Annotated in this window: 56 protein-coding genes, 1 tRNA gene, 2 pseudogenes and 1 riboswitch; of the genes and pseudogenes, 18 read left to right on the top strand and 41 right to left on the bottom strand. The window is 60.5% G+C overall.

The window, feature by feature from the left end; genetic code table 11:
• Positions 1 to 80: 80 nt before the first annotated feature.
• The 3 genes and pseudogenes from WH303_RS23395 to WH303_RS23385 form a co-directional block, all read right to left on the bottom strand.
• A pseudogene (locus WH303_RS23395) lies at positions 81 to 476 on the bottom strand (YqaJ viral recombinase family nuclease); the annotation flags it as partial.
• Positions 477 to 707: 231 nt separating this feature from the next.
• On the bottom strand, positions 708 to 1,703 hold the full coding sequence (locus WH303_RS23390) for a DUF932 domain-containing protein (RefSeq protein ID WP_339521275.1): 996 nt from the start codon (positions 1,701 to 1,703) through the stop codon (positions 708 to 710).
• A 15-nt stretch (positions 1,704 to 1,718) separates the two neighbouring features.
• Entirely contained in the window at positions 1,719 to 2,147 is a 429-nt protein-coding gene (locus tag WH303_RS23385) for a hypothetical protein (RefSeq protein ID WP_339521274.1), read from the bottom strand.
• A 233-nt stretch (positions 2,148 to 2,380) separates the two neighbouring features.
• Between WH303_RS23385 and WH303_RS23380 the strand changes: the two genes are divergently transcribed.
• The 3 genes from WH303_RS23380 to WH303_RS23370 all read left to right on the top strand — a co-directional run bounded on the left by WH303_RS23380 (position 2,381) and on the right by WH303_RS23370 (position 5,595).
• Entirely contained in the window at positions 2,381 to 2,650 is a 270-nt protein-coding gene (locus WH303_RS23380; protein WP_339521277.1) for an AlpA family phage regulatory protein, read from the top strand.
• A 207-nt stretch (positions 2,651 to 2,857) separates the two neighbouring features.
• Positions 2,858 to 4,462, top strand: coding sequence for a YfjI family protein (locus WH303_RS23375; protein ID WP_339521273.1), 1,605 nt, complete (start codon positions 2,858 to 2,860; stop codon positions 4,460 to 4,462).
• Between the two features lie 479 nt (positions 4,463 to 4,941).
• A complete protein-coding gene (locus WH303_RS23370) occupies positions 4,942 to 5,595 on the top strand; it encodes an inovirus Gp2 family protein (protein ID WP_339521272.1) in 654 nt (217 codons plus the stop codon).
• A gap of 60 nt (positions 5,596 to 5,655) precedes the next feature.
• Here WH303_RS23370 and WH303_RS23365 read toward each other — a convergent pair whose 3' ends face one another.
• The 4 genes from WH303_RS23365 to WH303_RS23350 form a co-directional block, all read right to left on the bottom strand.
• Positions 5,656 to 6,615, bottom strand: coding sequence for a hypothetical protein (locus tag WH303_RS23365; protein WP_339521271.1), 960 nt, complete (start codon positions 6,613 to 6,615; stop codon positions 5,656 to 5,658).
• 79 nt (positions 6,616 to 6,694) lie between these two features.
• Positions 6,695 to 7,936: a tyrosine-type recombinase/integrase gene (locus WH303_RS23360; protein ID WP_021027145.1), complete on the bottom strand. Its 1,242-nt coding sequence runs from the start codon at positions 7,934 to 7,936 to the stop codon at positions 6,695 to 6,697.
• A 163-nt stretch (positions 7,937 to 8,099) separates the two neighbouring features.
• A tRNA-Arg gene (locus WH303_RS23355) sits at positions 8,100 to 8,175 on the bottom strand.
• Between the two features lie 116 nt (positions 8,176 to 8,291).
• Positions 8,292 to 8,927: a TetR family transcriptional regulator gene (locus WH303_RS23350; RefSeq protein WP_021027146.1), complete on the bottom strand. Its 636-nt coding sequence runs from the start codon at positions 8,925 to 8,927 to the stop codon at positions 8,292 to 8,294.
• Positions 8,928 to 9,157: 230 nt separating this feature from the next.
• Between WH303_RS23350 and WH303_RS23345 the strand changes: the two genes are divergently transcribed.
• The 4 genes from WH303_RS23345 (at position 9,158) to WH303_RS23330 (ending at position 16,224) form a co-directional block, all read left to right on the top strand.
• Positions 9,158 to 10,477 carry an efflux RND transporter periplasmic adaptor subunit gene (locus WH303_RS23345; protein ID WP_339521276.1) on the top strand — a complete coding sequence of 440 codons (1,320 nt, stop codon included), beginning with the start codon at positions 9,158 to 9,160 and terminating at the stop codon, positions 10,475 to 10,477.
• A 15-nt stretch (positions 10,478 to 10,492) separates the two neighbouring features.
• Entirely contained in the window at positions 10,493 to 13,711 is a 3,219-nt protein-coding gene (locus WH303_RS23340; RefSeq protein WP_339521270.1) for an efflux RND transporter permease subunit, read from the top strand.
• Positions 13,704 to 15,143 (top strand): efflux transporter outer membrane subunit, encoded by a 1,440-nt coding sequence (locus tag WH303_RS23335; protein ID WP_339521269.1) that lies wholly within the window; start codon positions 13,704 to 13,706, stop codon positions 15,141 to 15,143. Before WH303_RS23340 ends, WH303_RS23335 begins: the two co-directional genes overlap by 8 nt.
• 193 nt (positions 15,144 to 15,336) lie before the next feature.
• Positions 15,337 to 16,224: a c-type cytochrome gene (locus tag WH303_RS23330; protein WP_339521268.1), complete on the top strand. Its 888-nt coding sequence runs from the start codon at positions 15,337 to 15,339 to the stop codon at positions 16,222 to 16,224.
• Positions 16,225 to 16,253: 29 nt separating this feature from the next.
• Here WH303_RS23330 and WH303_RS23325 read toward each other — a convergent pair whose 3' ends face one another.
• Positions 16,254 to 16,823 (bottom strand): DUF2946 family protein, encoded by a 570-nt coding sequence (locus WH303_RS23325; protein WP_339521267.1) that lies wholly within the window; start codon positions 16,821 to 16,823, stop codon positions 16,254 to 16,256.
• A 130-nt stretch (positions 16,824 to 16,953) separates the two neighbouring features.
• On the opposite strand from WH303_RS23325, the gene WH303_RS23320 reads away from it, so the two are divergent.
• The 4 genes from WH303_RS23320 (at position 16,954) to WH303_RS23305 (ending at position 20,326) form a co-directional block, all read left to right on the top strand.
• Positions 16,954 to 17,556, top strand: a complete 603-nt coding sequence (locus tag WH303_RS23320) for a LemA family protein (protein ID WP_021027151.1) — start codon at positions 16,954 to 16,956, stop codon at positions 17,554 to 17,556.
• A gap of 4 nt (positions 17,557 to 17,560) precedes the next feature.
• The gene (locus WH303_RS23315) at positions 17,561 to 18,499 is read left to right on the top strand and encodes a TPM domain-containing protein (protein WP_339521266.1); all 939 of its coding nucleotides are present in this window, start codon (positions 17,561 to 17,563) and stop codon (positions 18,497 to 18,499) included.
• The gene (locus tag WH303_RS23310; RefSeq protein ID WP_339521265.1) at positions 18,499 to 19,017 is read left to right on the top strand and encodes a TPM domain-containing protein; all 519 of its coding nucleotides are present in this window, start codon (positions 18,499 to 18,501) and stop codon (positions 19,015 to 19,017) included. The genes WH303_RS23315 and WH303_RS23310 overlap by 1 nt, the downstream gene beginning before the upstream one ends.
• A gap of 121 nt (positions 19,018 to 19,138) precedes the next feature.
• Complete coding sequence (locus WH303_RS23305; RefSeq protein ID WP_339521264.1) at positions 19,139 to 20,326, top strand: DUF1624 domain-containing protein; 1,188 nt, start codon at positions 19,139 to 19,141, stop codon at positions 20,324 to 20,326.
• Between the two features lie 18 nt (positions 20,327 to 20,344).
• On the opposite strand, the gene WH303_RS23300 is transcribed toward WH303_RS23305, so the two are convergent.
• The 6 genes from WH303_RS23300 to WH303_RS23275 all read right to left on the bottom strand — a co-directional run bounded on the left by WH303_RS23300 (position 20,345) and on the right by WH303_RS23275 (position 25,554).
• Positions 20,345 to 20,734, bottom strand: coding sequence for a Fur family transcriptional regulator (locus tag WH303_RS23300; RefSeq protein ID WP_021025628.1), 390 nt, complete (start codon positions 20,732 to 20,734; stop codon positions 20,345 to 20,347).
• Positions 20,735 to 20,859: 125 nt separating this feature from the next.
• Positions 20,860 to 22,194 (bottom strand): OprD family outer membrane porin, encoded by a 1,335-nt coding sequence (locus tag WH303_RS23295; protein WP_339521263.1) that lies wholly within the window; start codon positions 22,192 to 22,194, stop codon positions 20,860 to 20,862.
• Between the two features lie 31 nt (positions 22,195 to 22,225).
• On the bottom strand, positions 22,226 to 22,675 hold the full coding sequence (locus WH303_RS23290) for a pseudoazurin (RefSeq protein ID WP_339521262.1): 450 nt from the start codon (positions 22,673 to 22,675) through the stop codon (positions 22,226 to 22,228).
• A 12-nt stretch (positions 22,676 to 22,687) separates the two neighbouring features.
• The gene (locus WH303_RS23285; RefSeq protein WP_339521261.1) at positions 22,688 to 23,491 is read right to left on the bottom strand and encodes an ABC transporter ATP-binding protein; all 804 of its coding nucleotides are present in this window, start codon (positions 23,489 to 23,491) and stop codon (positions 22,688 to 22,690) included.
• A complete protein-coding gene (locus WH303_RS23280) occupies positions 23,488 to 24,558 on the bottom strand; it encodes a FecCD family ABC transporter permease (RefSeq protein ID WP_339521260.1) in 1,071 nt (356 codons plus the stop codon). The genes WH303_RS23285 and WH303_RS23280 overlap by 4 nt, the downstream gene beginning before the upstream one ends.
• A 24-nt stretch (positions 24,559 to 24,582) precedes the next feature.
• The gene (locus WH303_RS23275) at positions 24,583 to 25,554 is read right to left on the bottom strand and encodes an ABC transporter substrate-binding protein (protein WP_339521259.1); all 972 of its coding nucleotides are present in this window, start codon (positions 25,552 to 25,554) and stop codon (positions 24,583 to 24,585) included.
• A 313-nt stretch (positions 25,555 to 25,867) separates the two neighbouring features.
• Positions 25,868 to 26,092: riboswitch (cobalamin riboswitch) on the bottom strand.
• Between the two features lie 46 nt (positions 26,093 to 26,138).
• On the opposite strand from WH303_RS23275, the gene WH303_RS23270 reads away from it, so the two are divergent.
• Positions 26,139 to 26,687 (top strand): GNAT family N-acetyltransferase, encoded by a 549-nt coding sequence (locus tag WH303_RS23270; protein ID WP_339521258.1) that lies wholly within the window; start codon positions 26,139 to 26,141, stop codon positions 26,685 to 26,687.
• A 51-nt stretch (positions 26,688 to 26,738) separates the two neighbouring features.
• Here the strand turns inward: WH303_RS23270 and WH303_RS23265 are convergent, their stop codons facing one another.
• The 9 genes from WH303_RS23265 to WH303_RS23225 form a co-directional block, all read right to left on the bottom strand.
• On the bottom strand, positions 26,739 to 27,155 hold the full coding sequence (locus WH303_RS23265) for a F0F1 ATP synthase subunit epsilon (protein ID WP_021025621.1): 417 nt from the start codon (positions 27,153 to 27,155) through the stop codon (positions 26,739 to 26,741).
• A gap of 71 nt (positions 27,156 to 27,226) precedes the next feature.
• A complete protein-coding gene (atpD, locus tag WH303_RS23260; protein WP_021025620.1) occupies positions 27,227 to 28,630 on the bottom strand; it encodes a F0F1 ATP synthase subunit beta in 1,404 nt (467 codons plus the stop codon).
• Between the two features lie 34 nt (positions 28,631 to 28,664).
• On the bottom strand, positions 28,665 to 29,537 hold the full coding sequence (atpG, locus tag WH303_RS23255) for a F0F1 ATP synthase subunit gamma (protein WP_021025619.1): 873 nt from the start codon (positions 29,535 to 29,537) through the stop codon (positions 28,665 to 28,667).
• Between the two features lie 18 nt (positions 29,538 to 29,555).
• Positions 29,556 to 31,115, bottom strand: coding sequence for a F0F1 ATP synthase subunit alpha (gene atpA, locus WH303_RS23250; protein WP_021025618.1), 1,560 nt, complete (start codon positions 31,113 to 31,115; stop codon positions 29,556 to 29,558).
• A 42-nt stretch (positions 31,116 to 31,157) separates the two neighbouring features.
• Complete coding sequence (locus WH303_RS23245) at positions 31,158 to 31,706, bottom strand: F0F1 ATP synthase subunit delta (protein WP_312988806.1); 549 nt, start codon at positions 31,704 to 31,706, stop codon at positions 31,158 to 31,160.
• A gap of 12 nt (positions 31,707 to 31,718) precedes the next feature.
• Positions 31,719 to 32,189, bottom strand: coding sequence for a F0F1 ATP synthase subunit B (locus WH303_RS23240; RefSeq protein WP_021025616.1), 471 nt, complete (start codon positions 32,187 to 32,189; stop codon positions 31,719 to 31,721).
• Between the two features lie 35 nt (positions 32,190 to 32,224).
• Positions 32,225 to 32,473: a F0F1 ATP synthase subunit C gene (gene atpE, locus WH303_RS23235; RefSeq protein WP_021025615.1), complete on the bottom strand. Its 249-nt coding sequence runs from the start codon at positions 32,471 to 32,473 to the stop codon at positions 32,225 to 32,227.
• A gap of 52 nt (positions 32,474 to 32,525) precedes the next feature.
• Entirely contained in the window at positions 32,526 to 33,389 is an 864-nt protein-coding gene (atpB, locus tag WH303_RS23230) for a F0F1 ATP synthase subunit A (RefSeq protein ID WP_021025614.1), read from the bottom strand.
• Positions 33,390 to 33,409: 20 nt separating this feature from the next.
• Complete coding sequence (locus WH303_RS23225) at positions 33,410 to 33,883, bottom strand: ATP synthase subunit I (protein ID WP_021025613.1); 474 nt, start codon at positions 33,881 to 33,883, stop codon at positions 33,410 to 33,412.
• 219 nt (positions 33,884 to 34,102) lie between these two features.
• Here WH303_RS23225 and WH303_RS23220 point away from each other — a divergent pair, with 219 nt between their 5' ends.
• From WH303_RS23220 to lipA, 3 genes are all read left to right on the top strand, one after another.
• Positions 34,103 to 34,414, top strand: a complete 312-nt coding sequence (locus WH303_RS23220; protein ID WP_021025612.1) for a YbeD family protein — start codon at positions 34,103 to 34,105, stop codon at positions 34,412 to 34,414.
• A gap of 57 nt (positions 34,415 to 34,471) precedes the next feature.
• Positions 34,472 to 35,176, top strand: coding sequence for a lipoyl(octanoyl) transferase LipB (gene lipB / locus WH303_RS23215; RefSeq protein WP_339521257.1), 705 nt, complete (start codon positions 34,472 to 34,474; stop codon positions 35,174 to 35,176).
• Positions 35,177 to 35,317: 141 nt separating this feature from the next.
• Positions 35,318 to 36,298, top strand: a complete 981-nt coding sequence (lipA, locus tag WH303_RS23210; RefSeq protein WP_021025610.1) for a lipoyl synthase — start codon at positions 35,318 to 35,320, stop codon at positions 36,296 to 36,298.
• Between the two features lie 84 nt (positions 36,299 to 36,382).
• Here lipA and WH303_RS23205 read toward each other — a convergent pair whose 3' ends face one another.
• On the bottom strand, positions 36,383 to 36,973 hold the full coding sequence (locus WH303_RS23205) for a cysteine hydrolase family protein (protein ID WP_339521256.1): 591 nt from the start codon (positions 36,971 to 36,973) through the stop codon (positions 36,383 to 36,385).
• Positions 36,974 to 37,105: 132 nt separating this feature from the next.
• Here WH303_RS23205 and WH303_RS23200 point away from each other — a divergent pair, with 132 nt between their 5' ends.
• The gene (locus WH303_RS23200; protein WP_339521255.1) at positions 37,106 to 38,098 is read left to right on the top strand and encodes a GlxA family transcriptional regulator; all 993 of its coding nucleotides are present in this window, start codon (positions 37,106 to 37,108) and stop codon (positions 38,096 to 38,098) included.
• Positions 38,099 to 38,114: 16 nt separating this feature from the next.
• On the opposite strand, the gene ptsP is transcribed toward WH303_RS23200, so the two are convergent.
• From ptsP to WH303_RS23180, 4 genes are all read right to left on the bottom strand, one after another.
• A complete protein-coding gene (gene ptsP, locus WH303_RS23195; protein ID WP_021025607.1) occupies positions 38,115 to 39,875 on the bottom strand; it encodes a phosphoenolpyruvate--protein phosphotransferase in 1,761 nt (586 codons plus the stop codon).
• A gap of 283 nt (positions 39,876 to 40,158) precedes the next feature.
• Positions 40,159 to 40,428, bottom strand: a complete 270-nt coding sequence (locus WH303_RS23190; protein WP_027010583.1) for an HPr family phosphocarrier protein — start codon at positions 40,426 to 40,428, stop codon at positions 40,159 to 40,161.
• Positions 40,397 to 40,846 carry a PTS sugar transporter subunit IIA gene (locus WH303_RS23185; RefSeq protein ID WP_021025605.1) on the bottom strand — a complete coding sequence of 150 codons (450 nt, stop codon included), beginning with the start codon at positions 40,844 to 40,846 and terminating at the stop codon, positions 40,397 to 40,399. Before WH303_RS23185 ends, WH303_RS23190 begins: the two co-directional genes overlap by 32 nt.
• 143 nt (positions 40,847 to 40,989) lie before the next feature.
• On the bottom strand, positions 40,990 to 41,535 hold the full coding sequence (locus WH303_RS23180) for a hypothetical protein (protein ID WP_339521254.1): 546 nt from the start codon (positions 41,533 to 41,535) through the stop codon (positions 40,990 to 40,992).
• 136 nt (positions 41,536 to 41,671) lie between these two features.
• Here WH303_RS23180 and WH303_RS23175 point away from each other — a divergent pair, with 136 nt between their 5' ends.
• Positions 41,672 to 42,184 carry a TlpA family protein disulfide reductase gene (locus WH303_RS23175; protein WP_052329777.1) on the top strand — a complete coding sequence of 171 codons (513 nt, stop codon included), beginning with the start codon at positions 41,672 to 41,674 and terminating at the stop codon, positions 42,182 to 42,184.
• Between the two features lie 110 nt (positions 42,185 to 42,294).
• Positions 42,295 to 42,789: a GNAT family N-acetyltransferase gene (locus WH303_RS23170; protein ID WP_021025603.1), complete on the top strand. Its 495-nt coding sequence runs from the start codon at positions 42,295 to 42,297 to the stop codon at positions 42,787 to 42,789.
• Positions 42,790 to 42,896: 107 nt separating this feature from the next.
• Here WH303_RS23170 and WH303_RS23165 read toward each other — a convergent pair whose 3' ends face one another.
• The 13 genes and pseudogenes from WH303_RS23165 to WH303_RS23105 all read right to left on the bottom strand — a co-directional run.
• Positions 42,897 to 43,406, bottom strand: a complete 510-nt coding sequence (locus tag WH303_RS23165; protein WP_339521253.1) for a peroxiredoxin — start codon at positions 43,404 to 43,406, stop codon at positions 42,897 to 42,899.
• Positions 43,407 to 43,534: 128 nt separating this feature from the next.
• Positions 43,535 to 43,804, bottom strand: coding sequence for a 30S ribosomal protein S17 (gene rpsQ / locus WH303_RS23160; protein WP_021025601.1), 270 nt, complete (start codon positions 43,802 to 43,804; stop codon positions 43,535 to 43,537).
• Positions 43,805 to 43,815: 11 nt separating this feature from the next.
• On the bottom strand, positions 43,816 to 44,013 hold the full coding sequence (gene rpmC / locus WH303_RS23155; RefSeq protein WP_021025600.1) for a 50S ribosomal protein L29: 198 nt from the start codon (positions 44,011 to 44,013) through the stop codon (positions 43,816 to 43,818).
• Positions 44,014 to 44,030: 17 nt separating this feature from the next.
• Complete coding sequence (rplP, locus tag WH303_RS23150; protein WP_021025599.1) at positions 44,031 to 44,447, bottom strand: 50S ribosomal protein L16; 417 nt, start codon at positions 44,445 to 44,447, stop codon at positions 44,031 to 44,033.
• A 2-nt stretch (positions 44,448 to 44,449) separates the two neighbouring features.
• On the bottom strand, positions 44,450 to 45,313 hold the full coding sequence (rpsC, locus tag WH303_RS23145) for a 30S ribosomal protein S3 (protein ID WP_021025598.1): 864 nt from the start codon (positions 45,311 to 45,313) through the stop codon (positions 44,450 to 44,452).
• Positions 45,314 to 45,329: 16 nt separating this feature from the next.
• The gene (rplV, locus tag WH303_RS23140; protein ID WP_021025597.1) at positions 45,330 to 45,662 is read right to left on the bottom strand and encodes a 50S ribosomal protein L22; all 333 of its coding nucleotides are present in this window, start codon (positions 45,660 to 45,662) and stop codon (positions 45,330 to 45,332) included.
• A gap of 10 nt (positions 45,663 to 45,672) precedes the next feature.
• The gene (gene rpsS / locus WH303_RS23135; protein WP_027010580.1) at positions 45,673 to 45,948 is read right to left on the bottom strand and encodes a 30S ribosomal protein S19; all 276 of its coding nucleotides are present in this window, start codon (positions 45,946 to 45,948) and stop codon (positions 45,673 to 45,675) included.
• Between the two features lie 10 nt (positions 45,949 to 45,958).
• On the bottom strand, positions 45,959 to 46,783 hold the full coding sequence (gene rplB / locus WH303_RS23130; protein ID WP_021025595.1) for a 50S ribosomal protein L2: 825 nt from the start codon (positions 46,781 to 46,783) through the stop codon (positions 45,959 to 45,961).
• A gap of 2 nt (positions 46,784 to 46,785) precedes the next feature.
• Positions 46,786 to 47,121 (bottom strand): 50S ribosomal protein L23, encoded by a 336-nt coding sequence (gene rplW, locus WH303_RS23125; RefSeq protein ID WP_021025594.1) that lies wholly within the window; start codon positions 47,119 to 47,121, stop codon positions 46,786 to 46,788.
• Positions 47,118 to 47,738 (bottom strand): 50S ribosomal protein L4, encoded by a 621-nt coding sequence (gene rplD / locus WH303_RS23120; RefSeq protein ID WP_021025593.1) that lies wholly within the window; start codon positions 47,736 to 47,738, stop codon positions 47,118 to 47,120. The genes rplW and rplD overlap by 4 nt, the downstream gene beginning before the upstream one ends.
• A complete protein-coding gene (gene rplC, locus WH303_RS23115; protein ID WP_021025592.1) occupies positions 47,738 to 48,409 on the bottom strand; it encodes a 50S ribosomal protein L3 in 672 nt (223 codons plus the stop codon). The genes rplD and rplC overlap by 1 nt, the downstream gene beginning before the upstream one ends.
• 233 nt (positions 48,410 to 48,642) lie before the next feature.
• A complete protein-coding gene (gene rpsJ, locus WH303_RS23110) occupies positions 48,643 to 48,954 on the bottom strand; it encodes a 30S ribosomal protein S10 (RefSeq protein ID WP_021025591.1) in 312 nt (103 codons plus the stop codon).
• 25 nt (positions 48,955 to 48,979) lie between these two features.
• Positions 48,980 to 49,060: pseudogene (locus WH303_RS23105) on the bottom strand (EF-Tu/IF-2/RF-3 family GTPase); the annotation flags it as partial.

The raw sequence follows: 49,060 nt of genomic DNA, 5'->3' as shown, positions 1-49,060 counted from the left end.
TGTCATTGTGTTTACGGACAAGCAGGCTGTCGCCTGCAGTGAATTGGCCGTTTACACAAAATTCTGCACACCCTCGGACATGAAGCTCCCACCACTTCCCGGTCGATGTTGGCGAGCATCCAGGGAACCTGGGGGTGGCCCAGTACGGCATTGACCCGGCGCACCTTGTTGCCGGTGCGCTTGGTGTAGTGGGCGGCGACAATGGGTTCGAGCAAGGTGCCCCAGTACATGGGGCTGGTCTCGTCGTTGGGATCCACGGTCGGCAGGAGGTGGCCCTTGCCTGTCTTGTGCATCCACAACTCCAGTTGGGACTGATAAGGGTTCAATCCCACGGAAGCTGCAGCATCGGAGCTGCCGATGCCTTGGCGGCGCACGTCCAGCCAGGTCTCGCGCGGCATGTCCCGGGTGGAAACGAGGCGCAGTGCGGGGCGTCTGGCCTGTGAGGCTGATACAGGTTTAAAAACAGGTGTCGACATGGTGCCTCCAATGAAATGGGTGAAGAAATAGACAAAGAAACAGACAAGGAAAGACCAATGCAGGCGATTGCCTTCCTTCTCCAGTCCCCTGCCCACAAAATCTCGAAAGCACAAAGCCCTCACCGCAGTGGTGAGGGCCTATGACGTCGAGAGGCTTTGAATGAGAAAGGAAGGGACAGAGGGAGAAGGCCTAGGGCCGAAGGGCAAAAGGCGCGCAGCAAGCCCGTGGATTCAGGCCACCAGTTGCAAGGCGTGCTCCAGTGCCCGCTGTTTGACCGCAGCCCCCACACCAAACCAGGCACTGTCCAGGCGGTTGTCCTGGCTGCGAGCCCGGCGCTCATGGTCCACGTACTCGGTGATTGAGCACAGCAAACCCCAGGCCGTGCCCTGGGCTGCGGACAGGGTGGCGCCGCGCCCGTGGCCGTCAAAGAGCATCTGCGCCTTCTGCAAGGCCCGCTCATTGGTCAAACCCGTGGACTGCCCTGCTCCGCCGATACCGGGTTTGTCTGATGCGCACAGCACCTTCAGGAAGAAGTTCATGGCCTCGTGGCTCTTGACCTTGCGTTCTGCCAGGGTGCGCATCTGGTACATGAAGGAATCCCACTGGCCCACGGCAATACCCAATTGACGTTTGACGGCCTGGGCATCAAAGCGGGTGGAGTGGGAGACCTTCACGGCATTGGTCGCTCCCTGCAAGGCAATCGCCAGGGTGTTGTTGCAAACTACCCGCACGGTGGTGGGCATGGCGACCGTGGCCAGGGTGCCGTCACAGGAAGTCGCCAAGAGCAGATAACCGTTGACGACGTCATCGCCTTTGAGGGCAACTGATTTGCCAGTCCGGGCCAAGGCCCAGAACTTGCGACCTGCCTTGAGCACACCGGCCGTCTCCAGTTCATAACCAGCAAGCTCCGTGAGATCCCGGTAGAACTCCAGCACATCGCGGGGCTGCACCACCTGGTAGCGGTTGCTGACCACTGACAGCGCTGCCTTGGTGTCACTGCGGTACAGCACCTTCTGGTCCGGGAACTCCATGGGCTCGGCGTACATGGCAGAAGACGCTTCCGAGCTGTCAGCAGCCAGATAGCGCACCGGCGTTTCGAGGATCTGCCACTGCATGCCTGCGGCTTGAGCCCAGACATCGAGGGATTGCTTGCGAGGCAGGTGGTTGCCCAGTTGGTGCCAGGGGGTCTGACCTGCGTAGGCCATGGTTTCGACGAGATGGGACATGGTGATCTCCTTGCATCAAGCCTTGAACGAATTGCCGCAGCTTTGGCATTCGTAGTTGTCCAGATAGGTCTCGTCGATCTGCTCGCCGATGCGGCCGCCGACTTCGTGACCCAGGGTACCGCCGAGCACACCACCGATGATGGCGCCGAGCAAGGAGCCCAGAACCCCGCCGACCGGGCCGCCCACAAACCCAACAGATGCGCCGGTAGTGGCACCCTGCATGGCACCAGCGATGCCCGTGGCTGTACCTGCGGCAGAACCGACACGCTGGCCCAACTCCTTGGCGATGTCCTTGGCTCGGACATTCAGAGCGTGGCAATGAGGACATTGGATAGACATAGAAACTCCTGACGTAAAGAAAAGCGCCCCGGGCTCGAAAGCCAGGGGCGCGATGGGATGGAAGATTGAGATGAAATCAATGCGGAACAGCTCGATTCGCAGCAAACCGTTCCTTCATCACATCAGGGATATATGACTGAAGAGATTTGGGATCAGAGGAGGAGGGCTATTTCTTTAGATACGCTAGCCAGCAATGGCTCGCTTAGAGAACGAGCTAACCTAACGCTCCTAAAAAATGAGCGAAAAGTTTATATATGGCAAGCTATGGCGCAGAAAGATACGTGATACACGGTACCTCATCAATTTTTTATTGATACACGTGTTCCCCTGTGCTGCAGATGAATCCCGATACTCCGTTTCGTCAACAACCACTAACGGAGTTCAAAGTGAACCAATTTTCCCCAGATGAGCGCCCTTTCCGTGTTGTGCGCATGCAAAAAGTCAAAGAAATGACGGGACTTGCACACAGCACGCTTTTCGCAAAATATGACCCATCGAGCCCATGCTTTGATCCTACGTTTCCCAAACGTGTCCGGCTGGGTTTGCGCTCCGTAGGATGGATTGAATCGGAAGTCGTGGACTGGGTTCAAAACTCCCGTGTCCACTAATGCGCCTAGGCCTCATCGCTGCTGATCTATTTCTTGGCTAGAAATAGGTCACTGCTAACCTCAGCAATAGCATCTAGCGCACGTTCAGTTGTAAGTAAACCAGCCACCCTTAATTTTCCACTCCAAATAGAAATGCACCCGATGACTCTTATGAGAATCGGGTGCGATGGGAGTTTTTGTCGATTAATTTCCAAAAAAGTCAGAATTATGAAAAACCACACAATCTCAAACAATGCCTCCCAAATCAGTATAGATACTTCTACTGTTTATATTGAAGAGCCCGAGAAAATTACCAACTCGCTTGCTTCATTCAAACAAGCCATTCATGCCGTTCAATCCGAAATCCAGTCTCCAGTAGGCATGGTCTTTGGCTCAGCACTGTCCATGGCGGCTAGCTGCACTCAAGGCCTCTTCGATGTCGCCTGTCCAGGCGGTGGCCGTAGCCCTACAAGCTTGTTCATTCTCACGATCGCCGAGTCTGGTGAGCGCAAGACGTCTACGGATGCGAAGTTCATGCGCATTGTTTCCGATTTTGAGCAAGAGAAGAATGATGGTATTTGTTTAGAGCCTGCAGCGCATAAGGTTGAATACGACATGTGGAAATCCCAGCGCAAGGCTTACCAAAAACTGCTCGACAGTGCAGTTGATCAGGGCGTTGAAGCATCAATCTTGAACCACAAAGCCAAGCTGCGCGCACACTATGAAAAGGAACCACGAACTACTCCAACGCTTCGCATTATTTTTGAGGACACCACCATGTCGGCTCTGCTGGAGAGCCTTGCCAATACCTTTCCCAATGCAGTTCTTAACTCCAGCGAAGGAGGAATTCTTTTTGAGAGGGCAAATTTGGGCTTTCTTCTTCGTGCCAATAAGGTGTGGGATGGTGGAGATGTCTTTGTAGACCGATCCTCAAAGCCAAGCTATACCGTGCGAAATGCACGCTTGACCATCTCCGCCATGATCCAGAAAAAAACACTTGAACATGCCCTCAAACGCAAGGAAAGTGGTGCACGCTCTTCTGGCTTTTTTGCCCGATTCCTCGTCACCGAGCCTGATTCGACACAGGGCACGCGTTTTGGTAATTTTGCACCTACTCAGGAGTCTCAGAAAACCAAAAACCAAGAGTATATTGACTGGCTCCGAAACCGAGCGCTTGAGCTGCTGCCTGAATCCCTGGGGGCTGATGGCCAACCTAGAAAACTAGTTCACTTCTCACCTGCTGCTGCCAAAGTCTGGAAGAATTTCTATAACGAAGTTGAGTCAGCCCTCGCTCAAAATGGGGTCCTTTCAGACATCAAAGATTTTGCATCAAAGATTTCCAACAATATGTCCCGCATTGCTGCCGTATTGCACTGCTTCTGTGGTTTAAAGGGCGATATCAGTGCCGAGACTGCGCAGTTCTCCGCCGAGCTTTGTAAGGTTTACATTTCAGAATTCAAGAAACTATTCGGATTCAAAGATCCGATAGCAATTGCTCACTCGAATGCTACCAAGGTATACGAATTTCTTTGCAAAAATCACCATAAATGGAAATATTACGGATTTCCCAAATCATGGCTACTTCGCCACGGACCATACGGCTGTCGCTCAAGCATTGAGCTTGATACTGCTTTGGGAATTTTGGAGAATAAAAATTTAGTGCGTGTGGAAAGGCAACAAGGTGGACGTAGCAGCTGTACTGTCATCCTCAACACCACGGGTTTCAATGGACAGATCTCAATCCCAAAGTTGAGTCCCCCAATGGAAGATGTCTGGAATAGTTTGCTCCAGAGTAAGACTCCCAACATTTCCCTGATCCAACTTCGCGTCTGAGTTCATAAAGTGGCTGCTACACCTGCTACGTAGCAGGTGTAGCAGCCTTTTGCATTTGATAGAGCGATTCCCAAGCACTTCTATTGCTGAAGGATAGAAAATTATAAAGACAGGAACCGGCATCTTCTTGGATAATTTTTTTACCGAGTGAATTTTAAAATGGAAAGTCCACTTTATGGCTGCAAACAGCAAGAATATCCATCACTATTAATGACTTCACCCCGAGCAACAGTGTATGTTTAAGTATTATTAATAAATAAGATATTAATAAACAAGATCAAACTCAACTGACGAGATCAGTAAACAATCAACTCCATCGCATCAAAGGACAGGTGAAATCAACTAAGCCAGCGAGCTCTACTGATAGGCACATCTACCCCCCAACTGCACCCATCCAGTGCAAGAAAAAATGAGAGACAAATATTGAGATTTATAGAGAGCTTCGAAGGGTATGTACTAATAACCGCAAGACACAACTCATGAAGCGCAATCCGCTCAACACTAATCACCATCTTCATCATGAACCTTTCTATCAAGGACATGAAGTGCAAATCAATCATGGGCCATTAATTAAGGAAAATCTTGCGAGATCACTAAATTGCTTCGAAAAAGCATTAAACAAATATCCTCGCGTATGCTCGATGCGATTCGATCTGCACATTCCCGACAACTATTTTTCAGCAGGATTAAATGACAACGACTTAATCAATAAATTCATTTCATCTTTGCGCTCTCAGATCCAGAGCTCTCAAAGTAAAAGCCGGAAGTTGGGCAATCGCGTGCATGACACGGACGTACGATATACATGGGGCCGAGAAGTAAGTAGTACCGGAAGGGTTCACTACCATATAAACCTTTTATTGAATAACGATGCATATGCCCATATCGGAGAGTTCAATTTAGATAACGACAACATGTATAGCCGTATTCATAAAGCGTGGGCAAGTGCCTTAGGTGTATTGATGAATGATCTGGTAGGATTGATCCACACCCCCCAAAATCCCACATATTTAATCAGAAGGGATGACACTCAGTCTTTCGATGAAGCCTTCTTTCGATCCAGCTATTTGTGCAAGATGGAAACCAAGGAGTTTGGGCACAGCTTCCACACTTTCGGATGCAGTAGGATATAGCAGCATTTAGAGATAGAAGCACTACTTTTTACGCCAGCAGTGCTTTTCATTTGGTGGCTTTTAGTGCTTTAAGTTAATGAATTGCGATACTGCATTTCTATAAGCATCATCACTTTTTAGATATTTTTTAAAATTCCTATCAAGATGTTCAATATCAAAATACTGCTGATCCACGTTACTCTCCTGCATTAAACGATAGCGAACTTGAAAATCATTTTTAACTTCTCTTACTGCAGATGATATTGTTTTAAACCTCTCTCCGCGATGTGCATACTTCTCCCCCAGAAGCTCCAACATCACCTCCTTTACTTCTTCTTTATAATCCAATCTATCGGATTTTTTAGATTCGCGCTCAACAGTCTCTGCCTTGATTTGATTTTGTTCAAAATAGTGAACCAGAGCATGCATCTTACCAATATTTATATACATATATCTCAGCAGCACAAAGTAGTCTTCTGCGCAGATAAACCAAATCTGCTTTTTCTTCTTTTGTTTTTTATCACTATCTTTCTTCTCAGGCTCTTTTTCTTCTTTTGTTTTTTCGTCCTCAACTCCATTCAGGGAATCACCGAGGGGGAAGTAAGCTCGATAAAAACACTTTCTGTAGTAACGTATAAGCTCCAGCATCTCTCTGCACATACGCACTGCGTAGGACTTCGTTAAACAAAAATCTCTGAATACTCCGGATTCAAGCAAAAATTGAGATGTACGGATTCGCTCTATAAGGGCCATGCGGTCATCTTCAGAAAAAAAGACATCCAATTCTCTCTCTGTGAAGACTTGCAGCTCCATTAACTCGATACAAAGACTATTTACTTGATGTTTAATTTTAATTAATTTGTCATAGGGATCCGATGCATAGGGATCCGCATTTTTTATGTTATCACCGTGAGAACTGACATCTGTATGGTTTACCTCTTCAATCTCGGCGCAGTATTCGACAACAGGGTCCAATGTAGCCTTCCCGATAACATCCGGCCGAGGTGATACAAGGCTTTCTATTGGAGGTTTGAAATTCATTTTTTACAGTTTTATAAAGTTGATATTTCAATCAATTCATCAAAATAGCAAATCCTGGCCACAATGCAAATTCATACATCTATGCTGTCTTTAATGGTACCAGTTCAGCACCTTGCTTTAGGTGATCAAGATAATCTGCCCATTCACCCATCATCCGACGACGTTGATCCATGAATTCGGCGCGATCGTAAGCAGCTCCCAAAGGGCCAGATTTTCCATGCGCAAGTTGGGCCTCAATCACATCGGCATGGATGCCTGGTAAGCGCTCGATCATCATCGTACGAGCCATCGCTCGAAAGCCATGGGCGGTCATCTCTTCTCCACTGTATCCAAGGCGGCGCAACGCTGCGTTGATGGTCATATCTGACATAGGTCGCCCTTCACCCCTTGTCGAGGGGAACACAAACGTCCGGTACCCAGTGAGCGGCTGAATTTCTCGAAGAATCTCCACCGCCTGCGGAGCTAACGGAACAAAGTGAGGCCTTCCATTGAGCTTTTGCACTACCGTGCGCTTCATCGATGCCGATGGAATGGTAAGCATCCCAGCCTCAAGATTGATCCAGCTCCACTCCATTTTGCGGATATTGGCTGGCCGCTGAAACAGTAACGCAGACAGTTGCAGTGCCGCTTTGGTGATCGGCTGACCGCTGTAGCTATCAAAAGCACGCAAGAGTTCGCCCACCTTCAAAGGCTCCAACACAGCAGGCATATGCTTGACGACAACTGGCTCCAGAGCCCCTTGTAGGTCAGGCATAGGGTTTCGCTCACAACGTCCCGTCTGAATGCCGTAGCGAAACACCTGTCCAGAATTCTGGCTCAGCGTATGGGCAGCATCTCGATTTCCCCGACGTTCTACCTTGCGAAGAGCATTCAACATCAGTGGGGCAGTGATGTCGATGAGTTGCATGCTACCCACATAGGGGAATATGTCTTTCTCTAGCCCACGTAGCCACTTGATGGCGTACTTTTCGCTCCACCCACCTTTTTTTACTCCATGGTACTCACGCGCCACTGCCTCAAAGGTGCTTTCGCCCGCCACAGCCCTCGCGGCTTTCTCCGCCTGCTTAGCAATGCTCGGATCAATGCTTTCCGCTAGCTTGATTCTTGCATCGTCTCGCCGACGTCTAGCTTGTGCGAGTGTGACCGCTGGATAGACACCAAGCGCCAATGTCTTTTGCTTACCGCCAAACCGGTAAGCCATGCGCCAATACTTGCCAGCGGCCATGATGTGCAAATACAAGCCCCCGCCATCGCTGTGCTTATCCCCTGCAGGCTTGCCGGAGTGCTTGGCCTGTTTCACGAAGGTGTCTGTGAGCGGCATTGTTGGTATGTGTCGTTGTTGGTATGAGAGATACCAGCAAAAATACCAACTTTGTCGCTAGATGTCCATAGACAAGGCAAGAGTACATTGGACAAAAAAAACCCGCAATGCTTGTAAACATGCGGGCTTGAGAGATTTCCTTGGACTACCTTGGATAGCAAACTGGTGCGGCTGGCGGGGATCGAACCCACGACCCTTGGCTTCGGAGGCCAATACTCTATCCACTGAGCTACAGCCGCACAAGCTGCAGACGCCAGGCGCTGCAGATCAACCCGCAGATTATGGCATGGCTTGGATGCCCTGGCCGTTCAGTTGTCGCCCGGGCATCGCGCCAGGGGCAGCCCATCAAAAACCTTTAGCGGCCTGCAGCCAGCTTGCCGGGGCCAAAGCCCAGGCCGGCCAGATAGGCCTCGACCGCTTTTTCACCCATGCTGCGCAGCGGGAAGTTGCCCTCATTGAGCACCCAGCCATGGATCAGCCCGACAAACAGGGAGTGCAAGCCCAGCGCCGCCTCCTGGGGCGTCATCTGCATCTGCACCTGGTCCCGGCTGGCAGCCTCTTCCAGATCCGCGGCAAATTTGCGCTGCGAACAGGCAAAACTCTCGACATGGCCTTCGCGCACACTCTCGAGCTCACCGACGTATTCGAGCTTGAACAGCGCCGTGTCAAACACCTTGCGGCGGCGTTCATCCCCATCCATACTGTCAAACACCGCATAGATGGACCGGCGAATGCGGTCCAGCGGCGCGAGGTCACCGTATTTGTCGTCACAAATTTCCTCGAAGGGCATGCAAATGCGATCGAGCATCGATGAAAACACATCGACCTTGTCTTTGAAATGCCAGTACACCGCCCCGCGGGTCGCACCTGCCCGCTGGGCGATTTCGTTGAGCGAGGCGCGCGCAACGCCCTTCTCAAAGAACACCTGTTCTGCCGCATCCAGCAGCTTGATGCGGGTCTCATCTGCCTCTGCTTTAGTACGTCGGGCCATCGCTTGTATTCCGTTCTTGCAATCACATGACCCCTGTTTGTCAACCCAAAGGCCGTGCTTTATTTATCAAATTTCGACAATTATACATTTGCGCATGTATGTATAATCGCGCAGCAATTTCATGGGAATTGAGGATCATCCGCGCCCGGATGTGAGACAAGCCCTAGAGGGACCTCCGGGTTCTCCATCTTTACCATTTCTCATCTACCGAAGGGACTTTCATGCAGCAGATGTATGAAGCAAACCAATCTACCGGGAACCGCCCAGCCGCTACCAGCCCACGCCGTACAACCGGTGTGCTGGCTCTGACGCTGGTGGCTGCCCTGGTCTTGACCGCCTGCGGCAACAAGAAAGACGAACACGCAGCCCAGCAAGGAGGCGCACCCAAGCCGCCTGAGGTCAGCGTTCTGACGGTGAAGCTCGAGAGCATCCCCGTGGTCTCCGACCTGCCCGGTCGCCTGGAGCCCGTGCGGGTGGCCCAAGTGGGTGCACGCGTAGCCGGCATCTTGCAAAAGCGCCTGTTCACCGAAGGCTCGGACGTCAAGGCCGGCCAGGTGCTGTTCCAGATCGATAATGCGCCCTACCGGGCCAACTTGGAAAGCGCACAGGCGACTCTGGCCCAGGCCCAGGCAACGTTGGCCCAGGCCGCATCCACCGCCCGCCGCTACAAGCCCCTGGTCGAAGCCAACGCCATCAGCAAGCAGGACTACGACGTTGCCGTCGCCAACGAAAAGGCCGCACTGGCCCAGGTCGCGGCCGGCAAAGCCGCTGTCACCAACGCCAACATCAACCTGGGCTATGCCTCGGTGACGGCACCCATCTCCGGCCGCATTGGCCGCTCCCTGGTGACCGAAGGCGCGCTGGTGGGCCAAAGCGGTGTGACCGAGCTGGCCGTGATCCAGCAGATCAACCCGCTGTATGTGAACGTGACGCAGTCCTCGTCCGACATCCTGCGCATGCGGGAGGCGCTCAAGTCCGGCAAGCTGGCCAAGGCAGGCGACAACGCCGCCAAGGTCATCGTCTACACCGACGACGGCAAGCCCTATGCCCACCCCGGCAAGCTGCTGTTCACCGATCTGACGGTGGACCCAGCCACCGGCCAGGTGAGCGTGCGCGCCGAGCTGCCCAACCCCGAGAACCTGCTGCTGCCGGGCATGTATGTGCGTGTGCACATCCAGGAAGCCCAAGTGGACAACGCCGTGCTGGTGCCCCAGCAGGCCGTGACCCGCAATGAAAAGGGCAACACCGTGATGATCGTCGCCGCCGACGGCTCGGTCAGCCCACGGCCCGTGCAGATCAGCCAGTCCAAGGGTACGAACTGGGTGGTGAGCGAAGGCCTCAAGGCGGGCGACCAAGTCATGGTCGATGGCTTCATCAAGCTGGGCATGGGCGCGACACACGTCACGCCAGTGCCATGGAAGAACCCGAGCGACAAGGCGGCAGCGCCAGCGGCTCCCGCAGCCGGGGCAGCGCCCCAGGCTGAGGCACCCGCTGCGGACAAGCCCGCCGCCTCGCCAGAAGCTGCAGGCAACACCGCCGCCAGCAAATAAACAGGACACAGCGGAATGTCAAAGTTCTTTATTCACAGACCGATTTTTGCCTGGGTGATCGCGATCTTCGTGGTCCTCGCAGGTATCGTGTCCATTACCCGACTGCCGGTGGCGCAGTTCCCGAGCGTGGCGCCGCCCACCATCACGGTGACGGCGACCTACCCTGGCGCAACCGCGCAGACCCTGACCGACTCGGTGCTGCAGCTGATCGAGCGGGAAATCAACGGCGCCGAAGGCCTGATGTACATGTCGTCGTCCGCCTCTGCCACCGGCAGCGGCGAGTTGACCGTGACCTTCGAGCCCGGCACCAACCCCGACCTGGCCCAGGTGGATGTGCAAAACCGGCTGGCCCGCGCCACGCCGCGCCTGCCCAGCATCGTGCAATCGCTGGGGGTGCGCGTCGACAAGTCGATGAGCAACTTCCTGATGATTCTGACTTTCCAGTCGGACACTGGCGAAACCTCGCGTGACGAAATCTCCGATTACGTCAACCGCAATGTGGTGCCGGAAATCCAGCGTCTGAACGGCGTGGGCAAGGCCCAGCTGTTTGCGGCCGGCCGCGCGATGCGCGTCTGGGTCGATCCTGCCAAGCTGCAGGGCTACAGCATGTCGATCGCACAGATCAATGCCGCCATTGCCGCGCAGAACCAGCAGATCTCCGGCGGCGCGCTGGGCGATACGCCGAGCCTGCCGGGCACCATGATGAACGCCACGATCGTCGTGCCGGGCCAGCTGTCCACGCCCGAAGAGTTTGGCGAGGTGGTGCTACGCTCCAACTCGGACGGCTCGACCGTGCGCCTCAAGGACGTGGCCCGCGTGGAGCTGGGCTCCGAGAGCTATGCCACCAACTCGCGCCTGGACGGCAAGCCCGCCGTGGCGCTGGCCGTGCAGCTGACCTCGACCGCAAACGCGATGGCCACCGCCAAAGAGGTCTACAGCAAGATGGACGAGCTCGAACCCTTCCTGCCAGCCGGTGTGAAGTGGGCCGCGCCGTATGACACCTCGAAGTTCGTCAAGATCTCGATTGAAAAAGTGCTGCACACCCTGCTCGAAGCCATCGTGCTGGTGTTCATCGTGATGCTGATCTTCCTGCAGAACATCCGCTACACCCTGATCCCGACCATCGTCGTGCCCATTGCGCTGCTCGGGGCCTTTGCGGTGATGTACAGCGTGGGGCTGACCATCAATATTCTGTCGATGTTCGCGATGGTGCTGGTGATCGGTATCGTCGTGGACGATGCGATCGTGGTGGTCGAGAACGTCGAGCGGATCATGTCCGAAGAGGGCTTATCGCCCAAGGAGGCAACGATCAAGGCCATGGGCCAGATCCAGGGCGCTGTGGTCGGTATTACCGTGATTCTGGTGACCGTGTTCATCCCGCTGGCGATGTTCTCGGGCGCGACCGGCAATATCTACCGCCAGTTCTCGCTGGTGATGGCGATCTCGATCTTCTTCTCGGGCTTCTTCGCGCTGACCCTGACGCCTGCGCTGTGCGCCACCATGCTCAAGCCCATTCCCAAGGGCCATGCGCATGACAAGAAGACCGGCCTGCTGGGCCCCTTCTACAACTGGTTCAACCGCATGTTCGGCAAGGCCACCAAGGGCTACCAAAAGACCCTGGTCGGCGTCGTCAAGCGCACGTTCATGGCCTTCCTGGTCTATGCAGCGGTGATCGTTGGTGTGGTGTTTGGCTTCAAGGCACTGCCCACTGCGTTCCTGCCGGTGGAAGACCAGGGCTATGTGATCTCCCTGGTGCAGCTGCCCCCGGGTGCCACCCAGGAGCGCACCAGCGAGACCATGAAGCAGCTCGAAGACTTTGCCCTGGCGCAACCCGAGACGGCCAACATCGTGAGCATTCTGGGCTTCAGCTTTGCCGGTCAAGCGCAGAACATGGGTCTGGCCTTCACGGTGTTCAAGGACTGGTCCGAGCGCACCGCGCCGGGCTCGGATGCCTCGTCGTTCGCCGGCCGTGCCATGGGCGCGATGATGAGCCTGCGCGATGGCTTCATCTACACCCTGGTGCCACCATCGATCTCCGAGCTGGGCAACAGCGATGGCTTTACCTTCCGTCTGCAGGACCGGGGCAACCATGGTCACGCCGAGCTGCTCAAGGCCCGCAATGACCTGATCGCCAAGGCGAGCAAGAGCCCCATCCTGACCGGTATGCGCTTTGACGGTGTGGACGACGCGCCGCAGTGGCAGGTCGATATCAACCGCAATGCGGTATCGGCACAAAAGGTCAGCATGGGCGATATCGCCACCACCTTGTCGACGGCACTGGGCTCGAGCAACTCGACCGACTTCCCGAACAAGGGCTATATGCAGCGCGTGACCATCCAGGCCGACGCCGCCACCCGCATGCAGCCCGAGGATGTGCTGAAGCTGACCGTGCCCAATGCGGATGGCAAGCTGGTCGAGCTCTCGACCCTGGTGACCGCCAAGTGGATCACCGGCCCGATGCAGATGTCGCGCTACAACGGCTATCCGTCGATGAGCATCACCGGCCAGGCCAAGCCCGGCTACACCACCGGTGACGCGATGGCAGAGATGGAAAAGCTATCGGCCGAGCTGCCCCAAGGCTTTGGCTACGAGTGGACCGGCCAGTCGCTGGACGAAAAGAAAGCCGGCTCGTCGGCGATGATCCTGTACGCGTTCTCGATCCTGGCGGTGTTCCTCTGCCTGGCAGCGCTGTATGAGAGCTGGAGCATTCCGCTGGCCGTGCTGCTGGTGGTGCCACTGGGCGTGCTGGGCGCCGTTGCCGGTATGCACCTGCGTGGCATGCCCAACGACATCTACTTCCAGGTGGCGCTGATCACCGTGATCGGCTTGTCTGCGAAGAACGCCATCTTGATTGTGGAGTTCGCCAAGGACCTGCACGACCAGGGCATGAGCGCGCTCGATGCAGCGCTCGAAGCCGGTCACCTGCGTTTCCGCCCGATCCTGATGACCTCGCTCGCCTTCATCCTGGGTGTGGTGCCGCTGTACATCGCCTCGGGCGCCAGCGCCGTGAGCCAGCACGAGATCGGCACCGGCGTGTTCTGGGGCATGATCATCGGCACCTTCCTGGCCGTGTTCCTGGTGCCGGTGTTCTTTGTCGAGGTCTTCCGTCTGTTTGGCCGCAAGGGCGAGCAGGACAAGGGACCGCAAGGCAGCCCGCCCGCGCCGCATTCGCCCGATAGCGGACACGACGCCGTTCTGTCTGCCAATGTGGGGAAAGGAACCCACCATGAATAAGAAACTGATACCAACCGTTCTGGCTGCGGCCCTGCTGGCCTCGGGCTGCTCGCTGATTCCGTCACTGGACAAGCCTGCCACCCCGGTGGCGGCGCAGTACCCGGTGGCCACGGAACAGACGCAGCAGGCCGCGGCCGACATTCCCTGGCAGAACTTCTTCACCGATACGCGCCTGCAGCAGCTGATCCAGACCGCGCTGGACAACAACCGTGACTTGCGCGTGGCGGTGCTCAACATCGCCCAGGCCCGTGCGCTCTACCAGATCCAGGACGCCCAGCGCTTTCCGGAAGTGGGCGTCTCGGGTGCAGCCTCGCGCCAGCGCAGCCAGATCACGGGCGGCTATGCGAATGCCTTCAGCGTAGGGGTCGGCATCCAGAGCTGGGAGATTGACTTCTTTGGCCGCATCAGCAGCCTCAAGGAGCAGGCTCTGGCCCAGTACCTGGCCACCGAAGAAGGCCGCAAGTCGGCCCAGATCAGCCTGGTGGCCTCGGTCGCCAATGCCTGGCTGACCCTGCAGGCCGACGAGGAGCTGATCGACATTTCGCGCCGCACGCTGGAGACGCGGGAAGAGTCGATCAAGCTGTCCAAGCTGCGCCTCGACGCCGGCGTGGCCTCGGAGCTGGACTACCGCCAGGCCCAGTCGCTGACGGAAAACGCCAAGGCCACCCTGGCCCAGCAACTGCGCCAGCGCGCGCTGGATGTCAACGCCCTGACCTTGCTGCTGGGCCAGACGCCACCGGCCGAGCTGCTGACCAGCCTGCAGGGCAAGCGCCTGACCGATCTGCCGGTGATGGCCGATGTGCCAGCGGGCCTGCCCTCGGACCTGATGCTGCGCCGCCCCGACCTGCGCCAGGCCGAGCAGACCATGATCGCCGCCAATGCCAACATTGGCGCGGCGCGCGCGCTGTTCTACCCGGCGATCTCGCTGACGGCCAGCGCCGGCTTTGCCAGCTCCGAGCTGTCCGACCTGTTCGACTCCAAATCCAAGGGCTTCACGATCGCGCCTTCGCTGTACCTACCGATCTTCAATGCCGGCCGCAACCAGGCCAACCTGGAAGTGGCGCAGGTGCAGACGCAGATTGCTGCAGCGCAGTATGAGAAGGCCATCCAGACGGCGTTCCGCGAAGTGTCGGATGCCCTGGTCAGCCGCCAGACGCTGTCCGACCAGCTGCAGTCGCAGCAAGCCCAGGTCGAGGCCGAGTCGGCACGTCTGAAGCTGTCGGACCTGCGCTACAAGAACGGCGTGGCCAGCTACCTGGACCTGCTCGATGCGCAGCGCTCGCTGTTCACCTTGCAGCAAGCGGTGGTGCAAGTGCGCCTGACCCAGCTGCAAAACCAGGTCGGCCTGTACAAGGCGCTGGGCGGCGGCTGGACCGATCCGGCACCGGCCGACACTGTCGCACAGGCGGCGCCCACTGCTGGCAAACCATAGGTTAACGCCCGCAGTTGCGGCCCCACAATGGCTTGCCAGCCCCCTGGCAAGCCATTTTTTTATGCGCCGGCGCCGCAAGTGTGGCGGTTTGCCTGCAGGTATTAGCCCGGAGGCCATGCCAAAAAACCCGTCGATATAATGATTTTGGCCTCTGCACGATGAACAACAAGCCCCCAAAGAATTTGAGGAAGCCATGAGCGACATCCAGCAAGAAGAAGCACACACGGGCCCGGTCAGAACACCCAAGCAGTTTTTGTGGACGGTGATCTTTGCTTTTGTGATTCCGGTTTTTGCCATCATCGGTCTGGTGACCTATGTGACCTCTGCCAACAAATCCGGCCCCGGCGCCGCCGATAACGCGGGCTCCATCGAAAGCCGGCTGCAGAAAGTGGGCTCGGTCGAAATACGCGACGCCAACCGCCCCCTCAAATCCGGCCAGGAGGTCTACCAGGCCCAGTGCGCCACCTGCCATGCCACCGGCACCGCCGGCGCCCCCAAGTTTGAAGATGCCGCTGCCTGGGCGCCGCGCATCAAGACCGGCCTCGAAGCGCTGCTGCACTCGGCCCTGGCCGGCAAGGGCGCCATGGCCCCGCAAGGCGGGGGTGACTTTGAAGACACCGAAATCGCGCGCGGCGTGGTCTACATGGCCAATGCCGCAGGCGCCAAATTTGACGAACCCCAGCGCCCTGCCGCTGCCAGCGCCGATGCGGGCAGTGCCGCCCCCGCCGCTGCTTCTGCTGCGGCTGCACCGGCCGCCACCAGTGCCCCTGCTGCGGCAAGCGCCGAGCCTGCAGCGGCCGTTGCCGCAGCACCTGCAGCCGCCGCTCCCACGGCCAGTGCCGCCGTCAATGGCAAGGCGCTGTATGACAAGGCCTGCTTTGTCTGCCATGCCGCTGGTGTGGCAGGCGCGCCCAAGTTCGGTGACAAGGCCGCCTGGGCACCCTATATCGCCCAGGGCATCGACAGCATGGTGAAGATCGCCATCAGCGGCAAGGGCGCCATGCCCCCACGCGGCGGCTCCAGCGCATCGGATGAAGAGATCCATGCGGCGGTGCAGTACATGGTGGAGCAAGCGCAATAAGCAGGCTGTCCACTGCGCCCGCTAAAAGATCAAGCCCGGCCCGCCGCCTTCAGCGCGGCGGGAGAGCGCACAAAGCCATAGCGCTTTTCCAGCAGCACGCTGGCCACTTCGGTGGGCTCGGGCAGCAGGCCCTGCTCCAGGGCCTGCGACACATCCAGCACATCCTGCGTATGCACAATGCCCAGGCCCTGGTCCGTGTGCAGGTAGACGGCGCCTTGCTCATCGGCCAGCACCGCCTGCACCTGCGCAGGCGCCAGCACCGCACCGGTATGGGCATGCAGCAGCAGGGCCTCATCGCGCCACTGCGCGCGCCAGACCCAAGGGGTGGCCTCCAGCTCCACAAACACCTGCTGCGGGCCATTCTGGAAATACCAGCAGCCCTGGGCATCCGCGAGGTAATTGCGGGCAATGAACTGCGCGAGCTTGTCATGCTCCACCCGCGAGCCCTTGGCGCCTGGCAGGCCACTGGCAAAAGCGCCGGCGGCCTGGGCGTGCGCATCGCGCAACCACCAGTTGCCGCGCGCATCCAGCGCCAGCCAGCCCCAGCAGGCGGGCACGTTGGGCCATTTGGCCATGGCTTGTTTCACGATATCGTCCATCTGGCGATCCTACTGCATGCGCCAACGCAGGCATGCCGGTCATGCACCCCTCAGACCGTCAATAATCGCTGACAATGGGCCGCTGCCAGATCGGTAACAATGGCGGCTCTGAACATGGCGAGGAGCCCTCATGAACGCATGGAAACGATTTCTGGTGGTAGCAGCCGCAGCGCTGGCACTGACGGGCTGCGGCTATAACGATTTTCAACGGCTGGACGAAGAATCCACCGCCGCCTGGAGCGAGGTGCTGAGCCAGTACCAGCGCCGTGCGGACCTGGTGCCCAACATCGTGGCCTCGGTCAAGGGCGAGGCCAACTTCGAGCAGGACACGCTCACCAAGGTGATCGAGGCGCGGGCCAAGGCCACCTCGATCCAGGCCACGCCCGAGCTGGTGAACAACCCCGAAGCTTTCAACAAGTTCCAGCAGGCCCAGGGCGAGCTGTCGAGCGCGCTGTCGCGCCTGATGGTGGTCTCGGAGCGCTACCCCGAGCTCAAGGCCAACCAGGCTTTCCGCGATCTGCGTGTGACGCTGGAAGGTACAGAAAACCGCATTGCCGTGGCGCGGGACCGCTACATCGGCACCGTCAAGGCCTACAACATCAAGGCCCGCGTGTTCCCCACCAACCTGACGGCCAAGGTCTTTGGCTACCAGCCCAAGGCCAATTTCACGGTGCAGAACGAGGCCCAGATTTCCCAGCCGCCTAGCGTCGACTTCTCGTCCGAGCGGAAGTAAGCGCATGGCCCGGATGCCCGCTTGGCGCCCGCCGCTGGCCTGGGTGCTGGCCCTGGCAGTGGCCGTGCTGCTGCCCTGGCTCAGCGCGCCAGCGCGCGCTGCCGTGCAGCCGGTGCCGGCGCTCAGCGCCCATGTGATCGACCAGACCGCCACCTTGAGCGCGCAGGACCAGGCCCAGCTCGAAGCGCAGCTGACGGCGCTGGAGCGCGACACCGGCGCGCAGGTCGTGGTGCTGATGGTCGCCAGCACCAGCCCCGAAGACATTGCCGCCTATGCCCAGCGCGTGGCCAGCACCTGGAAGATTGGCCGCAAGGACGTGGGCGATGGCCTGCTGGTTCTGGTGGCCAAGGACGACCGGCGCATGCGCATCGAGGTCGCCAAGACCTTGGAAGGCGCGATCCCCGATCTGCGCGCTGCGCGCATCATTGACCAGACGATGGCGCCGGCTTTCCGCGCCGGCAACTTTGCCGCCGGCATTGGCGACAGCCTGGCCCAGATCAGCGCGCTCATCAAGGGCGAGGCGCTGCCGCCGCCCCGCAGCACGCCCCCTGCCCACAACCAGGCGTCGTCGGCCTTGCCCGATGACCCGGCGCAGCTGCTGCTGTTCTTCTTTATCTTTGTGATGGTGGGCGGCAGCGTGTTGCGCAGCATGCTGGGCCGCGCGCTGGGCTCGCTGGCCACCGGCGGCGCAGCAGGCCTGGTAGCGGCCTGGCTCACGTCCAGCGTGCTGCTGGGCATTGGCGCGGGCGTTGCTGCGCTCTTTGTGGTCTTGCTGGCCGGCACCATGCGCGGGGGCAGCTCAATCGGCGGGGGTGGCGGTGGCTTTGGCGGCGGGGGCGGCTTTGGCGGGGGTGGATTTGGCGGCGGCGGCGGTGGTGGCGGCGGATTCAGCTCCGGCGGCGGCGGCAATTTTGGGGGCGGTGGCGCCTCGGGGAGTTGGTGATGGGCCATTGGTTGCAACGCTGGGGCAGGCAACTGCGCCACCGCTTTCTGGAGCGCGATGCCTCCCATGCCTTGCCCGATGACGCCCGGCAGCGCCTGGCGCAGGCCATCGCGGCCTCGGAGGCCAGGCACAGCGGCCAGATCCGCATCTATGTGGAAAGCGCCCTTCCCTGGAGCTATATCCGCCGCGATGCGCCTGCGCGCGAGCGCGCGGTGATGCAGTTTGGCAAGCAGCGCGTCTGGGACACCGAGCACAACAATGGCGTGCTCATCTACCTGCTGCTGACCGACCATGCGATCGAGATCGTCGCCGACCGGGCGGTATCGCGCTGCGTCAGCGGCCCGCAGTGGCAGGCGATGGTCGACAGCCTGGCCAGCGAACTGCGCAGCGGCCAGTACGAAAAGGCCTTGCTGGCGGCCATCGGCCAAGTATCGCGCCATCTGGAGCAGCAGTTCCCACGCGGTGCCGCGCCCTCGGCGGCAGGCAATGAAATCGATGACCAGCCGCTGATCGGCTGAGCACGGAGCAGGGGCGGCGAATTTCGGCCTCCCAGCCCAACCAGGCAGCCGATATAAATGATAATGCGCAATCAATATCATTTGATACGCCTTTCGCCCGCCCATCTCGCCTGCCTGCTCCATGTCCTCCGACACCCCCATCCTCCCCCGCATCCCTGCTGCCTTGCCGGGCGCCAGCCGCCTGCAATCCATTGACGCCCTGCGCGGCCTGGTGATCCTCTTCATGCTGATCGACCATGTGCGCGAGACCTTCTACCTGCACCACCAGGTGCCCGATCCGATGGATGTCTCGGCCACCGCACCGGAGCTGTTTTTCAGCCGCTTGCTCGCCCACCTGTGCGCGCCGGTGTTTGTGCTGCTCACGGGCCTGTCGGCCTTTTTGTACGGCAGCAAGTACGAAGACGGGCGCGCGGCGGCCTCGGGGTTTCTGTTCAAGCGCGGGCTGTTTCTGGTGCTGCTGGAGGTGACCGTGGTCAACTTTGCCTGGACCTTCCAGTTCCCGCCCACCAAGATCTTCCTGCAGGTGATCTGGGCCATTGGCCTGTCGATGCTGATGCTGTCGGCCCTCGTGTGGCTTCCGCGCCGCCTGATCATTCCGCTGGGCCTGCTGCTGGTTGCCGGCCACAACCTGCTCGACCACCTGCACTTTGCGCCCGACCATGCGCTGCACACGCTTTGGGCCGTGCTGCATGACCGGGGCTGGATTGATGTAAGCGAGACCCTGCGCCTGCGCACCTCCTACCCGCTGCTGCCCTGGATCGGCGTGATCGCACTGGGCTACGCGATGGGCCCCTGGTTTGCCAAGGGTGCCGATGCACTGCAGCGCCAGCGCCGCCTGCTGACCTGGGGCCTGGGCCTGTTGGTGGGCTTTGTGCTGCTGCGTGCCGCCAACGTCTATGGCGACAAGCCCTGGGTCGCAGCCGATTCGTTCCTCGTGAGCGCCATGGGCTTTTTGAACATCACCAAGTACCCGCCGTCCCTCTTGTTTCTGGCGCTGACCCTGGGCATCGGCCTGCTGCTGCTGCGCGCCTTTGAGCGCCGGCCACAGATGCGCTGGCTGGCACCGCTGACCGTGTTTGGCGCCGCGCCGATGTTCTTTTATGTGCTGCACCTCTATGTGCTCAAGTTCCTCTACCTGGGCGCGCTGGCGATCTGGGGCAACAACCAGGGTGAGGTGTTTGGCTTTGATGCGATCTGGATGGTGTGGATCACCACGGTGGCCATGGGCTTTGCGCTGTACCCGGCGGTGAAGGCCTTTGCCGCCTTCAAGGCCCGCAGGCGCGATATCACCTGGCTCAAGTACCTCTAAGCCGCTTTTTACGCTGCCTCAGGCTGCAGGCCCTGCACCGCTGAGGCAGTCCTTGCACTGGCCGTACAAGGTGATCTCATGGCCCTCGACCAGAAAGCCCGGCGGCGCCATGCCCTTGAGGTCGCCCGGGCAGGCCTGGATATCAAACACCCGGCGGCAGCTGTTGCACTGGAAGTGGTGGTGGTGGTCGTGCGTCGCCGGCTCATACAGCGGCAGGCCACCGGGCAAGGTTACCACGCGCAGCAGGCCCTCTTCCGTCATCAACTTGAGGTTGCGGTAGACGGTCGCAATGCCCAGCGCCGGCAGCGCAGCACCCGCAATCTCCAGCACCTCTTGGGGTGAGAGTGGACGGCCTTGCGATGCAAAGGCATCGGCGATGGCGGCGCGCTGGCGGGTAGGACGTTGCATGGTCTGACAGGGACGTTCCAAAGAACGGATGGGCAATCGGGGGAGCGCCCATCATAGCCGCTTGGGCTGCGGCCTGCAGCCAGGCAGCGCTGGCCGCCATTGCCCTCCTTTGCCGCGCTACTACCTCAGAAAATCTGCAAGGGCATCTCCGCCAGCAGCCGCACCTGGTTCACATTCAGCTCGCCCTGGGTTTGGTTGGCCCGGTGCACGCCGTAGCGCAGCTGCAGCGCCAGCCCCTTGGCCTGGCCTTGCTGCACGGTGTAGCGCAGCAGCATGTCGCGCTCCCAGTGTCGGCCGCCACGGCCGCTGGCGCCCAGGTAGTTGGCATACACGCTGCCGGCACGGCTGTAGTCAATGCCCGAGCCGCGTGTATAGGCGACGCCCGCGCGCAGGCCCGGCGTCAGCCACTGGCCCAGATCGGCCTCGTACTTGAGCTGCCAGGACGCCTCATGCGGCGCATTGAAGTCCGACAGCTGCATCGCGTTGTCCAGCCAGATGGAGCCCCGGTTGACATAGTCGAATGGCGTATCGCCATCGACCTTCTGGTAACCCAGGCCCAGCTGGTGCATGCCGGCCGCATAGGTCGCCATCAGGCTCCAGGTCAGGTTGTCCACCCGGCCGGCCTTGGCCGCGCCGGTGTCCTTGTTGCGGTACAGGTTCAGGCTCAGCGAGAGGCTTTGCTTCTCGGCCAGCGCCTTTTTGTAGACGCCGCCCAGGTACCAGGTGTTCCAGACATCCTCGTATTGGCCGACGTAGCTTGACAGGCTCAGCCCGCTCCAGGGCGTGGCCCAGCTGCCACCGGCAAAGCTGAAGGCATCGCCTTGCACGCCTGAGTAATTGGCCAGCAGGGGCTGGCCGTTCTTGCGCGCATTGCGGTCGGCCCAGCGGGTAAAGCGGCCGGCCTGCAGCGTCAGTTGCGCAATATCGTTGCTGCTGATCTGCCAGCCCCGGTTGGTCTCGGGCAGCAGGCGGGTGTCGGAGGAGTGAAAGATCGGGTTCTTGCTGCGCATCTCGCCCACTTTCAGCTCGGTCGACGACCAGCGCAGCTTGAGCGCCGCCCCTGCGCGGCCAAAGCTGTCCTGCAGGTCCGTGCCGTCCTTGGCGATATAGCGCGGGTTGCTGCGCACCTTGTCGGCCTCCGAGCCCAGGTTGATGCCGCCATAGGCATGCGCATCGAGCCCCAGGCCGACCACCCCTTGCGTGTAGCCCGAGCTGAAGTTCAGCATCAGCCCATAGCCGGCTTCAGCGGCCTTGTCCGAGCGCGCGCCGCCCGACACCACGCGGGTGCTGTCGCCACGCCGGTAGTCCAGCTGCTCATAGACCATGCGGTTGACCATGCCCAGGCTCGCGCCTTCGATGAAGCCCTTGGCCTCGTCCTGCGCGCCCGCCTGCGCATGGCCTGCCGCCAGGGCCAGCGCCGCCAGGCCGCTGTTGCGCGCCATCCATTTGAAATAAGTCATTGTCTTGTGTTAACCAAATTGCGATAGCGGTTCAGCGCGGCGCCGAGGCGCGGCTGACGATGTCCTTGAAGCGCTGCTGCGCGCGCTCGGGCACCTCGGCAGGTACCTGCAGGCCGGGCAGCGGCGCATCACCCACCTGCACCAGCATCACCATGCCCATTGCGTAATGGGGCAGGCACTGCACGCCATAGAGGCCCGGGGCATCAAAGCTGACCTCGATCTCCTCGTTGATCTTGCCCTTGAAGGGCTTGGCACCGGCGGGCGCCATGCCCGGGATGCTGACCGCGTCGTGCCCGCTGCTGCTGGCCAGGAACTTGATCTTGTCGCCCGGCTTGATCTGCAAAAACTCGGGTTCATAGGTCATCGGACCGGTGGCACTGCGGTTGCGCATCTTGACTTCAAAAGTCTCGGCACCCGCCTGGCTGCACAGCAAGGCGCTCAACACAACAGGTAGCCAGGTTCGGTGGTTCAGGGTGGGCATATCGGCTCACAGTCAGGAAGAAGAAAGCGGACGAAAACGCAGCACGCGGCTGCCGTCCCAGGGGTCGACCAGCGCGCTGGCCTCGACGCGAAAAACTTGCGCCAGCAGCGCGGCATCAAGCACCTGCTCGGGCCGGCCCAGTGCGACGAGCCGGCCTTGCTGCATGACGGCCAGCCGGTCGCAGGCCAGCGCCTGGTTCAGGTCATGCAGGGCCACGACCTTGGTGACGGGCAGGCTGCGGATCAAGGCCATCAGCGACAGCTGCTGGTGGATATCGAGGTGGTTGCAGGGCTCATCGAGCAGCAGCACACCGGGCTGCTGCGCCAGCGCGCGTGCGATGTGCACACGCTGGCGCTCGCCACCCGAGAGGCTGTGCCAGGCGCTGTGGCGGCGGTCCGCCATGCCCACGGCATCCAGGGCCTGCTGCACGGCCTCCCAGTCCTGCGCGGCAAAAGGCTGCAGCGCCGAGAGCCAGGGCGTGCGCCCCAGCGCCACCGCGTCTTCAACGCTGATGGCATCCTGCGTCTCGGCCATCTGCGCCACCAGGGCCAGCTCGCGCGCAATGGCGCGGCGCCCCATCTTGTGCAGCGGCTGGCCCTGCAGCAGCACCTGGCCCTCGTTGGGCCGGATCACACCGGCGAGCAAGCGCAGCAGGCTGGATTTGCCCGAGCCATTGGGGCCAATCAAGCCCAGCATCTCCTGGCGCTGCACCGGCAAGCTGACCTGCTCGACAACCGGCCGGCCTTGCAGGCGCAGGCCCAGCGCGCAGGCCTGCAACACCGGCTGATCCGCAGCGGTTACCGGTTCCGCCGTCATCCGCGCCTCCGCTGGCTTTTGAGCAGAATGCAGGCAAACACCGGCGCGCCGACCAGGGCGGTGATCACGCCAATCGGCAGCACCTGGCCCCGGATCAGGGTGCGCGAGAGCACATCGGCGGCGATCAGAAACACCGCGCCCATCATCGCGCTGGCAGGCACCAGGCGGCCGTGGCTGACGCCGACCAGCATGCGCGCCGCATGCGGAATGACCAGGCCGACAAAGCCGATCGCGCCGACGATGGAAACCATGACGGCCGTCATCAGCGCAGCGGCCAGCAGCAGCACCAGTTGCACGCGGCGCACCGGCACGCCCAGCGCGGCCGCCGATTCGCTGCCAAAGCTGAAGGCATCGAGCGCGCGCGTATGCAGCAGGCACAGCAGCAGGCCGGTGATCGCGATGCAGGCCGTCAGCACGGTATCGGGCCAGCGCACGCCGCTCAGGCTACCCAGCAGCCAGAACATGATGCCCCGGGCCTGCTCGGCACTACCCGACTTGGTGATGATCAGCGAGGTCAGCGCATTGAACAGCTGCGAGCCGGCAATGCCGGCCAGCACAATCTGGCCGCTGTTGCGCAGCCCACCACTGCCGGCGGCGTGGGCCAGCATGGCGACCAGCGCAAACGCGCAGAGCGCGCCAAAAAAGGCGCCCACGGTCATCGATATGGCGCCCGCACCGATGCCGACGACGGTCACCAGCACTGCGCCGGTGGAGGCCCCGGCCGAGATGCCGAGCAAATAGGGCTCGGCCAGCGCATTGCGCAGCAGCGATTGCAAAATGACGCCCGAGACCGCCAGGCCCGCGCCGCAGCTGGCCGCCACCAGCGCCCGGGGCAAGCGGTAGTTCCAGACAATGCCCTGGCTGATGGGATCGATGGCATAGCTGGCACCGGCCAGCTTGTTGGCCAGCACCTGCAGCACCAGGCTGGGCGACAGCGCCGTCTCGCCAACGGCGATGCCCAGCGCCACGCTCAGCAGCAGCGCCAGTGCCGCGCCCAGGCACCAGGCGGCCCCATGCAGCGGCCTGCGCAGCGCCGATGGGCGCGCTGATGCCGTTGCCACCATCATGCAAGGCCTTGCATCAGCGGCTGATCAACGCGCGGCCGCCGGGCCGAGCTTGCGTACCGCATCGCTGATCTGCTCCATGCCATCGACCAGGCGGATCGAGCCTTGCAGCGCATCGGCATCGACAATGACGATGCGGTTGTTCTTGACCGCATCCATGTGCTGGGTGACCGGGTCCTTCTTCAAGAACTCCAGCTTCTTTTGGTAGTCGTCCGCAGGGAAGCGGCGGCGGTCCATGCGGGCGATCACCAGGATCGATGGATTGGCCTTGGCAATGGTTTCCCAACCCACGGTGGGCCACTCTTCGGACGAGTCGACGATATTGCGCAGGCCCAAGGTCTGCAGCATGTAGCCGGCAACCCCGTTCTTGCCCGCCATGTAGGGGTCGATGGCCAGATCGGCGCTGGAGAACCACAGCGCAGCCGTCAGATGGGGCTGCTGCGCGGCCTGGACCTTGGCGACCGCCTTGGCCTGGCGCTCGCGCAGGTCCTTGACCAGGCGCTCACCCTGGGGCTGCACATCAAACAGCTGCGCCAGTTGGGTGATGCTCTTGTAGAGCGCCTGCACATCGTAGGCCGCGGTGCGGGTGCCATCGGCGCCCTTGAGGTTGTTCTTGCCTTCGCAGTCGGAGGGCATCGCATAGGTGGCAATGCCCAGGTCATGGAACTGCTCGCGCGTGCCCACGACGCCGTCCTTGCCGACCATCCACTCGAACTGCGACACCACCAGCGCCGGGCGTTTGCCGATCACCGACTCAAAGCTCGGGTCGTTGTCCGCCAGGCGTGGCACCTTGTCATTGATGGCCTTGAACTGGGGCAGCACGGCGTTGAACCACAGCGAGGTGCCCACCAGCTTGTCGCCCAGACCCAGCGCATACAGCATCTCGGTGCCGGCCTGGCCGATGGTGACGACCGACGCGGGCGCCTGCTTGAGAGAGACCTCGTAGCCGCAGTTGTGCAGCTGCATCGGATAAGGGGCGGCCCAGGCGGACAGCGGCATGAATACACAGGCAGCCAACAGGGCAGGCAGAGCAAAACGGCGAACAGGCATCGGAATCGTCTCTCCAGGTAGAGGCTGGGCATGCGGGCCGTGCGAGCCGATCCGGTGCGGGCTGCTGCCCGGTGGAGCCAGGACAGCCTTGCGCAGACGAGACGCTGCTCACCGCCCGGACACCCCGCCGGTCATGATCAAAACACACGCACATCCGCCATGAATGGGTTTGCCGCACCGGCGTTTGCGTCGTTCGCCTTGCAGCGCGCACAACCGGTGGCATGCCTGTTTCTCTGTGCAAACCGGGGGCTTGCCAGTGGCTTGTGAATGCATGACCTTGGCAGGTCTCCTGACTGGCCGGTCTGCGCAGACCATCGCCTTCCCGAACCGCAGTTCAGTGGCGCATGGATGGCCTGCTCGCGGCCTACAGTTGCGGGGGCAGTTCCGTTTGGGGCGCTGGCTGCCGGCTCGCGCTCCCTGGATTCCCTCATGCCCCGGCACCCTGCCGTGCGCATGTTCTTGCGAAACCAAAGTGGCTGTACTGTAGCCGATTTACAGGGCCTGCATGCTAAGCTGCAGGCCGTTTGATGGCCATGAACCACCCACCCACTACACCCAGCGCATACGGCATCCGCCGCGTTCAGCATCTCGCGCCGGTGGCGGCCTTTTTGCAGGCGGCGCGCCAGGCCATGTTTGGCGATCGGGTCGATACCAGCACGCCGCAGGCCGATCTGCGCGACTTTGCCTCGGTCTATGCATCGCCCGGCGGCTGCATGCTGGCGGCCTGGCAGGGCGACCGCATCATCGGCAGCATTGCCTACCGCCCCTATGACGAGCGCTTTGCCCACCTGGCCGTGCCCAGCGCAGGCACCGCCGAGGTGGTGCGCCTGTATGTGGATCCGGCCTGGCGCCGCCAAGGCCTGGCTGGCGCACTGTTCGCGCAGCTGCGGCAGCGGGCACTGCAGCAGGGTGTGCAGCGGCTCTACCTGCACACGCATCCTTTTTTGCCGGACGCGCAAACCTTCTGGCAGCGCCAGGGCTTTGTCAGCCTGCACCAGGATGCCGACCCGCTGTGGCAAACCATTCATATGCAGCAGGTGCTGCAGACCGGCTCCACTCCGACCCATCCGCTACGGGCGTAAAAAAACCACCGCATGCGGTGGTTTTCCTGTGGCAGTTGCGCAAACAGCGGATCAGCGCTTCTTGCGGTATTTTTGCAGGGCGGCAATCTGGGCGGCCATGACGGACAGCTCGGATTGGGCCTTGGCCAGGTCAAGCTCGCCCTTGGCGTTCTTGAGGGCTTCTTCAGCCTTTTGCTTGGCTTCAACCGCTTTTTGCTCGTCCAGGTCCTTGCCGCGCACAGCGGTGTCGGACAGCACGGTCACGCAGTCGGGTTGCACTTCGAGAATGCCACCAGCCACGAAGATGAACTCTTCGCCGCCGTCGGCCTTCTCAATGCGCACCGAACCCGGCTTGATGCGGGTGATCAACGGCGTGTGGCGGGCGTAGATACCGAGTTCGCCCATTTCACCAGGCAAAGCCACAAAGCGGGCTTCGCCGGAGAAGATGGATTCTTCAGCACTGACCACATCAACGTGGAAGGTGTTCATCTTTGATCCTCAGAGTGAAAAAGAAACTAGTTTGCGAGCCGGGCTGCGTGCGGCAGCCCGTTCTGCAAAGCTTAGATCTTCTTCGCCTTCTCGATGGCTTCGTCGATCGTGCCAACCATGTAGAAGGCTTGCTCGGGCAGGTGGTCGCACTCGCCGTTGACGATCATCTTGAAGCCGCGGATGGTTTCCGACAGCGGCACGTACTTGCCTGGAGCGCCCGTGAACACTTCAGCAACGTGGAAAGGCTGCGACAGGAAACGCTGGATCTTGCGAGCGCGGGCCACGACGAGCTTGTCTTCGGGAGCCAGTTCGTCCATACCCAGAATCGCAATGATGTCGCGCAGTTCGGTGTAGCGCTGCAGGGTACCCTGCACTTGGCGGGCTACCGAGTAGTGCTCTTCACCCACCACTTGGGGGTCCAGCTGGCGGCTGGTCGAAGCCAGTGGGTCCACCGCAGGGTAGATACCCAGCGAAGCGATGTCACGCGACAGCGCCACGGTGGAGTCCAAGTGGGCGAAGGTCGTTGCTGGCGATGGATCGGTGTAATCGTCCGCTGGCACGTACACGGCCTGGATCGAGGTGATCGAACCCACCTTGGTCGAGGTGATACGCTCTTGCAGACGGCCCATTTCTTCGGCCAGCGTAGGCTGGTAGCCCACAGCCGAAGGCATACGGCCCAGCAGTGCGGACACTTCGGTACCGGCCAGCGTGTAGCGGTAGATGTTGTCCACGAAGAACAGCACGTCCTTGCCTTCGTCACGGAACGCTTCAGCCATGGTCAGGCCGGTCAGCGCAACGCGCAGACGGTTTCCTGGTGGCTCGTTCATCTGGCCGTACACCATGGCAACCTTCGAGTCGTTCAGCGACTCCTGGTTCACCACACCGGCGTCCGACATTTCGTGGTAGAAGTCGTTACCTTCACGGGTACGCTCACCCACGCCGGCGAACACGGACAGACCGCTGTGCGCCTTGGCGATGTTGTTGATGAGCTCCATCATGTTCACGGTCTTGCCCACACCGGCACCACCGAACAGACCGACCTTACCGCCCTTGGCGAACGGGCACACCAGGTCAATCACCTTGATGCCGGTTTCCAGCAGTTCCTGTGCAGGGGCCAGCTCGTCATAAGCGGGCGCCTTGCGGTGGATGGAAGCGGTCAACGACTGGTCCACAGGACCGCGTTCGTCGATGGGGTTACCCAGCACGTCCATGATGCGGCCAAGGGTTGCCTTGCCCACGGGCACGGTGATCGCCTTGCCGGTGTTGGTGACCATCAGGCCACGCTTGATACCGTCCGACGAGCCCAGCGCAATGGTACGCACCACGCCGTCGCCCAGCTGCTGCTGCACTTCCAGCGTCAGGGCGGTGCCTTCGAGCTTCAGTGCGTCATACACGTTAGGCACGCTGCCATGGGGGAACTCAACGTCCACCACCGCACCGATACATTGAACAATCTTGCCTTGTACTTGAGCCATTTGTTGCTCCAATATTGATTTCAGTCGAGCTGTATTACACAGCCGCGGCGCCTGCGACGATTTCCGACAACTCGGTCGTAATCGCAGCCTGACGCGTCTTGTTGTAGATCAGCTTCAACTCGTTGATGACGTTGCCGGCGTTGTCGGTAGCGGCCTTCATGGCCACCATGCGTGCAGACTGCTCGGAAGCCATGTTGTCTGCAACGGCCGAATAGATCAGCGACTCCGCATAACGCACGAGCAGCTCGTCGATCACACTTTGCGCATCGGGCTCGTAGATATAGTCCCAGCCGTGGGATGCAGCCGGTGCCGAGCCCTGGATCGCTTCTTGCGACAGGGGCAGCAACTGCTCCACAACCGAGTCCTGCTTCATCGTATTGATGAACTTGGTGTAGCACAAATAGACCGCGCTCAGCTTGCCCTCAGCGTACTGGTCGAGCAAAACCTTGGCCGGGCCGATCAGCGCATCCAGATGCGGCGTATCGCCCAGGGCGGTAGCGTTGGCCACCACCTTGACACCGACGCGCGTCAGAAAGCCCAGACCCTTGCTGCCAATGGCCACGGCCTCCGTGCTGACACCCGCAGATTGCAGTTCCTTGAGCTTGTTCGTCACGGCACGCAGCACATTGGTGTTCATGCCGCCGCACAGGCCCTTGTCAGTCGTCACCACGATCACGCCCACCTTCTTGACGTCATTCGACACCATGAAGGGGTGGACATATTCGGGGTTTGCCTGGCTCAGGTGAGCTGCAATTGCGCGAATCTTCTCGCTGTATGGACGGGCTGCCTGCATCCGCTCCTGCGCCTTGCGCATTTTGGATGCGGCAACCATTTCCATGGCCTTGGTGATCTTCTTGGTGTTTTCCACCGATTTGATCTTGCCGCGTATTTCCTTGCCTGCTGCCATGATGACTCCTCGACCGGATTAAGCGAAGGACTTCTTGAATGCAGTGATGGCTGCAGTCAGTTCAGCTTCGTCCTTGCCTTCCTTGTCGAAAGCCTTCTTCTCGTTCAGACGGTCCACCAAGGCGCCGTAGCTGGTCTTGAGGAACTGGTGCAGACCCGATTCAAAGGACAGAACCTTCTTGACTTCGATGTCGTCCATGAAACCCTTGTTCACGGCAAACAGCGACGAAGCCATCAGAGCGACAGGCAGAGGGCTGTACTGGGCTTGCTTGAGCAGCTCGGTCACGCGGGCACCGCGGTCCAGTTGCTTGCGGGTTGCATCGTCCAGGTCAGAAGCGAACTGTGCGAAAGCAGCCAGTTCACGGTACTGCGCCAGGTCGGTACGGATACCGCCGGACAGGCCCTTGATCAGCTTGGTCTGAGCGGAACCACCCACGCGGGACACCGAGATACCGGCGTTGATAGCGGGACGGATACCGGCGTTGAACAGGCTGGTTTCCAGGAAGATCTGGCCGTCGGTGATCGAGATCACGTTGGTAGGCACGAAGGCCGACACGTCACCCGCTTGGGTTTCGATGATAGGCAGAGCCGTCAGCGAACCCGTCTTGCCCTTGACTTCACCCTTGGTGAAGGCTTCCACGTAGTCCGCGTTCACGCGGGCTGCGCGCTCGAGCAGGCGGCTGTGGAGATAGAACACGTCGCCAGGGAACGCTTCGCGGCCTGGTGGACGGCGCAGCAGCAGCGACACTTGGCGGTAAGCCACCGCTTGCTTGGACAGGTCGTCATACACGATCAGGGCGTCTTGGCCACGGTCGCGGAAGTACTCACCCATCGTGCAACCCGAGTAGGCCGACACGTACTGCATAGCAGCGGATTCAGAAGCGGTAGCGGCCACGACGATGGTGTATTCCATCGCGCCGGCTTGCTCCAGCGCACGCACCACGTTCTTGACCGACGAAGCCTTCTGACCAATAGCCACGTACACGCAGGTAACGCCTTGGCCCTTTTGGTTGATGATGGCGTCGATCGCGACAGCGGTCTTGCCGGTCTGGCGGTCACCAATGATCAGCTCGCGCTGGCCACGGCCCACGGGCACCATCGCGTCGATGGACTTGATACCCGATTGCAGGGGCTGGTCCACGGATTGACGGGCGATAACACCAGGCGCAACCTTTTCGATCACGTCGGTCATCTTGGCGTTGATAGGACCCTTGCCGTCGATTGGCTGGCCCAGTGCGTTCACCACGCGACCCACCAGTTCTGGGCCCACGGGCACTTCCAGAATACGGCCGGTGCACTTGACGATGTCGCCTTCCGAGATGTGGGTGTACTCACCCAAGATCACGGCGCCAACAGAGTCACGCTCCAGGTTCAGAGCCAGACCGAAGGAAGGTTGACCGTCGGCGGTAGCTGGGAATTCCAGCATTTCGCCGGCCATCACATCGGACAGGCCGTGCACGCGCACGATACCGTCGGTCACCGACACCACCGTACCTTGGTTACGGATATCGGAATTGCCTGACAGACCCTCAATGCGGCTCTTGATCAGTTCAGAAATTTCTGCGGGATTGAGTTGCATTACTCACTCCTTTTCATGGTTTAGCCGAATCCTCGAACTGCATTACGCAGTGAGGGTTGCTTTCATTTGTTCCAGACGGGCCTTGACCGAGGTGTCAAGCACCTCGTCACCCACCACAACGCGAACGCCGCCAATCAGCGACTCGTCCACGGTGGTGCTCAGATTCAGTGGGCGGCCAAAGCGTTTTTCCAGCACGGTGCCCAGCGCATTCAATGCGGAGTCATCCATGGGGAAGGCGCTGTACACCAGCGCATCCGACGAACCGTTGTTACGGTTCACCAGCGCGCGAAATTGCGAGGCCACTTCAGGCAGCGCATCCAGACGGCGGTTTTCCACCACCGTGCGCAGGAAGTTGCGCGCCAGGTCTGACAAGGCCCAACCGCGTGCCAGCGTCACACCGGCCATCACATCGATCACCTGTTCGTTGGTGACGTTGGGATTGTCGGCCAGCAGGCGCATTTCCGGATCGGCGGCAATCGCCGCCAGTTCGTCCGTCCAAGACAGGGCGTCGCTCAAGCCGGCACCTTTGTCGGTGCAGGCCTTGAACAAGGCTTCAGCGTAAGGACGGGCAATGGTGGCGAGTTCTGCCATTTCGTTGCTTCCTTACAGCTCAGTCTTCAGGCGATTGAGCAAATCACTGTGTACCGCAGGATTGACTTCCTTGCGGAGAATCTGCTCAGCACCCTTGACAGCCAAAGCTGCAACTTGCTCGCGCAGCGATTCGCGCGCCTGGATCACTTGCTGCTCGGCATCTGCACGAGCGGCGGCAATGATCTTGTTGCCTTCTTCGGTAGCACGGGCCTTGGCCTCTTCTACGATTGCTTGGGCACGACGGTCTGCGTCCGCGATACGCGACGCTGTCTCATTGCGGGTTGCGGAAAGTTCTTCCTCAACGCGCTTGTTCACAGCTGTCAACTCGGACTTTGCCTTATCGGCAGCAGCAAGACCATCGGCGATTTTCTTTGCTCGCTCATCCAACGCCTTGGCAATAGGTGGCCACACGAATTTCATCGTGAAGAGCACCAGAATCAAGAAGACAATGGCCTGAACGAACAGGGTCGCGTTAATACTCACGGCAACACCTTTCTATCTACGGCGTTGATCGGAGCTTAGGCCAGTTGGAATGGGTTGGCGAAAGCGAACAGCAGAGCGATAGCAACACCGATCAGGAATGCAGCGTCGATCAGACCAGCCAAGATGAACATCTTGGTTTGCAGTTCGTTGATCAGCTCAGGCTGACGTGCCGACGATTCCAGGAACTTGCCGCCCATCAGAGCAATACCGATCGAAGCGCCGATAGCGCCCAGACCAACAATCAGACCACAAGCCAGAGCGACGAGACCGAGAACGTTTTCCATGATGACTCCTGAGAAAAAAAAGAAAGGTTAAGAGAAAAAGGAAAGGGAACAGTTAGTGAGCTTCATGTGCCTGGCCGAGGTAAATCAGCGTCAGCATCATGAAAATGAAGGCCTGCAGAGTAATCACCAGAATGTGGAAGATCGCCCAGATCGTGCCTGCAATGATGTGCCCCACGGGGAGCAACACACCAGAGAGCGACATAGCGGCTGCGCCACCCATCAGGGCAATCAGCATGAACACCAACTCACCAGCGTACATGTTGCCGAACAGTCGCATACCGTGCGACACCGTCTTGGCAACGTATTCAATAATCTGCATCAGCAGGTTGACGATGCCGAGGATCACGGCAAAGACAGGATTCTTGCTGGTACCAAAGGGTGCGGACACCAGTTCGTGCGCCCAGCCGCCCAGACCCTTGATCTTTACGCTGTAGTACAGGCACAGGATCAGCACGGCCGTCGACAGACCCAGGGTGGTCGACAGATCGGCGGTAGGCACGACACGCAGATAAGCGTGGTGGTCACCGGTGGCACCTTGCCACAGCAGCGGCAGCAAGTCGACCGGCAGCATGTCCATCGCGTTCATCAGGAAAATCCAGACGAAGACGGTGAGCGCCAGAGGAGCGATGAACTTGCGCGATTGGGCATTGTGGATATTGGCCTTGGCCTGGTTATCCACCATCTCGACCAGCATCTCGACTGCGGCCTGGAAACGACCAGGCACGCCGGAGGTGGCCGTGCGCGCGGCCAGCCACATCACGAAGATGCCCAGCACGCCCAAGATCACGCTCACTGAGATCGAATCAAGGTTGACCACCGAGAAATCGATGATCGACTTTTGCTTGATATTCTGAAGATGCTGCAAGTGGTGAACGATGTATTCACTTGCAGTGGGTGCATTCGCTTCTGCGGCCATCGGACAACTCTTCTTCTCAATTACAAAATTTTTGCAGATCTGGTCAGCAGCCAAAGCGCCAACCAGTACGTCTTCATCACTACAACCAGACCCAACACCAGCGCCAACCAGTTGAGTCCCGGCACCACCAGTGGCGCCAGCAGTAGCAGCACCACGGTCAGCACCAATTTTGCGATCTCCAAACCAAAGAACCGGACCATCGCAAGATTCTCTTGCCCAGCCCCCAGATGCAGCCGCAATCCACGTGCAAAAAAGGCAGCAGGAATCACCACCGCCGCCGCACCGTATGCCACCGACCACATCCATCCGGCCCGCTGCGTCACCAGACCCACCAACACGGTGAGCACCACCCCGACGACCAGCTGCCACTTCACCACACGCACCACCGATACCGGCGGATGGCGCTGGCGCCACTCTGCTGCTTCTTGTGCAGTCAGGGGCTTGAAGTCCGATTCTTCGGCCACATGTTCTTCTTGTGGAGCATTTGTTGTCATAGTGTTGGCTCCCGGGCAGAACAACCTAGCCAAAGCCTGCGATTATAAGGATAAACCCGTTGCAAACGGGAAGCGTTTTGTTGCGCGTCTGTTTTTTTGCGGCACACAAGCCTCCCTACAGCCCCTTTTGGCGTCAGTTGTATCCGACAAATTCCACACCAGGAAGATGGCTTATCGTCTGATGGCACATCACTTGCAAGCTTCTGTTTTAATAGCAAAATGAGCACCAATACACCTGCTGCAGACCCCAGCGATTCCGGCACCGATCCTCGCAAAGATTCCCTGATCGAATACCCCTCAGACTTTCCGATTAAAGTGATGGGGCTCAATCAGGACGGCTTTGTCCACGCGGTCACCGCCATCGCCAAGGAACACGACCCCTTCTTTGATGCCAGCAAGATAGAGTTGCGCCCCAGCAGCGGCGACAAGTACCTGGGCGTCACCATCACCGTGACGGCCACCAGCCGCGAACAGCTGGACAACCTCTACCGTGCGCTCACCTCCAGCCCCCTGGTCAAGGTCGTACTGTAAGCGGGCCTTGTTGTCACCTTTGTGAACCTTGCCGGCCCTTGGTGGCCGCTTTTCGCCATGCAGACCCGCTTTCTTGGCCAGGCCGATTACGAGCCCACGCTGCAAGCCATGCAGCAATTCACTGCGCAGCGCACGCCGCAAACGCCCGATGAGCTATGGATTTGTGAGCATGCGGCCACTTTCACCCAGGGCATTGCGGGCCTGCCCAGCCATCTGTTGCATACAGGCGACATTCCGGTGGTGCAAACCAACCGGGGCGGCCAGGTCACCTACCATGGCCCGGGGCAAGTGGTCGCTTACCCGCTGATCGATCTGCAGCGCGCCGGCTACTTCGTCAAAGAATATGTGTTCCGCATTGAAGAAGCCGTGATCCGCACCCTGGCCTCCCTGGGCGTGACCGGCCACCGCGTGGCAGGGGCCCCGGGCATCTATGTGCGCCTCGATGACCCCTTCTCTCACGCGATGCTGGCCCAGCGCCCGGTGCAGCGCGATGGCGCCAGTCCCGCAGCCGCGCCGGTGTTTGACGGCCTGGGCAAGATTGCCGCGCTGGGCATCAAGATCAGCCGCCACTGCAGCTACCATGGTGTGGCCCTGAATGTAAAGATGGACCTGGAACCCTACCACCGCATCAACCCTTGCGGTTATGCCGGGCTGCAAACCGTCGATCTTTCTACAATTGGGGTTAACGCCGACTGGGAGGACGTGGCCAAGACCTTGGCGCGCGAGTTGTCCTCCCGCTTGGCGACTGCCGGTTCTGCATAAGCGGGTGCCGCAGCGCACGCCCTATTCCCCACTAAGGGGCGGCGCAGCAGCCTCGGGCCGTTCTTGCTCAGAGCCTACGGCCCCTCCGGGTTTGTGCGTGCCTCTCGCACAGAACGCGGTGAAACAACTAAAGTGAGCATCATGAGCACCAATGAAGTCGTGCGCGAAGCACAGTCCGCTGCCACCTACAACCCGCTGGCCAAGCAAAAGGCGGCCGCCAAACTGGCGCGCATCCCCGTCAAGGTCCAGCAAGCCGAGGTGCTGAAAAAGCCCGATTGGATCCGCGTCAAGGCCGGCAGCCCCACGACCCGTTTCTACGAGATCAAGGACATCCTGCGCCAGAACAATCTGCACACCGTCTGTGAAGAGGCCAGCTGCCCCAACATCGGCGAGTGCTTTGGCAAGGGCACGGCGACCTTCATGATCATGGGTGACAAGTGCACGCGCCGCTGCCCGTTCTGCGACGTGGGCCATGGCCGCCCCGACCCGCTCGATCTGAACGAGCCGCTGAACCTGGCACGCACCATTGCCGCGCTGCGCCTCAAGTACGTGGTGATCACCAGCGTCGACCGCGATGACCTGCGCGACGGTGGCTCGGGCCACTTTGTCGAGTGCATCAAGAACATCCGCGAGCTCTCGCCCACAACCCAGATCGAGATCCTGGTGCCGGACTTCCGCGGCCGCGATGACCGCGCGCTGGAAATCCTCAAGGCCGCCCCGCCCGATGTGATGAACCACAACCTGGAAACCGCACCGCGCCTGTACAAGGAAGCGCGCCCCGGCTCCGACTACCAGTTCAGCCTGAACCTGCTCAAGAAGTTCAAGGACCTGCACCCCACGGTGCCAACCAAGAGCGGCATCATGGTGGGCCTGGGCGAGACGGACGAGGAAATCCTGCAGGTGATGCGCGACATGCGCGCCCACAACATCGACATGCTGACCATTGGCCAGTACCTGGCGCCCTCGAACAGCCATCTGCCTGTGCGCCGCTATGTGCACCCCGACACCTTCAAGATGTTTGAAGAAGAAGCCTACAAGATGGGCTTCACCCACGCCGCCGTGGGTGCGATGGTGCGCTCGAGCTACCACGCTGACCAGCAGGCACACGCTGCAGGCGTCTAAACACTGAGCGCCCTCGACAAAAAGGCTGCCCCTGACGAACAGGAGCAGCCTTTTTGCTTGGGCGTGTGCGACGGAAGGACAGTTTTATCCCAGCGCCGCGCTGCTGCCCACCACCACCGCATACAGATCACCAATTGTGGCCATCGCGCTTTGGTGCAACTGCGCGGCAGAGACCGCGCCGGCGGCCGATTGCAGTGGCCGGGTAGCGCAGGCATTGGCCACGACGGTGGCACGTTTGCCGCGCAGGAAGGCGCCTTCGGCAGTGAAGGTCACGCACATATGGCTCATGAAGCCGATGATCACCAGCTGCTCGTTGCCCGCAGCCTCGACCTGCTGGGCCAGGTCGGTGTTGTGGAAGGAGTTGGGGGCCGTCTTGACAACGACGGGCTCCCCGGCTTGCGGCGCCACGCTGGCATGGATCTGGCCGATCTCGGCGCGGATGTCATAGGGTGAGCCCTCGCCGCCATCGTGCTGCACATGGATCACCTTGGCGCCCACAGCGCGGGCCTGGGCCAGCAGGCGGGATGCGGCGTCCAGCGCCGGCTCCCAGCCTTCGAGCGCCATCACGCCCCGGGTGTAGGTGTTCTGGTAGTCCACCAGAATCAGGGTCGACTGGGCCAGGACGGCGGGCTTGGCGTCGAGTTGGTTGAGTTCGCGTAAAGTGCGGGTATGCATGGTGCTTGCCTTGTTAGGAGGTTGCTGCCACCGGCAGTGGTGGCGGCATGGAGGCATCTTAGGGACAGCCCCCGCAGCGGACAATGCCGTCTTTGCCGCAGAAACCGACACCGGCCTCGAATGAAAGAACGCATGCCGCACCCTGAACGCTTGATGGTGATCGTGTTGTTTGACCGGGTTGACCTGCTCGACATCAGCGGCCCGCCCGAGGTGTTTGCGCTGCTGCAGCGCGAGATGGACGCGCCCTGCGGCTACCAGGTGCTGCTGGCGGCCGAGTCGCTCGAGCCCGTCACCACGGCTGCGGGCGTGCGCGTGCTGCCCGACATACGCCTCTCCAGCCTGCAGCACCAGGCCATTGACACCTTGATCGTGCCGGGCTCGGTCAACACCGATGCCCAGGGCCGCGTGCAGGCGCTGGCCGATCCGGCCGTCGTGCAGTGGGTGCAGACGCTGGCGGGCCAGTCCCGGCGCGTGGCCTCGGTCTGCGTCGGCGCGCATATCCTGGCAGCCGCCGGCCTGCTCAGCGGCAAGGAGGCCACGACACACTGGTCCACCGCCGCGCAGCTGGCCCAGGACCACCCGGACATCCGCGTGGATGCCGACCGCATCTACATCCAGCAGGGCCGCATCTGGACCGGAGCGGGCCTGACCACCTGCCTGGACCTGGCGCTGGCCCTGGTGGCCGAGGATTTTGGCAATACGCTGGCGACGCGTGTGGCGCGCCAGCTGGTGATGTTCCTGAAGCGCCCCGGCGGCCAGAGCCAGTTCAGCGTGATGCTCGAGCCGCTGTCGAGCACACGCCGCATGGACAAGCTGCGCCAGTACATCGCCGAGCACCTGGGCCAGCCGCTGTCGATGCCCGACCTGGCCGAGCAGATGCATGTGAGCGACCGGCAGCTGGCCCGTATCTTCAAGACCGAGCTGGGCATGACGCCGGCCGCCTACCTGGAAGCGGCGCGGGTGGAGGCGGCCCGCCAGCAGCTCGAAGCCACCGATGCCCCGCTGGAGCGGGTGGCCCAGACCTGCGGCTTCAACACCACCGACACGCTGCAGCGCGCGTTTCGCCGCCAGCTGGGCACCACGCCGGGCCAGTACCGCAGCCGCTTTCGCACGCCCACAGAATGAGTCGGGGCCGAGGCCTTTAACTCTCCAGCACGCCAGCCGGATCTTCTGACGCAATCACTTGCTGGGCCCAGCCCACCAGGCGCCGCGTGTCGGCCCGCAGCACCTGCTGCTTGATGGCCAGGATCTGCGCGGGCTGCATCGAAAAGCTGCGCAGGCCCAGGCCCAGCAGCAAGCGGGTCATCGCGGTATCGCCGGCCATCTCGCCGCAGACGCAGACATCCTTGCCGGCGGCGTTCGCCGCCTGGATGACCTCGGCCACCAGGCGCAGCACGGCGGGGTGGAAGGGGTCGTAGAGCTGCGACACCGCCTCATCGGCCCGGTCGATCGCCAAGGTGTACTGGATCAGGTCGTTGGTGCCGATCGAGAGGAAATCGAAGTACTTCAAAAAGGTGCGCACCGTCAGCGCTGCGGCCGGTATCTCGACCATCGCGCCGAGCTTGACCAAACCCTGGGGCACATTGCGCTCGCGCAGCTCCTGCGAGGCTTGCTCGACCAGTGCCAGGGTCTGCTTGATCTCGCTGACATGGGCGAGCATCGGAAACAGCAATTGCACCGGGCCATGCGCTGCTGCGCGCAAGATGGCGCGCAGCTGGGTGCGGAACATGTCCGGATCAGCCAGGCTGAAGCGGATGGCGCGCAAACCCAGCGCCGGGTTGAGGTAGTAGTCCTTGGGCTGGGCCTTGTCCAGCGGCTTGTCGGCGCCCACGTCGAGCGTGCGGATCGTCACCGGCATGCCCTGCATGCCTTCGAGCGCCTCGCGGTAGGCGCGGTACTGCTCTTCTTCATCGGGTACCTTGCCGCCCCGGCCCATGAAGAGAAACTCGGTGCGGAACAGGCCCACGCCCACGGCACCGGCTTTCACCGCCGCCGGGCCATCGCCGGGCTGCTCGATATTGGCCAGCAGCTCGATGCGCTCGCCATCGATGGTGATGGACGGCGTATCGCGCAGGCGCGAGAGGCGCTCGCGTTCCAGGCGCATCTGGCGCTGCTTGAAGCGGTACTCCTCCAGCAGGATCGGCGAGGGGTCGACAATCACCTCGCCGGCATCGCCGTCGATGATGACCCAGTCATCGGCGCGGATCAGCTGGCTGGCCGTGCGGGCACCCACGACGGCCGGAATATCCATGCTGCGCGCGACGATGGCGGTGTGGCTGGTCTTGCCGCCCACCGCCGTGACAAAGCCGGCAAACACGCTTTGCTTGAACTGCAGCATGTCGGCGGGCGAGAGGTCATTGGCGATCAGCACCATCGGCGCATCGCGCTCATCGGCCACCCAGTCGTGCTGCCCCTCCTGCACGCCCAGCGGCGTGCTGACCGGCGCCGCCACCGGGCTGGAGACGCCGCGCATATGGCGCAGCACGCGCTCGACCACCTGCTCGAGGTCGCCTTTGCGCTCACGCAGGTACTCGTCGTCCATCTCGTCGAACTGGCGGCACAGCAGCTCCAGCTGCGCGGTCAGCGCCCATTCGGCGTTGTAGAGGCGCTCGCTGATCAGCTGGCGCACACCCGAGGACAGCATGTCGTCCTGCACCAGCATCAGGTGCACATCCAAGAGCGGCTCAAGCTCCTGCGGCGCATCGACCCCCAGGTCGCCACGCAGGCGCTGCAGCTCTTCGATCACCGCCAGCCGGCCTTTGCGCACACGCTCTATCTCACGCGCCACCTGGTCGGGCTCGATCAGGTAATGGGTCACCTCCAGGTGGCTGGACGCCGCCATGACGGCCCGGCCAATGGCAATCCCCCGGGCCACTGCGATTCCATGGATGGCAAATGTCATGCGGAACTTCCTCTTCGCTGGCGCGCTGTTGCGCCAAGCTGATTTATACGCCTGTCTCAGAAGACTGTACAAGCTCGGGGGCTGGTAAAGCGCGGGGAAAGGCGGGCATTCAGGTAAAGCGCAGCAGCGCATGCCAGTGCCCGCATCGGCAACCTACCAGCACCGGCCGGCAGCGGCGTGCCGGGTGCGTAGTGCCGGGTGCGTAGTGCCTGGTCCGTGGTGCCTGTGCGCGGCTCCTGATCCGAAAAGCGAGCCCGCGCCGCTGCAGGCGCCAGGCCGCGCCTTACTCGCCTTCGCCGAACTTGTCGTTGATGAGGGCCAGCAAGGCGTCCATCGCCTGCTGTTCATCGGCGCCGTCGGTCTCGATGCTGACCTCGGTGCCAATGCCGGCGGCCAGCATCATCACGCCCATGATGCTTTTGGCATTGACGCGGCGCTCACCCCGCGTGATCCAGACCTCGCAGGCAAAGCTGCCAGCGAGCTTGGTGAGTTTGGCCGACGCGCGGGCATGCAGGCCCAATTTATTGCTGATGGTGACTGCGGTCTTGATCATGTGCTCGGATATTTTGGTTCTGTGGCGTGTTCTGCGTCACCTGCATGATGCCCTGGCTGCCCCCTGCAATGGCCCGGGCCACGAGGCTGTCGAGCGTCTCTTGGCGGTAGCACAGCGCACGCAGCAGCATCGGTAGGTTGACACCGGCCACCAGCCGGGTGGATGCACGGCGCTTGGCCAGCTCCTGGGCAATATTATGCGGGGTCGCGCCAAACACGTCGCTCAGCACCAGCACCGGGCCGCTGTGGCTGTGGTCGAGCATGGCCTGCGCCTCCTGCAGGCAGGCCACCGGATCGGCGCTGGCAGGCACATCCAGCGCCATCAGGTGCTCTCCGCTGTCGGGGAACACATGCGCAGCGCATTGCGCCAGCGCCTGGGCCAGCGGTGCATGGGCGATCAACAATATCCGGTTGCTCATCAAATCAAAAACCAAGAAGTTCTGTGAAGGGCGCGCGGCTGGCCGCCTTCCTGGCCCAGCCGCACCCTGTCCCAGTGTAGCGATTTTGCGGCACTGCAACATTGGTAGTGTTGCTTAGCCGAGGGTCAGGGTGGGTCCGCACCCTAGCGCAACTGCAGTCCTTTGACAAAGCTCTGCAGCGCCTCAGCAGCCAATGGCCCAGGTGACAGCACCAGCGCCTGGTACACGCGCACCTGCGGCCCTTCGCTGCGCGCAAACCAGCGCGCATTGGCATACACCGTCTGGCCTTGGCCATCGCGGCCCTGCCACTGCAGCTGGCGCGCCTGGGGTAGCTCCAGCGTACCGGGCAAGACAAAGGCCTGCCCGGGCAGCGGCTGCCAGGCATCGGTCCTCTGCAACTGCTGGTGCAGTGCCTTTTGCCAGTCCGTCAGTACCGTGGCCGCGTCCTGCGGCTGCGCCAGGGCCACATGGGCCAGCGCATAGGTGGCGCCACCTGCCTGGCAACCCACCATCGATACGGCCAGGGTCTGCGCGCCCCAGGCCACATCACGCACCGCACGGTCGGGCTTGCAGGGCAGCATCAGGTCCAGTGGCGCATCGGCCAGGGCCACCACGCGCCAGTTCAGCGCCGGGCTGCAGGCGGCCAGCAACAAGGCAGTGGGGAGGATCAGGCGGGGGGCCAGGGGCATCCGGCCATTATGGGCACGGCACTGCGATGGTCAAGCGGGACGCGCAGGTATGGCCGCTGCGCTGCGCCCGCCAGCAGCCCTGGTCGCATAATGGCCACAGCGCCGAACTTTCGGCACCGCTTTGACTCCGAGCACCATGTCCCGAAAAACCACTACCACCGTCCTCACCACGCTGGCCATCGCTGCGGCGATTGGCATCGGTGCCTTTGTCTACCAGGGCACGGGGCAGGCGGCCGCGCCCGAGAGCCGGTTTGTGCTGCTCAACGGCAGCACCCAGACGACGGCCGACATGAAGGGCAAGGTCACCCTGGTGAACTTCTGGGCCACCAGCTGCACCACCTGCGTGGCGGAAATGCCCGAGATCATCAAGACCTACGACAAGTACAAGGACCGGGGCTACGACACCATGGCGGTCGCCATGCACTACGACCCGCCCAGCTATGTCGTCAACTTTGCCGAGTCGCGCAAGCTGCCCTTCAAGGTGGCGATCGACAACACCGGCCAGATTGCCAAGGACTGGGGCGACATCCAGCTCACCCCGACCACCTTTGTCGTGAACAAGCAGGGCCAGGTGGTCAAGCGCTATGTAGGCGCCCCCAATTTTGAGGAGCTGCACAAGCTGATCGACAAGCTGCTGGCAGAGACCTGAGCCTTTGCAACACCCCCCCCAAGAAAACCGCCCTCGATAGGCGGTTTTTCGATGGCGCCTGCGATGGTGCGGGCGCTACACTGCACATTCCTTGACTAAGCGCCGCCGCTGTGGACCGACCTGAGATAACGTTCCTGCACCCCACCACACCGGAAGAGCTCGCCGTGACCCGCGAGATCTTTCGGGAATATGCCCAATCACTGGATATTGATCTGGGCTTCCAGGGTTTTGAGGATGAGCTGGCCGAGCTGCCCGGCGAATATGGCGACCCGCGCGGCGACCTGGTGCTGGCGCTGGTGGAAGGCTCGGTCGCCGGCTGCTGCGCGCTGCGGCCCATGGACGATGTGGACTACAGCAACGCCTGCGAGATGAAGCGCCTCTATGTGCGCAAGGCCTTCCGGGGCTTTGGCCTGGGCCGCCAGCTGGTGGACTACACCATGGCCAGCGCCATCCGCCTGGGCTATGACTGCATCTTGCTCGACACGCTGGACAGCATGGAATCGGCCCGCGCGCTCTATGCCGATTTTGGCTTTGAAGAGATTCCGCCCTACTACCACAACCCCGTCGCTGGCACGCACTACCTCAAGGCAGACGTCCATCCCTGACCGCTGTGCATGACGCTCAGCCCGCAAAAAAGCACGCCTAGGCGTGCTTTGTGCATTCAGGCCAGGCCCTGCGATGCCTTACGGCACCACAGCAGCCCGGTGTGGCCTTAACCCTGCTTGGCTTGGGCCAGGATGGTGTCGGCATCGCTGACCGTGAACTGGCCAGGGGCTTCCACGTTCAGCTGCACCACCTTGCCATCCTTGACCAGCATGGAGTAGCGGTTGCTGCGCAGGCCCAGGCCCTTGCCGTTGAGGTCCAGCGTCAGGCCGGTGGCCTTGGCAAAGGCGGCGTCGCCATCACCAATCATGCGCACCTTGCCTTCGGTGTGCTGGTCCTTGCCCCAGGCGCCCATCACAAAGGCGTCATTGACGGACAGGCACCAGATTTCGTCCACACCGGCGGCCTTGAAGGCTTCTGCCTTTTCCACGTAGCCAGGCAGGTGCTTGGCCGAGCAGGTCGGCGTGAAAGCGCCGGGCACCGCAAACAAAGCGATGGTCTTGCCAGCCGCTTCCTTGCTCACATCAAAGGCGTTGGGGCCCAGGCTGCAGCCATTGCCCTCGACCGCCACAAACTCGCTCAGGGTTGCAGAGGGAAGCGAATCGCCAACTTTGATCATGGTGTACTCCTTGTAAATTGCCCATCAGGCAGTGATCCCGCCGGCCGGAGGGCCAAAACGGGCATAAAAAAACGACCCACAGATTGTGGGTCGTTTTTGAAGTTACGTTGGTGCAAGTCGCAAAAGACTTAAACCAAAGCAGCCTTTTGCACCAAGCGGGTAGCCACCCAGTTCTTGGTCTTGGAGAGCGGACGGCTCTCGGTGATCTCGATCGTATCGCCGGTGTTGTACTCGCCCTTTTCGTCGTGGGCGTGGTACTTGCTGGACTTGATCATGATCTTGTCGTAGATGGGGTGCTTCACGCGACGTTCTACCAGAACGGTCACGGTCTTTTCACGCTTATCGCTGACCACCTTGCCAATCAAGGTGCGCTTGAGGGATTTTTTAGCTTCCGTCATGTCGGCTCCTATTACTTGGCGGCTTGCTTTTCAGCAAGAATGGTCTTGGCACGTGCCACATCGCGGCGGGTAGCCTTGATGGTAGCGGTGTTGCCCAGTTGTTGCGTTGCCTTTTGCATGCGCAGACCAAAGTGAGCCTTTTGCAAGGACTTGATCTCGGCTTCCAGGCCAGCAACGTCTTTTTGGCGCAGTTCAGCAGCTTTCGTCATATCGATTTCTCCTGAATTTAAGCGCCAAGCTGACGGGTAACGAACGTGGTGCGCAGCGGCAGCTTGGCAGCAGCCAGGCGGAACGCTTCGCGGGCCAGTTCTTCGGGCACGCCAACGATTTCGAACACCATCTTACCGGGCTGAATTTCAGCCACGTAGTACTCTGGGTTGCCCTTACCGTTACCCATACGGACTTCGGCTGGCTTGGTCGAGATTGGCTTGTCAGGGAACACGCGGATCCAGATACGGCCACCACGCTTGACGTGACGGGAGATTGCACGACGTGCAGCCTCGATCTGGCGGGCCGTCAGGCGGCCACGGTCCGTGCATTTCAGGCCGAAATCACCGAACGCTACCGTGTTACCACGGGTTGCGATACCAGTGTTGCGACCCTTTTGCTCCTTGCGGTATTTGCGGCGAGCAGGTTGCAGCATAGTTATTCTCCTTTACCGTCCGCTGCTGTAGCGGGCGCGTCAGTCTTGCGAACGCGCTTAACGGAATCAGCACCAGCGCCGGCGGGCTTGTCGCTGCCGTCTGCAGGAGCCGTGTTACCACCAGCGGGGCGACGAGGGCCACGCGATGGACGATCGCCATTGCGGTTGTCACGACGAGGACCACGTGGACGACGCTCTTCTTCAGGACGTGGCGTTTCTGCGGCTGGCAGATCGTTACGACCCAGAGTGTCACCCTTGTAGACCCACACCTTCACGCCGATCACACCGTAGGTGGTCTTGGCCTCGGAGGTGCCGTAATCGATGTCGGCGCGCAGGGTGTGCAGTGGCACACGACCTTCGCGGTACCACTCGGTACGTGCGATTTCGATACCGTTCAGACGGCCCGACGACATGATCTTGATACCTTGAGCGCCCAGACGCATCGCGTTCTGCATCGCACGCTTCATGGCGCGACGGAACTGGATACGCTTTTCGAGCTGCTGGGTGATCGAGTCAGCGATCAGCTGGGCATCGATTTCAGGCTTGCGCACTTCTTCGATGTTCACAGCGACTGGCACGCCCAGGCGAGCAGCGAGTTCCTTCTTCAGGGCCTCGATGTCTTCACCCTTCTTGCCGATCACCACACCAGGACGCGCCGAGTAAATGGTGATGCGGGCGTTCTTGGCAGGACGCTCGATCAGAACGCGTGCCACGGCAGCGTTCTTCAGCTTCTCTTTCAGGTACTCACGAACCTTGATGTCTTCGGCCAGCATGCCGGCGAAATCACGGTTGCTTGCGTACCAGCGGCTAGACCAGTTACGGCTGACCGCCAGACGGAAGCCGGTAGGATGGATTTTTTGTCCCATGTTCTTCCTTTAGGCCTCAGTTACCCACGGTCACATAAATGTGGCAGGTAGGCTTGCTGATGCGGTTGCCGCGGCCCTTGGCGCGAGCGGTAAAACGCTTGAGCGTGGTGCCTTGCTCGACGAAGATGGTCTTGACCTTCAATTCGTCGATGTCAGCGCCGTCGTTGTGCTCAGCGTTGGCGATAGCGGACTCCAGAACCTTCTTGACGATCACAGCAGCTTTTTTCTGCGTGAATTCGAGAATGTTCAGAGCTTGGTCAACCTTCTTGCCGCGAATCAGATCCGCAACCAGACGGCCTTTGTCAACCGACAGGCGAACGCCGCGGAGGACTGCACGTGTTTCAGACATGGTCTACTCCTTATCGTTTCGCTTTTTTATCAGCGGGGTGACCCTTGAAGGTGCGCGTCAGGGCGAATTCGCCGAGCTTGTGGCCCACCATCTGGTCGGTTACATATACCGGTACGTGTTGCTTGCCGTTGTGCACGGCGATGGTCAGACCGATGAAATCGGGCAGAACCATGGAGCGACGCGACCAGGTCTTCACTGGTTTCTTGTCCTTGGTGGCGATGGCCTTTTCGACCTTTGCCAGCAAGTGATGGTCAACAAACGGACCCTTTTTAAGAGAACGAGTCATTTGCTACCCCTTACTTCTTACGGCGCGACACGATCATGGTCTGTGTGCGCTTGTTGTTACGGGTACGGTAGCCCTTCGTCAGATTGCCCCATGGGTCAACTGCGTGACGGCCTTCACCGGTCTTGCCTTCACCACCACCGTGTGGGTGATCGACAGGGTTCATCACCACACCGCGAACGGTAGGACGAATACCCATCCAACGCTTGACACCGGCCTTGCCCAGTTGGCGCAGGCTATGTTCTTCGTTGGCGACTTCACCGATGGTTGCACGGCATTCGATATGGATCTTGCGAACTTCGCCCGAACGCATACGCACTTGGGCGTAGACGCCTTCGCGAGCCAGCAGGGTAGCCGAGGTACCAGCGGAACGGGCGATTTGTGCGCCAGCGCCGATCTTCAGCTCGATGCAGTGAATGGTCGAACCCACAGGGATGTTGCGGATCGGCAGGGTGTTACCCACGCGGATCGGTGCTTCAGAGCCACTGATGATGGTTGCGCCCACTTCCAGGTTACGCGGAGCGATCACATAACGACGCTCGCCGTCTGCGTAGCACACCAGAGCGATGTGAGCGGTACGGTTTGGATCGTATTCAATGCGTTCCACCTTGGCGGGGATGCCGTCCTTGGTGCGCTTGAAGTCCACCACACGGTAGTGGTGCTTGTGACCACCGCCCTTGTGACGGGTAGTGATGTGACCGTTGTTGTTGCGGCCTGCCTTTTGGAACTGAGGTTCCAGCAGAGGAGCGAAACCTTCGCCCTTGTGCAGATGGCCACGGGTCACCTTCACCACATGGCGTTGGCCGGGCGAAGTTGGTTTGAGCTTAATAACAGCCATGATTACGCAGCCTCCCCAGAGAGGTTCAGCTCTTGACCTGGCTTGAGCAGCACATAAGCCTTGCGCACGTTGTCGCGGCGGCCGATGGTCTTGCCAAAGCGCTTGGTCTTGCCCTTGGTGTTCACCACAGACACGCCCTTCACTTCGACCTTGAACAGCAGCTCAACAGCGGCCTTGATCTCGGGCTTGGTGGCGTTCTGCAGCACCTTGAATGTCACAGCGTTGGACTTTTCAGCAACCAGCGTGGCCTTTTCGGACACGATAGGAGCAACCAGCACTTGCATCAGACGACCTTCGTCGAACTTGCGTTCGGCGGGAGTAGGGTTCACACGGCTCATGCGAACATCTCCTTGAGTTTGTCGAGAGCGCCCTTGGTAACGAGCACTTTCTTGAATTGCACCAGCGACACTGGATCAGCGTAACGTGGCTCAACCACGAACACATTCTTCAGATTGCGCGAAGCGAGGTACAGGTTTTCGTCCACTTCGTCGGCGATCACCATCACCGAGTCCAGGTTCATGGACTTGAACTTGTCAGCCAGTACCTTGGTCTTGGGCGAATCAACCGTCAGCGAATCAACCACAGCCAGGCGGCCTTCACGGGCCAGCTGCGAGAAGATGGATGCCATACCGGCACGGTACATCTTCTTGTTGATCTTCTGCGTGAAGTTTTCATCAGGCAGATTCGGGAAGATGCGACCGCCGCCACGCCACAGAGGCGAAGACGACATACCAGCACGTGCACGGCCAGTACCCTTTTGTTTGAAAGGCTTGGCGGTGGTGTGACGGACTTGTTCGCGGTCCTTTTGAGCGCGTGTGCCTTGACGGCCGTTGGCGCGGTAAGCAACGATGATCTGGTGAATCAGGTCTTCATTGAAATCGCGACCAAACACGGTCTCAGGAGCGTCCACTTGGGAGGCTGCCTTACCTTGTTCGTTCAGGAGTTCGAGCTTCATTAGTTCGCTCCTTTAGCAGCTGCCTTGACAGCAGGACGCACGGTCACGAAGCCATTCTTCGAACCGGGGATTGCGCCCTTGATCAGCAGCAGTTGACGGGCTTCGTCGATGCGAACCACGTCGAGATTCTGGGTAGTCACGGTCTCATCGCCCATGTGACCGGTCATGCGCTTACCGGGGAACACGCGACCTGGGTCTTGTGCCATACCGATCGAGCCGGGAACATTGTGCGAACGGCTGTTACCGTGAGAAGCACGTTGCGACTTGAAGTTGTGACGCTTGATGGTACCGGCGTAGCCCTTACCGATCGAGGTACCTTGCACGTCGACCTTTTGGCCCACTGCGAAGATCTCGGTCACTGGCAAGGATGCACCTGCGGCGTACTTGCCGGCGGTGTCAGCTTCAACGCGGAATTCCTGGGTGATTTCACCAGCTTCCACGCCTGCCTTGGCCAGGTGGCCAGCGGCTGGCTTGGTCACGCGCGAAGCGCGGCGTTGACCAAAGGTGACCTGCAGGGCCACGTAGCCGTCGTTCTCTTGGGTTTTGACCTGGGTCACGCGGTTGTTAGACACATCCACCACGGTGACAGGCACTGCATCGCCGTCATCCGTGAACAGGCGCATCATGCCTACCTTACGGCCCAGCAACCCGAGGGAGTTGCTTTGACTCATTTGTTGCTCCAAAACTTCCGCCACCGAAACTGCAATTGGCTCGGTGTTGCCCCTGGGTTTGACGCCACAGGCACGAAAGAAGGTTAATAAAAACTTCGCCTCTTACCACCAAAATGCCAGGCAAATTGGATGTATAGATCACGAAGCCATAAATTCTAACGCGAACTTCCCAAATAGGCAAGTTCGCGTTAGAAAGGACAAGCAGCCACACCGGCAGGTGTGGCTTTCAGGCCTTATTGCAGTTTGATTTCGACGTCCACGCCGGCAGCCAGGTCCAGCTTCATCAGCGCGTCAACGGTCTTGTCGGTAGGATCGACAATGTCCATCAGGCGTTGGTGGGTGCGGATTTCCAGCTGGTCACGCGAAGTCTTGTTCACGTGGGGCGAGCGCAGAATGTCAAAACGCTTCATGCGGGTTGGCAGGGGCACGGGGCCCTTGACAATCGCGCCGGTGCGCTTGGCGGTTTCAACGATTTCAGCAGCGGACTGGTCGATCAACTTGTAATCGAAAGCCTTCAGGCGGATGCGGATTTTTTGCTTGGACATGGTTAATTCCCAGTTGTGCTAAGAATTAAGCAATGATCTTGGCAACCACGCCAGCGCCCACGGTACGGCCGCCTTCGCGAATAGCGAAACGCAGACCTTCTTCCAT

It is taken from the genome of Comamonas sp. MYb69, assembly GCF_037479315.1.
GTDB lineage: Bacteria > Pseudomonadota > Gammaproteobacteria > Burkholderiales > Burkholderiaceae_C > Comamonas.
The sequence above is the reverse complement of the archived record's forward strand: the minus strand, read 5'-3'. Positions and strand labels throughout refer to the sequence as shown.

What these genes read in the sequence shown, in the direction of transcription:
- ptsP (WP_021025607.1), bottom strand. Translation starts at nt 39,875, where the DNA reads ATGACATTTGCCATCCATGGAATCGCAGTGGCCCGGGGGATTGCCATT.
- WH303_RS23320 (WP_021027151.1), top strand. Translation starts at nt 16,954, where the DNA reads ATGAACGCATGGAAACGATTTCTGGTGGTAGCAGCCGCAGCGCTGGCA.
- WH303_RS23265 (WP_021025621.1), bottom strand. Translation starts at nt 27,155, where the DNA reads ATGAACACCTTCCACGTTGATGTGGTCAGTGCTGAAGAATCCATCTTC.
- WH303_RS23375 (WP_339521273.1), top strand. Translation starts at nt 2,858, where the DNA reads ATGAAAAACCACACAATCTCAAACAATGCCTCCCAAATCAGTATAGAT.
- WH303_RS23225 (WP_021025613.1), bottom strand. Translation starts at nt 33,883, where the DNA reads ATGACAACAAATGCTCCACAAGAAGAACATGTGGCCGAAGAATCGGAC.
- rplD (WP_021025593.1), bottom strand. Translation starts at nt 47,738, where the DNA reads ATGAAGCTCGAACTCCTGAACGAACAAGGTAAGGCAGCCTCCCAAGTG.
- lipB (WP_339521257.1), top strand. Translation starts at nt 34,472, where the DNA reads ATGCAGACCCGCTTTCTTGGCCAGGCCGATTACGAGCCCACGCTGCAA.
- WH303_RS23330 (WP_339521268.1), top strand. Translation starts at nt 15,337, where the DNA reads ATGAGCGACATCCAGCAAGAAGAAGCACACACGGGCCCGGTCAGAACA.
- WH303_RS23325 (WP_339521267.1), bottom strand. Translation starts at nt 16,823, where the DNA reads ATGGACGATATCGTGAAACAAGCCATGGCCAAATGGCCCAACGTGCCC.
- lipA (WP_021025610.1), top strand. Translation starts at nt 35,318, where the DNA reads ATGAGCACCAATGAAGTCGTGCGCGAAGCACAGTCCGCTGCCACCTAC.
- WH303_RS23365 (WP_339521271.1), bottom strand. Translation starts at nt 6,615, where the DNA reads ATGAATTTCAAACCTCCAATAGAAAGCCTTGTATCACCTCGGCCGGAT.
- WH303_RS23335 (WP_339521269.1), top strand. Translation starts at nt 13,704, where the DNA reads ATGAATAAGAAACTGATACCAACCGTTCTGGCTGCGGCCCTGCTGGCC.
- rpsC (WP_021025598.1), bottom strand. Translation starts at nt 45,313, where the DNA reads ATGGGACAAAAAATCCATCCTACCGGCTTCCGTCTGGCGGTCAGCCGT.
- rplP (WP_021025599.1), bottom strand. Translation starts at nt 44,447, where the DNA reads ATGCTGCAACCTGCTCGCCGCAAATACCGCAAGGAGCAAAAGGGTCGC.
- WH303_RS23340 (WP_339521270.1), top strand. Translation starts at nt 10,493, where the DNA reads ATGTCAAAGTTCTTTATTCACAGACCGATTTTTGCCTGGGTGATCGCG.
- WH303_RS23245 (WP_312988806.1), bottom strand. Translation starts at nt 31,706, where the DNA reads ATGGCAGAACTCGCCACCATTGCCCGTCCTTACGCTGAAGCCTTGTTC.
- WH303_RS23175 (WP_052329777.1), top strand. Translation starts at nt 41,672, where the DNA reads ATGTCCCGAAAAACCACTACCACCGTCCTCACCACGCTGGCCATCGCT.
- WH303_RS23360 (WP_021027145.1), bottom strand. Translation starts at nt 7,936, where the DNA reads ATGCCGCTCACAGACACCTTCGTGAAACAGGCCAAGCACTCCGGCAAG.
- rplB (WP_021025595.1), bottom strand. Translation starts at nt 46,783, where the DNA reads ATGGCTGTTATTAAGCTCAAACCAACTTCGCCCGGCCAACGCCATGTG.
- atpD (WP_021025620.1), bottom strand. Translation starts at nt 28,630, where the DNA reads ATGGCTCAAGTACAAGGCAAGATTGTTCAATGTATCGGTGCGGTGGTG.
- atpG (WP_021025619.1), bottom strand. Translation starts at nt 29,537, where the DNA reads ATGGCAGCAGGCAAGGAAATACGCGGCAAGATCAAATCGGTGGAAAAC.
- WH303_RS23165 (WP_339521253.1), bottom strand. Translation starts at nt 43,406, where the DNA reads ATGATCAAAGTTGGCGATTCGCTTCCCTCTGCAACCCTGAGCGAGTTT.
- WH303_RS23270 (WP_339521258.1), top strand. Translation starts at nt 26,139, where the DNA reads ATGAACCACCCACCCACTACACCCAGCGCATACGGCATCCGCCGCGTT.
- WH303_RS23200 (WP_339521255.1), top strand. Translation starts at nt 37,106, where the DNA reads ATGCCGCACCCTGAACGCTTGATGGTGATCGTGTTGTTTGACCGGGTT.
- WH303_RS23350 (WP_021027146.1), bottom strand. Translation starts at nt 8,927, where the DNA reads ATGGCCCGACGTACTAAAGCAGAGGCAGATGAGACCCGCATCAAGCTG.
- WH303_RS23345 (WP_339521276.1), top strand. Translation starts at nt 9,158, where the DNA reads ATGTATGAAGCAAACCAATCTACCGGGAACCGCCCAGCCGCTACCAGC.
- WH303_RS23190 (WP_027010583.1), bottom strand. Translation starts at nt 40,428, where the DNA reads ATGATCAAGACCGCAGTCACCATCAGCAATAAATTGGGCCTGCATGCC.
- WH303_RS23315 (WP_339521266.1), top strand. Translation starts at nt 17,561, where the DNA reads ATGGCCCGGATGCCCGCTTGGCGCCCGCCGCTGGCCTGGGTGCTGGCC.
- WH303_RS23180 (WP_339521254.1), bottom strand. Translation starts at nt 41,535, where the DNA reads ATGCCCCTGGCCCCCCGCCTGATCCTCCCCACTGCCTTGTTGCTGGCC.
- WH303_RS23370 (WP_339521272.1), top strand. Translation starts at nt 4,942, where the DNA reads ATGAAGCGCAATCCGCTCAACACTAATCACCATCTTCATCATGAACCT.
- WH303_RS23205 (WP_339521256.1), bottom strand. Translation starts at nt 36,973, where the DNA reads ATGCATACCCGCACTTTACGCGAACTCAACCAACTCGACGCCAAGCCC.
- rpmC (WP_021025600.1), bottom strand. Translation starts at nt 44,013, where the DNA reads ATGACGAAAGCTGCTGAACTGCGCCAAAAAGACGTTGCTGGCCTGGAA.
- atpE (WP_021025615.1), bottom strand. Translation starts at nt 32,473, where the DNA reads ATGGAAAACGTTCTCGGTCTCGTCGCTCTGGCTTGTGGTCTGATTGTT.
- WH303_RS23295 (WP_339521263.1), bottom strand. Translation starts at nt 22,194, where the DNA reads ATGACTTATTTCAAATGGATGGCGCGCAACAGCGGCCTGGCGGCGCTG.
- rplC (WP_021025592.1), bottom strand. Translation starts at nt 48,409, where the DNA reads ATGAGTCAAAGCAACTCCCTCGGGTTGCTGGGCCGTAAGGTAGGCATG.
- WH303_RS23290 (WP_339521262.1), bottom strand. Translation starts at nt 22,675, where the DNA reads ATGCCCACCCTGAACCACCGAACCTGGCTACCTGTTGTGTTGAGCGCC.
- WH303_RS23310 (WP_339521265.1), top strand. Translation starts at nt 18,499, where the DNA reads ATGGGCCATTGGTTGCAACGCTGGGGCAGGCAACTGCGCCACCGCTTT.
- WH303_RS23305 (WP_339521264.1), top strand. Translation starts at nt 19,139, where the DNA reads ATGTCCTCCGACACCCCCATCCTCCCCCGCATCCCTGCTGCCTTGCCG.
- WH303_RS23380 (WP_339521277.1), top strand. Translation starts at nt 2,381, where the DNA reads ATGAATCCCGATACTCCGTTTCGTCAACAACCACTAACGGAGTTCAAA.
- atpA (WP_021025618.1), bottom strand. Translation starts at nt 31,115, where the DNA reads ATGCAACTCAATCCCGCAGAAATTTCTGAACTGATCAAGAGCCGCATT.
- WH303_RS23390 (WP_339521275.1), bottom strand. Translation starts at nt 1,703, where the DNA reads ATGTCCCATCTCGTCGAAACCATGGCCTACGCAGGTCAGACCCCCTGG.
- rplW (WP_021025594.1), bottom strand. Translation starts at nt 47,121, where the DNA reads ATGAGCCGTGTGAACCCTACTCCCGCCGAACGCAAGTTCGACGAAGGT.
- rplV (WP_021025597.1), bottom strand. Translation starts at nt 45,662, where the DNA reads ATGTCTGAAACACGTGCAGTCCTCCGCGGCGTTCGCCTGTCGGTTGAC.
- rpsQ (WP_021025601.1), bottom strand. Translation starts at nt 43,804, where the DNA reads ATGACGGAAGCTAAAAAATCCCTCAAGCGCACCTTGATTGGCAAGGTG.
- WH303_RS23280 (WP_339521260.1), bottom strand. Translation starts at nt 24,558, where the DNA reads ATGATGGTGGCAACGGCATCAGCGCGCCCATCGGCGCTGCGCAGGCCG.
- rpsS (WP_027010580.1), bottom strand. Translation starts at nt 45,948, where the DNA reads ATGACTCGTTCTCTTAAAAAGGGTCCGTTTGTTGACCATCACTTGCTG.
- WH303_RS23275 (WP_339521259.1), bottom strand. Translation starts at nt 25,554, where the DNA reads ATGCCGCTGTCCGCCTGGGCCGCCCCTTATCCGATGCAGCTGCACAAC.
- WH303_RS23220 (WP_021025612.1), top strand. Translation starts at nt 34,103, where the DNA reads ATGAGCACCAATACACCTGCTGCAGACCCCAGCGATTCCGGCACCGAT.
- WH303_RS23300 (WP_021025628.1), bottom strand. Translation starts at nt 20,734, where the DNA reads ATGCAACGTCCTACCCGCCAGCGCGCCGCCATCGCCGATGCCTTTGCA.
- WH303_RS23285 (WP_339521261.1), bottom strand. Translation starts at nt 23,491, where the DNA reads ATGACGGCGGAACCGGTAACCGCTGCGGATCAGCCGGTGTTGCAGGCC.
- rpsJ (WP_021025591.1), bottom strand. Translation starts at nt 48,954, where the DNA reads ATGTCCAAGCAAAAAATCCGCATCCGCCTGAAGGCTTTCGATTACAAG.
- WH303_RS23185 (WP_021025605.1), bottom strand. Translation starts at nt 40,846, where the DNA reads ATGAGCAACCGGATATTGTTGATCGCCCATGCACCGCTGGCCCAGGCG.
- atpB (WP_021025614.1), bottom strand. Translation starts at nt 33,389, where the DNA reads ATGGCCGCAGAAGCGAATGCACCCACTGCAAGTGAATACATCGTTCAC.